The sequence below is a fragment of the Paraburkholderia sp. SARCC-3016 genome (genome assembly GCF_031119615.1).
In the GTDB taxonomy this organism is placed as follows: domain Bacteria; phylum Pseudomonadota; class Gammaproteobacteria; order Burkholderiales; family Burkholderiaceae; genus Paraburkholderia.
This window is the reverse complement of sequence record NZ_JAVHZD010000046.1, coordinates 1-44,834: the sequence shown is the minus strand read 5'-3', so window position 1 is coordinate 44,834 and position 44,834 is coordinate 1. Positions and strand designations below refer to the sequence as shown.

Genomic DNA, 44,834 nt, shown 5'->3' with positions numbered 1-44,834 from the left:
TGATTCGTCACATCGTGATGTGGAAACTGCATTACGATTCACGGCATTGGTTGCTTGTCAGATAAGGCGTGATAGCTGATATTGGTTGTGCGATACCCGCTTTGATACCCGCTTTTTCATCGGGTGAGGTAAGCGCAAGAAAAAAGGACGGCGAACCGTCCTTTGTTTTTTGGGGTGACGATATTTCAGTCGTCGACCACCGACGCTACGATGTTTTTGATCCACTGTTGAACCTCCGCTTCCACCCACAGCGAGGCATGTCGGACTTTTCTCGGCTGCGGAAATTCTCCAGCCTTCATCATCTTGTACAGCATCGAGCGGCTGAGCCCGATTGAGTCGAGCACTTGAGGTAGGCGAAGCAATCGATCTGGGCAAAGCACTTCGCCCGAGCGATGAATTGGCGTGACGTTCGTGGTTACGTCGTCCGCTGATCGGAGATCTGTCATTACAAGTTCCTCTGCTCGACGACGCCATTGTTTTGCTCGCGCTCCGAGCGCCACGCTGCAGCCTGGCGACGCTCGATTTCCCGCTGACATCCAGCAAGCCATGCGCCGCCATCATCCGAGCCTAGCCATGACCATAGATGCTCGATAATCTCATAGTCGAGCACACAAAGATCGGGGATCCGTTTCAGCTCGACACCGCCGGTATAGCTGCGTCCGTAGTGATCGGCCGGCGCGAGGAAGAATTCGATCGCGCGGAAGCCATTGTTGACGCCATAGGCGCGCCGGTTGTGCGACGCCCATGCAAGCAGATAGCAGTCGTGCACGAAGCCGGCCTGCCTTAGGCTCTCGCCCAAGCTAAGGACGCTCGCGCCGACGTTGCACCCGAGATAGGTCGCCCACGACGCGGCAATGGCGCATGCGCGATCAGTGCAGGCGGCGAAGTCGGCGTTTCGCAAAATCCGGTTGAGTTTCGTCAGATGCTCGGGCTCGTCGACCTCGCGGAATTCGACCTCCGATTGCATCAGTTCGAGCCACTTCTCGCAGAAGACGTTTTCGCCGATGTGGCCGGCGCGCGGCCCGGTAATGGGGCGGTGCAACAGCCATTGGCTATCGAGTGGAAGTTGGGTCATGCCGGCTCCCAAGAAAACCGATCGAAGCCTAGCCAGCGGTCATAGCCGATCGCCTTGCCTAGTCGATTCAGCAGGAGCTTGCGTCGGCGCACGTGCTCGACGCCGTCGATCAACTTCCGATCGCCCTCGCGGCGCTTATGGGGTCGGTGCGCTGCCATCCTTATGTGCATGCTATCTCCGAACACGGGGGTGTGATATTTGCATATTAATATGCCTATATGCATACTTCAGAACAAAAAAATACACCCGGCTCAGCGAATCCAATCGACGAGCTTCGTCGAATAGCCGAGCATCTGCGGATGTAATGGGTCGCCGCCCTTCGTGAGGCCGAAAATCTTGATGGGCTTGCCGCTGTGCCTGAGTTGCATTTCGAGTTCGTCGAAGCGATGCCGCAAATGCCGCGGCACCTTCTCCCGATCACCCCAGCAGGGGACGTGCAAATCAGCTTCGGCAATGATCTCGACGAGGTACTTCGCGTTATCCGGACCGATAGGATCGTCCACCAACGCGAGTTGCTTGACGTCGGTAGCGCGGTAGCCGAATGCATTGCCAACGATGAATTTCCGGCCACCATTGCGCAACGTAAAGCCGATCCATTTCTTCACGGTTTGATCGTTTTCGATCGGACCGGCCGTCGATCCGTTGACACCGTAGTAGGCGATGACGATTCCGCTTGCCTGGACGGCTCTGTCAAGCCGATGGCGATATCGGCCGCACTCGCTGATTACCGCGCTGCTTTCAGCGCTGGTGTCGAAGAGGTCATACACGACGTGCTCCAATCGGACCGAAGGCGCGCTCCGCGACCGCAAGGTCATCCGCATACTCGACGGCCGGCACCGGCAACTCGGCATCGACGACATCGGATTCGTCCATTACAGCCAGCGTCGCGGCGAGGAACTTCCATAGCAGCGATTTCGCGCGTGTCGCATCGACGCCGTGCATGCTTTCTCGCAGTCCGGCGGTACGAGCGAGATGGAGGAGCGTTTCTCCGTCGGGAATTCGCCGAGGCGTCGCCGGCATGCGCACTAACGCGCGCAGCGCGGCAGAGGTGCTTACCTCTTGGGCGTGGATCTGCTGCGTCTGGCGGTCGGCACCACAATCACCTTCCGGTGCATGGCATTGACACAGGGAATCGGCGTTGTTCTGTATCATCCGCGCCGCCCGGGCGAGTAGGGCGAAAGTCGCTCGCGATTCACTGGTCAACATGGCGCACCTGGAGCGTCCAGACTGCAATGCGCTATCATTCTGGCGCCGCATGGCAGACAACGAAACGGGGTTAAGAAATGAAAGTAAAAGTGAAGGAGCTCGCAGCTGAAATCGAACTCAAAAATACCGGCGTTGAACTGGAGATTCGGGACAACGACGATAAATTCTTGGGTGACTTGATCATCACCAAGACTTCGGTAATCTGGTGCGAGGGCAAGACGAAGCGTGAAAACGGTGTCAAGAAAAACCTGAAAGACTTCATTGCCGACATGAACAATGGTGCGGCAGTGCCGGCGAAAAAGGCTGCAGCGAAAAAAGCAGCGAAGTGAGGCGTCGGCCATCGTGATTGCATGGCCGTGCACGACGGCGTGGCAGGTTTGGAAAATGCGCTCCGTATTACAGATGCGGAGCGCATTCTGAAATGCGAAATTCATAGTTCTGTCCATCGAACCGCATCGTAGCGGCCAGTGAAAACGCCCCATGCGAGCGCGAGGCGCCGTTGCAAGTAGATTCCGCGTAATCCCATCGGACGTGGCATGTACCAGATGCCCAAACGACCGCACGCACTGACATTCATCTCTTTCAGTTCGCGCGCCCAGAATATGTGTGGGACGTTCACGGATTCCCCTTGGCTGACTGCGGGGATGCGGCGCGCTTGTCCCGCGTGATGATGTCCGTACATCTTTGATTGCCGTGCATGCACTTGTCTGGCATGCCATCGGGGAAGGATTGGCCGCAGTCAGCGCAGATCCAGCCGCACTCGCCGCGTGCCGCACGCGCGGTCCAGTCATCCGTCACTGCGTCCATCTGTGCGATGGTCGATTCGTCGACTGATCCTGAAACGACAACTACGCCCGGCAGCGGCGCGCGCTCGTCGGGCTGCGCTGCCGCCTCGGGCAGTGGGGAATGCTTCGGCTTCGCTGCCTGCTTCGCGCGGATCTTCACGACCGTTTCCGGCACGTTGATGCGCGCAAGTTCCGTTTCGCCGGCTGCATGCATGTCGACGCCGCTTGCGAGGCACAGCGCTGCGAGCGTGACCATGACGCCGCCGACCTCCTGATGCAACTCGCCGACGGGACGGTCCCACGTATAGTCCACGAGTGCGTGCGCTTCTTCGCGCGTCATTCCGTTCGCCTGCACGGCTTCGCCGGCCTCCTCGTAGAAACGGTGATTGCGCTCCATGCGATCCGCGGCAATCTCCGCGCCGAAGCATTCGAGCATCCACGGCCGCACGCGCGCCTGAAAAGGCAGAGCCTTCCGCAAGGCCTCGTTCTCGGCATTCAGTTCGATCACGCGCTGATTCAACCGCGCCATCTGCTCGTCGAGCGGCTGCGTCGCGCTTTCGAGTCGGGACTCGGCGAGCTGCGCACGCTCGATCGCACGATGAGCGTCCGCGCCGGCTGAGACTGCCAAGCCATCCATGTTGTTCAGCAGCACCAGCAAGTCGTTGACGAGTTGCACTTCAGTGGATTGAGTGGCCGCGCGTCGCCCTGTGTCGTCGTCCTGCTTCTCATAGTAAGCGGCGATCGTCGCTCGTATCTGCGCAAGCTTTTCAACCGCTTCCCGGCCGGCGATGATGCTCGGATGAAACTCGACGACATCCTGCGTCGGGTCGATCAACTCGTTTGCGGGATTGCGCATGCATGAGAATCCGCCAACTACGCGATGAACTGCGCCCGACGACTCGGCGATTTTCTCGATGCGCTTGTGGAGCGCCTGCAGGTGCTCGGTGTCGTCCTCGTCGAAGAAGGTCGGGGTATCCGCATCCTCTTCTTTCGCGGGGTAGTAGCCGCGCGAGAGATTGTCGAGCAGACCGCACAGTTCGTACGCGACTTCCATGTCTTCGTCGCTTGCGAGCGCCATCTTCATACCAGTCATGTTGCCGATCCTTGCCGGAGGCTATGGCTCCGGATGCGAATAAAAAACGGCCCTGTACGAGCGGCCGAACGGGAGTGTTCGTTAGTGGGAGATGGCGGCGATTGCGATGGCCGCCCAGATAGCCTTGCATAGGACGTGGAGCACCTGATCGGCGTTGAAACCGATCGCGCTGCGGCATTTCGTATCGTCGATGAGCGCGTGACACCCGACCTCAAGAGCGCCGAGCCACCAATAGCCAGTCATCAGCCACACAGTGCCGCCGTGAATGAGCGCATGCGCGCCGAGCGCCTGGTACCACGGCACGCCAGGAATCGGATTCGAGCGGTTCTTTGCGCGCGCGAGAAAGTCACCTTGGAGCGGGTAGTCGGCGATCACGTGCCCGATGATCAACGCAGCGAACAATTGCAGCGACGATCCGATGGTGTAGCGCGCATCGGGATGGATGATCCAGGCGGCGAGCAGAGCAGCGGCGGCTATGGGCGCGGAAAGGCTGAGATAGAGGGCGCGCATCAGACTTTCTCCAGAGCGGTCGTCTTAGCCTTTTCTGCCTCGGCCGCTGCCACCAGCGCATTGATCGCATTCAGCGCTCGCTGCCCGCTGATCATCATCCCCGGCGCACCAAGGCTTTTCAGTGTGTCGATGACCTTATCGGCGAGCGTCGATTGTGTGGATTCGGTTTTGCCGAGAGGAGGCAATTCTTCGGGCGCGTCGACAGCGACGACTTGCGATGGCTTCCCGGCATCATTAAGGACGATACTTTCGCGCTCGACAGCGCGCGCGAACTGACGCCAACCCCAACCTTTCATAAAGCCGGTCAGGCCTCCCGGCATGCTTGTAGCGATCGTGTCGATATCCGCATCGCTAAGAAGTTTTGCATCCCGTTGCGCATCGGTGGCAGCGTCGGACGCGGATTCTTCGACGACAGCCTTGCGCAGGTTTGCCATGCGCTCACTCGCGGTCAGATAGCCTTCCTTGAGACCAGCGGTCAGCGTCCACACGGCTCCATCTTCGGACGTCATCTTGACGCGACTCAGGCCGAGGAAATCGCGTTCAAGCGGGCCAGCGAAGGTCAGCTTTGCGCCCGTCTCGGGATCGACGAGCAGCCAGTCGGCGAGTTGCTTCTTATCGGCGGAGGATGTCACGCTTTGCTCCGATTGTTGGTTATGGAGGCGATGATCTGCCGCATGAGGGATTCGCTGTAGAGCTTGCGCAGCGCGCGGCCCTCGGATTGCAGGGTGAGCGCCTTGTGCTTCGCGTACTGAAGCCACGAACATTCGCGTGAAACGCGGCATTCGTAGACGTCAGGCTCGGGAAGGTCGAGCAACTCGGGTTCGGCAACGGGCCCGGGCGCGGGCACGCCGGCTTCGCGCAGCGCGCGCACCATCGATTCATAGTTGCGCCGCGAGAATCCGCCTTTCAGGCACTCGTTGGATTCGGCGAGCGCGGCCGGCATCTCGTCGGGAAGATTGAACGCATTCATGCTGCAGGCTCCTCGCTAGCGGCGAGCCGCGCCTCGAGATCCGCGACTCGCACAGCCAAATGCATGATCCGGTCGCGCGCGGCGTAGATCGTCAACATGAAGTCGAGCGAATCGCGATTCAGCCAAACGACACGGGCGGCGATATCGCGATGCGTCTCATGGCCGTTCGTCAGTTTTGCGAGATCACGGTACAGTTCCCGATCCTCGTCGGTGATCGCGCCGGTGTCGATCGGCGCATTGCCGCTTGGCGACAGCAACTGAACCGGTACGCCTGCAAGTGCGTTCATGGCGGTTCCTCGATCGGTTTAGAGGACGACGACGCGCTGATTCACGTCAGCGCGCTTGTGTGCGGCGTGGGCGGTGCGATGCCGGCTCGCGATCTCGTTGGGCGCGCGGCCGAACTGCGCGATTACCTGAACGACGACCGCGGCGTAGCCCTTGTCCTTCAGTTCCTTGCGCTTTTCTTCGGTGAATCTGTCTTTCGGCATCTCGCATGCTCCTTTTCTGATTGTGTGGCTAACAATAGCCTAAAACGGCTATCTGAGCAAACGACTTAGCGAACCAGTGCGAGTGCCTTCGCTCTCCGCAGTGCTTCGCCGAAGATCGCGCGGGACTCGTGGCCGACGTCGGACAGCCTGGTGAATGTCGGATTGAGCGAGGTGTAGTCGCTGCCCTGATCGCCATAGCGCGCGACGAGCGTCGGCGGCAGTCCTCCGCCCTGCGTCTGAAAGTAAAGGTCGAACTCGCCACAGAAGCCGAGCGCGATCGCTTCGCGGTCATCGTGCAGGAACCGGGCTTGAGGATGAAACGCCGTGACCGGTACGATTCGCATCTGGTCGAGTACCACGCACGCCGCGCCGCCGACGATGCGGCAACCTTCGAACGCAATCTGTATCCTGCCGGCCGCGTCGAGCTCGTCGTACGTAGCTTTGATTTCCAGGTTCGCGCGCGCGAGCATTTCCGGAGAGGCGACGCCGTCGAATTCGCGGAGGATGCGCGTGACGGCGGTAAGCAGCCGATCACCGATGTCGCTGATATGGACGTCGTTCATGCGGACCTCGCCGGAACTTCAACCGGGGCTGCGATCGCGAGCAACGGCGTTCCGCCAGATTCGATCCAGTGGCGCGCCTGTTCTTCGGCTTCGACGGAGGTAGCGAAATGCTCACCGGAACCGCGAACAGAGGCATTGCCATCGGCGAACAGGTTCACGTAGCGGGTTTCAACCGGCACGACCATAACGAGATCGTATTCGTCGTGGTCGTCACTCACGCTCGTGCCGTCAGCACGATAGGTGTGAATCACGTTATTCGGCGCTGTGAGGATGACGAGAGGAAAGATCGCCTTTTCGCAGAAAGCCAGAAACTCTGCCGGGCGACCGTTCTTCTGAGCGATTGTCGCGCCCGCCATTGCGGCCTGAAGATCGAATGCGATGGTTTTGACGTGATGCACGGGCTTCGCGAATGCTGCGGCGCCCTCTTTGAATTCATTGTCCATAGGTGACCTTGAACGAGAGGGCGTTACGCTGCAGCTTGCTCGGAGTACGACACCGGGCGAATGGGGAAGGGCACGGCTGGCTTGAATCGGGCCCGGCCCTTGGGTTGGGGCAGGGTGGCACGCGTGGATTCCCAGGCGTCGAACGGGGTTGGCTTGACGCCCTTGGGTATTATGGTCGGCAGGAAAGCGGACTGGGGCTGAAGGCGGCGCTCGAACTTCATGCGCAAGTCCTGGCCCTCGAGGCGAATCGCATCTTCCAATGCGCGCTCGACCTTGCGCTTGATTTCCTCGTGCTTGCGGCGTGCCTTGATGAAATCGTCCGCCATGTCTTGAACCATCGCGCGGGATCGCGACAGGTCTGAGCGGTGGAACATCCGTATTATGAGCTGCATGGCCTTTCTCCGTTAGGGTGTGTCAACGGAGCTAATAATAGCCATGTACGCATATTCAGACAAGTATTTTTTCGCGCAATACGGCGTGCGCCGTCGCATGGGGCACGGCGGCCCCTACGCCTAGGTGACGTGCTAGCATCCCGCATCGCTTAAAAGGGGGATTTCCAATGCGGATCGTCAAAGTCAATGTGCTGAAGGAGCCGGGCGAATACGGATCGCCTGAAATCGAGGTCGTCGTCGACGGGACGACGGGGAAAGCGAGCATAACCGCGGCGCTTTGGCACAACGTCAAGCAGATAGCCGGCCAACATGGGCATCTGGACTTGCTCTTGGAGAATCTCGCACGCGCGGCTCTAGCGGCGGATGTCGGCCACGATGCGGTTCGCATAGCGTCGTTAACCGCGAACGATCGCGAAAACGATGTGTTCTTGGCGAGTGAGATCCATGTGGCTCGGGTCCACGTCATGAAGACGGCGTCCGACATGTATCGTGGTTACGCGTACCTTCGCAGACTCGATGAGCCCTTCGATGCCGAGGCGCCACATCAGACGGAGGTCGACGCTTCAACGATGGACGACGCTCGCAGCGCAGCTATTGCCCTCGCTAGGCGTCTGCTCAATGAATTCGATGTGGGCTGACAGCGAAGAAGGGGTGAATCATGGATGCTTCTGCCGCAGCGGTACAACAGGCATACGCCGCGTGGGTTCAAGCGATCGGTTCGGTCATTGCCATTGGGGTTGCTATCTATGTCCCCTATCGGCAAAGGCGGCAAGACATGATGCTACGAGAATTCCACTATTGGACCGAACGGGCTGACGTCGAGCGCCGCATTTATATTGTCGCGCTCGACCTTGGAAAATTTCTACAACGTTTGATTGAAGAATCTCGACCGAGCGCCGGCGCCACGAAAATCTGCACCTATTATCCAACGCTGCATGAAGAGCTCTGGGAGCGGGTCGCCACACTCGAAGCTCGCGACATTGACGATAGCGGACATGACCGTGTCGAAGCTATGCGTTCGGTGCTTAGGCGTTTGCATTCGCTCTATCCCAACGGCTCGCACGTCGAGGTAAGGCCGGGTTCTCCGTTTAGCCGAGAACTCGCGGAAGGGCTGATTTCACAAGACGCAGATGCCTGTGTAACCGACACGTCGGAGCGACTCGAGGTCGCGCGACGAAATGTATTGCGATTTTCAACCCAGTAGGATCACAGGTGCCCGGGGAATTCGTCGTGCGTTCGGCCGTCGAGATGGCGGCCGGACTCCTTCTTGCCGACGCGGTATAGATCCGGCTCGTCGTCGACGTGGCCACCTTCGCTCGCAAGGTCTGATTCGCCGTACATCCATTCATTGGCGAACCAGTCGGCTGTCTTCACGATGCCGGTGTGCCGTTCGACGTTCTCGCCAGGCGTCCATTCACCCCATTGTTTGAACAGGAAGGGTACGCCGGCCGCCGCGCACTGATCGCGTAGATCGCGAGCCCAATCTGGATGCATGGGCCGCGCTCCGTGGCCGCTTTCGCCGCCGCAGATAATCCAGTCCGGCATCAGGCTCGCCGGAATTCCGCCAAGGGCGCCGAGCATTGGTTCGACGCTCCAAAAGCGCACGCGCGACGGCACCGCTAAGAGCTTCTCCGCGTCGCGAAGCATCTCTTGACGGTTGACGATCGTCTCGCCAATCCATACATTGGCCGGCGGGTCGCCGTCGATCCAGCACGCGATCCAAGTAGCTAGTGCTCCGCGGATGCCGTAGTGCTGCACGATAGACAACGCCTCGGCCAACATGGGACGTACGTTACCGATGCGCTTCGTGAGCATCAGCCAGTCGAGGTTCGGCGTCGCGCGGATCAGGTCGAACAGATCTGTGCGCCAAGCCGGATCGACCTCGTTATCGAACACGTCCGCAAGCGACGCGCAGAACACGCGCTGACGCCGGCCGTGCTCGGCGAAAAACGCCTCATGCCGTGCGTTCCATTTCACAGGCTCGCGCCAGTTCGCATCGCTGGTGCGCACGCGCGGCTGACCCGGGCCCCAATGGACGCGATGCAGGCGCGTATCCATCATGTGTTCGGCATAGCAGTGGTCGCAACCGGGTGAGACCTTTGTGCACCCCGACCAGGGATTGAATGTGTGGTCGGTCCATTCGATCTTGCTGTTTTCGCTCATGCTACGATGCTCCGTTCATCCTCAAGGAGATGGAAATGGGTTACGAACTGAGCGCTGGTGAGGATCCTCGCGTTGTCGACGGTGATGTCGGCTTCTCGCTCACAATCGATGGCGTAATGCAACGTTTCGTGATCTCGCACGAGGCGCTTGCCGATCACTTTGATAACGGCGCTCGCGCTGATCCCATTGCCGCGTTCGAAACTGGAAAGACGCAGATCGTCGAGGTCGCCGCAAGCAAATTCAGTTCGACAGCCGCGCAGCGCAAGCCGGGGATAATCTTTCTGACGAGCGACGACTTTGATTAGGCTCATCGCTACTGTCCTCCACGCTCAACTGGAGCGGCCGCCCGTTCGTCGCCATAGACGAAGATCGCGAACACCTTGACCGGTTCGGGTCCGAAGTGTTCGTGCGTGATGGTCGTGGTTGTGAAGCCGTGCCACGGCAGATTCAGGCGTCGCTCGGCATCGTCGGCGCGCGGATAGCCCTTCGTCAGCACGATCCGATCGTAGATTCGGCCGATGAGGCGTCGGCACCAGTAATCGTTGAAGACCCGGTACTCGACGCGCTTCGTTCCTGCTGCGATCTGGTCGAAGTAGATGCCCTTCAGCGGCAAAGTCAGAACGCGCTCACGCATCGAGATTCCCCCTTGATGGGTTGGATGGGGCGATAGCCTCAATGCGCAGAGAAAATCGAGAGGGCGACCAGTCGCAAGTCGTGTTGGTGCCGTCACAACCGAACATGCCGCGGCAGTGATTGAAAAACTCACAGTCAGCGCACGACTTGCCGGTCGGCAGTTTCATATCGTTGCTCACGGCTGTCTCTCTCCATCTACGTCCTTGATTTCGACTTCCACGCCTAGCAACTCTTGCAGAAGTTCGATGGCCTGCGCTGTTGTAGCTACGACTCCATGAGAATCGGGTGCTCGCCAGTATTGAAATCCAATCTCAACGGCTCTTTCTTTCCATTCGCCGCGCTTTTCTGCATGCGCTCTTGATTCGGCCACCATGGCACGGAATTCCGCCATCGCCGGATCGTCTTCTGATGCGGCGTATTCGAGCGCTTCGTTACCCTTCAGTTCATCACTCACGATTGTTTCTCTCCATCTGCTTGCTTGGTAAGAGAAGCGATAGCGGCGTCGATAGCTTGGCGCGGCGCGTCGAACCAGCGATCCTTGCCGGAGAGAACGAACCCGGTCCCGTACTCACAGATTTGGTATAGCTGGCAACGCCTTACGCCGTCATTGCCCGCTCTCCAGACGATGAGCGCTTGCTTATCGATCACGAAACTCAGCCGCGCCTCATCCCCCTTTCCTGCGTCACCGATAGGAGGGTGGGTCCATGCGACGCGCCGCGAACCTTCGGCAGTGCTCTGGTAGGTCAGCCAGTCGGTGTCGTGCCACGCGCCGTCATCCTCGGTGACCTGATAGATTGGCTTCGCCTCACCGGCCCGCGCTTCGAGCCCCTTCGCGTACTTGCTAATGCTGAGCGCAGTCCATCCGCCGTCGATAGCGTCTTGCGGCAAGTCGCCAATAACGCGCTCGATCAGGTCGGCAGCATCACGCATCGGTTGAGACGAATCGATGTCGTCGCCGTTGTCGTATATCGCTGCGTCGGTGCGCAGGCGCGCAATCAGGTCTTTGTGGTCGCTCATGGGTTTCTCCCATTGGGTTCGGGTGGACCCGGATTGCGCTTGTGGTCCTTACTGCACTCGTAGATAAACTTCAGGTGCGCGGTGATCCTGTTAAGGTCGAACTCGTCGAGTTCCTTGGGCAGCACCAACCACGCCATGCGGTCGGATGAAAGCCTGACCGGGAATGTGTCTTGGCCTTCAACGTTGACGAATTTCCTGTCGGGAACGTAGTCGCTCATAGCGTCGGCTCCGATTGCGCGCGTATCCAATCCTGAACATCCCGTGCGGCTGTTAGATATGCGGTCGACGGCGTTTTCGTGATTTCCTGACCAGGAACGTAGGTGCGCCAGATCTCGGCGCGCAGATGCTTGGGCAACTTGAACCAGTGCGCTTTGCATCCCCACATGGCCGGCGGCACGTCCTTTTCGCAACCGGGCCAGTGGCATGTGTGCTTAGGCATGCGGCTCTCCTGTCGATTCGATGGGAGGGGTTTTCTTCACGAAACGTCCATCGAAGAATTCGGACTCAGGACGCACCCACATTTGACCGGTGAACCAACTCCAGTAGATTGCGACCGATTCGCTGGATGATTCGATTTTTCCGACTGCAATCAGGTCATACATGCCGCGCGTCTTGACATGTTGGTACGTGCCAACGCGAGGGTCATCCGTCACCGCCTTCCGCTCTGGCATGGCAAATCGGGCGGATAATTTGTGCAAGCGCTCAACTGCGCCGATCAAGGGCTTCAACTCCGGATACCATCCTGGCTGCGCCAGATTCCTCAGTCGCGCAAGCGCGGTGTCTTCTGACTGAGTTAGTTCGTAATCGGCAAGTCCGCTCGCCGCCGTATCTGCTGCGCGCTGGCCGTCGTCGATGTCGCACGAGTCTTCAGGGCATACAACGCCGTCACGCTGACCGGCGCGGCACACGTCTTTGTTTCCACTCTGGCAATGCCGGAAGCCTAGCGGTGCGATCGTCAATGGCGCTGCGCACGGATCGACTTGCACGCGATGACTTGTCGATGGCACGTCTGCCGCAGCGGCTTGCGCAACCACGCTGACCGGCTTTGCAGCGATAAGGTCTATCTCGGCGAAATAGTCTTGCAAGGCAATGCTGGAGGCGCGCAGGCGCGGAGCGATATACGCAGCGGTCTTTTTCACATCAGCTATGGTTGCGGCTTTGATGCCGGGTTCGTCATAACCGTTCTTCGGAGCGTAGAACGCCTCGCCCCTGGCCCACATCTCCATGTATTTGGTGGCAGCTTGAATATCCGATAAAACGTGTTCGGGCATTGCTGGCAGGGCCGCCCCGCAGCTATCAGGCATTCCTTTACTGCTGGTGGGTTGAGAGGGGTAGACGATACGACGCACATAGCGCTCTTCGTCCGTGTACATGTCGAAGCTGATCTTTTCGAGGTCTTGCCACTTCAAACTACCTTTCTGGCGAACCTGATAGATCGGCTCTCCCTGCGTGATCGCAGCAGCGGGGATATGATTGCCGCGTGCGATCAGAGTGTCGATTGCCGCTACTGCACCACGCTGCGCCTGCTCCCAATCGACACCGGTTTCTCGCTGCACAGCTTCTGCCACTGCGTCGATGTCATCAGGTTCTACGGGGCGCTCTTGCGCAGCAGCGGGGGTGGGAGTGGCGGACAGCAGCGCACGTGCGCGCTCCCAGGCGAGCGGTTGGTTCGTCTCGTAGAACTCATCCTTGCCCAGACGGTTTTTGCGGTTCTTCAACTCGACCAGCGTTCGCAACAGGGAGAGCGCGGCCGTCTCCCGAACATCAGCAATAGTTGGCGCGCCTTCGAGTTGCTCGCGCGCAATTTCGTCGGCATCGCCTGCCGCTGCCATCGCGTCATAATCCGTGTCGTCCCATACAGCACCAATGCCGCCGCACTCGGAACATCCAGACCCGAGATCGCACCCGAAGATGTGACTGTGGGGGTAGTGGCCTACTGGGTGGCCGTCTTCGGACTCGTAGCAGCCCGAGCAGGCGCGCCAAAATCCTTCGGCGCTTTCGAGCACCTCGCGGACGCCATGGAGTTCGATCGGCATCTCAGCACACGACTTCTGTTGGTCGGTGGTCATGTACATCTCCAATAGTTGTGCAGCGGGTTCAGAATGGCGGGCAGTCACATTTGCTCGGCCACTGTTTGCAGTCGTGATAGCGGCGCGGCACCCAGCCGAACAGCAGCCAGCGCCGACAGAACTCGACGAACCGGCGGTGACGCGTCTCGCCAACCATGTCCGCATAACTCACGTCGGCTGTATGGCAGCGCGTGCACTGTGTGAGCCATGCGTCGTACTCGAAGTCGTAATGCGATTCCTTGTCTGGATCGCAACCGAACCACCAGCAGATCAGGCGCTTCATGGGTGTCTATTCCTGTTGGGGGCAGATGGTTAGTGATCGCTGCAAAAAGCAGATCATCGTGATGGCCCGCGTGTTACGATGGGTCATGCCGCTGTTCACGCAGCAGCGGCTCATGCCATCCGGAGTTCCGCCTGTAGCGGCGCGCTGAATTCGCATAAGCGATACAAACCTGCGCCACCCACGGAGATAGGCATGAACAGCCGCACAATGCATATTGGCGGACTCACCTTTTCGATCACGGCACTTCACCTTGACGATGGCGGCTATACGACGACGGTCGTCGAAAGCAGCGTCCGGCATCCACATCAAGGCGCCGAGACAGTCAAACGCGAAGCTCAGCTGCGGCACGCGACAATGACTGAAGCGCTCGACGCTGGAGAATCGATTATTCGCTCCAGACTTCGTCGGAAGTCTCGATAGATCCATAACGACGGCTTTCTTGCCGCTCGCCCGCGGGTATTCGAAGCGCGGGCAGCCTTCCAACAGGAAACGAAACCTCTCGTGTACCGAATGATCGAGTACCGGGGATTCGAGATCCATGTCGATTTGGCCGACAGCATCCGGGATCTCTACGACGTCGCCTTTCAAATCAAGGACGGCGACCATCTTGTCATGAGCGGCAAAAGCGGTGCGCGTGTCGTTCTTCGTAACGGCCCGTTCACACGTCGGTGGGGCTACCTGATCGCCGAAATCGCAGGACAGGCAGCTATTGATGTACTCCTCGGCCCTGAGAATGACAATGAAGATGACTGAAACATCAATGCCTGTGTTCGCGGACTTTACATCGCGATCTTTTCGGAGTGCGGCATGACGATGCGAACCATTCGCGCGGGCGACTATGTCTTTACCGTGAAGGCCGTGATGCTTTTCGGGGGCGGCTATGCCACGAAAATCACGGCGACGGACCTCGCCGGTCAGGAGGGCGGAACCGAAACGGATCACCATCAACCGGAGCTGAAGCATGCGAGCGCAGAAGATGCGTTGCGGCACGGCGTACTGCAGGTCAAAGCGATGATCAAGCAGCTGGCAAGTTGAATTCATGCATCACCGCCGAAACGCCTGAACTCTTCGACCCAGACCCAAGGGTTGCCAGAACGGGTCATCGGACGGACTGAGCGTTGCAAGGCTCGCACCTGCTCGTTGGTGAGACAGAGCGCTTTCACGCTGGTTGGCCAGCAATCGGCTTGCAGTGGGACACCTTTACGCAGCCGCGTTTCCCTTTGAGCCAAACAACGGCCGTGTGCTCGCCGAGCACTTCGGCCTCGCTCTCGGTTTGGTAGCGAATTGGCTCGCCAATACCGATGACTTCCGAGAACTCGACCGTGTCGCCGATCTCCACAACCGCGTTGAAGTCGTAGACTTCCTTGTAGGGGTTGGACGTCTTCATGCGTTGCCCACCTTTAGTGGTCGAACGGCTTCGAAACCCTTCGCGCCAGAGCTGGGATTGTGGGTCGCGCGATACACCACGCCATCGATCTCGACCGACTGCCCAACCGCCGTCAGGGCGTCGACGAGCGCGCGCTCAGCAGTCTTTTGCGCCTCGACCGCGCGATCGTAGTTGCCCTTAGCCTGGTGATACGGGAAGGCGCGGATACGCACCAACGCATCCGCCTCCTTCTTTTCGCGCAGGGCTTTCGCCACTTTTTCCAGGGCCGTGCTCATGCGGCACCCACCGGTATTATGTTCATCGTCACCTCAAGATGTTGTATCGAGGCTCATAGTAGCCATATACGGCTACACACGCAAGCGCAAAATTACACGGCTGAGTCGGCGACGTTCTCCGCTGGTTCGACGATCCTCGTGCACGGGTATTCCAGCCGCGCCTTGATCTTCGCGCCAAAATACGCGCCGATGGAAGCGGCGTTGCGGAACTCGCCAAACGTCTCGGCAGTCACGTTCGCGTAGTGGTACAGCCCGGCCGGCCCTTTCTTATTTTTGAATCGGATCGCGAGGGTGAGGGTGGGGGTGTGGTGCCCGATGCTGTGGATTTGCGACGACTGGACTTCGGTCATCGTGATGAGGGCTTGAATGTGCAGTGCATCCATCGATTCTCTCCAGTGTGGTGGGGTGCGTCGGTTATGCAGTTACGGATGGCGACTTGACCTCGATGGCCACAGTCACTTCGTTGAGGAAGTGATCAGCCATCGATTTCGCTTCTTCTCGCGTGAGCCCGTAAATCACTAAATCGCCTTCCGAGCGCCGGATGCGAATACCTGGCTGATCATTCACTTCGAGATTGCCGATCTCGATGAACTCGCCACTGCCGCTGATGGTCGTCATGCCGGCTCCGTCGCGAGATCAGGTCGCTTCTTCGCGAGCTTATGTTGCGCAACGACGATGTCCCATTCCTCCTGCTCGATGCGCCGGCAACCTTCGAATTTGGGCTTGAATGACTTCGCCGGCTCATTAATCGTCTGGCCGCGCGCTTCGGCTTCTGCGACTGCCGTGGGAACGTCAGGGAGCCACATCGCATACGGCCCGTTCGGGCTCGGATACAGGAAACCGCACTCGTTGAACGGGTTACCGATCGACTGCCATCCGCTGCCGTCCTTGTACGCGTACTCGATGGACAGTGGGATATCGAAGGCGTCAGCGATAACGGACGTCGGCCTTGCGTAGCCTTTCTGAGCGTCGAAGCGATCTTTCCATGCCGTGCGCGCCTTTGGGAATGAAATGCCCTTGCGATCGGGCTTTTTGAAGTCGGGATGCAGGTCCCCCTTAAAACGAACACCGAGGAGGACGCCATCCATGTTGCTGACGTAAATGTCCTCGGCACCCAACTCTCGCGCCAAAGCGTTGCGTTCTCGAATGACGCGTTGCCGTTCCTCGATATGGTGCTTGACGAGTTCGAGCGCTTTGCCGCCCTCGATCATAAAAATCAGATTCCCTGCCATAGTTTCCTCGTGGGTTGAATTGAAGCCGCGCGTTAAACGGTCGAATCTGCAGAGGCGGGAAACTTCAGTGCATCGCGATATGCCGCCAACAATCGATCGACACTCGAGCGGATCTCGCTCTCGTCGACGCGGCTGATGCCGACTAGCGGGAAGCGCACAACGATTCGCGGGACGCCTTCGTGTGTCTCGGGCAACGGCTCGCCACGCATGATCGCGAGTGCCTTGTTCGTCAGGTATTCCGCGTAATTGCAGAGTTCCATGCGCTCGTTGAAGGTCGAGACAAGGCCGTGTCCTTCTTCGGCGTAAGCCCAAGCTGCGTGAGCTTCGGCCGCCTGCAGCAGCAACGGCGCCGCGCACGACAGGCGAGCGTCCGCTTCGGTGCCGCAAAAGTCGGCCTGGTAGTGAGGGCCGGTTTTCGGGTCGCCGCGCGATATCCAGATAGATCCGTCTTTGCGGACGCCATATGTCCACGGGCCCGGAGTAAGCATCGCTTCCTTCACGCTGCCTCCTTTAGGCGCGGCGCGCCACGATATTCAGGCTGAGGCTCGGTCGCCGGCGGTGAAACGACGTTCGCGAGCAACGCCTTCCAAACGGTCGCCGTATTGCGCAACGCTGGGCCCGGCGCACCGTCGTATTCGCCTGGGCGCGTGAGAGTCGCCAGTCGCTCGACCGTCTCGGCGTCGACAGCGATGTTGCCGGTGCCGCCGCTGTTGTAGTAGCCGGGGCTCTTGAGGACATGGCTGACGCTGTACTTGCCCGCGTGCGTGAGGCGCGCGTAATAGCCAGCGTCGCACGGACCCCAGACGGTGATGTAGCGGTTCTTGCGCTGCGTGTGGTGCAAGCTGATCACATACGCGCCGCCATCCGCCGGCATGAGTTGATCGCGAAGGCTTGCAATCTTGCGCAAGTCTGCCGCGTCAACTGCGCGCTCCATCGCGCGGTACACCGCCTTGAGCCTCGCGTGAGAATCGAAGTGGCGGCCGGTGAATTCGACGATGTCTGAGCGGTGGCGCAGTTCGCGGCAGGAGAGGTTGCGCACTGAGCCGCACGGCAGGAGCACCCGCCACATGTTGTTGATGTTGTGATACGCAACGCCGCGCTTCCACCGGCCGCCGTCGACGAAGTAGACCGTATCGCGGTGCGCGATCGTTGCACCCGTGGCTGACTTCGAATTGCTGGCCGGCGGCGACTCATCGTACATGTCTCGATGATGGAAGTCCGACAGTTCCGCGCGGCGGTGCGTGATGTAGTCCATGCCGGTGCGCTTGATATCGCGCTGGAACAGATAACCGCAGCCCGCGAACATGACGGCGATCTTGTCTCGTTCGAGCTCGTATTGCTTGCCGATCAGGTAGGGCATGCGGGCGCGCTTATCGAAATCGTAGCGGCCACCGTGACGGTTCTTGAACACGACGTTCTGATAGAACTCGATCTTGACAGTGCGCTCCCACGTTTCGACGTGCGCCTGCAGGTCGCCTTTGCGCGCCTCGTGGTAGTTCTCGCGAATACACTCGCTAACCGTCATGTCGTGCTCGACGGTGAAGCCACGCGCGCGCAGGTGGGCGAGCAGCGCCCGCGCCGCGTGGGACACCCGGGCGTCATCTTGAGCGTCCGCCCACAGCGAAAGGTTCGTGTCGTGCTCTTTGAGGATGATGGGTTTCATGCTGCACCCGTCGCCTTGGCAATCACCGCTTCGCGCTCATGCGCGCGTGTAGCGCCATCGGTGATCAGCGCTGCGCGCTCGTTGATTTCGGACCATTGGGCCTGCTGGTCGGTCGTCATCAGGCTCAGCGCGTTGCGGATGATCCGGTGCGCGGCCTGAAGTTCGGCGAGCAATTCGGGGGCGGCCGCTCGAAGTTTGGCGTTTGCCAGTTGCCGCGCGTTCGCTGCAATGGCGTCTTCGCGCTGGTCGACGTCCCGAAAGCCGCGCGCGGACATGACGTCGTCGATCGACTTCTGTCCACTACCGTATGCGCTGCGGCTTTCAATCGATACCTCATCGCCGTTTGCTGCGATGATCGCGAGCTTGAACGGCCAATGCGTTTCTTCGTGCAGATGCCACGGGCCGGGGCTGTGCTTTGCCTCGCTCATTTCATTCCCTTCGTGAAGTGCGCCACGTCGTCACGCGTGCGCGACTTGGCGGTGTGTTTCGGTATCGCCACGGTTTTCTCCGGTGTGGGTTGATGTGGGCGCAAGCAGTTCCGCCGCGAGCTCGTGAAGCAAATGGTCCGTCAGCGCGCCCGCACCACCCAGCGCTAGTCGCTGCAGTTCAAATAGGGCTTGAGCGGCGCGTGACATGTCATGTTCCTAGTAGCGAAACGCGGCGCTCGGCGCGGCAAACGGCTCGAAATGGTCATCGCGCTTCGGATCAAAGCGCTCAGTCGATCCGGCCGGCAGCAACCGCGGCGCGTCGATGCAATAGGCGGCATCCGGGTAGAACTGGGAGTTAAACCCGCACCGCGCCATGACACTCGTTTCGCTGCAACGAACCGGGCCGAGTGTGTCGTGAAAATGAAGCATGACGATCAGCCGAAGACCCGATGCAGGCAATAGATGCCGTCGAGCACCAGCGCGGTGAATGTCACTGCACTACACAGCAACCCGGCGCTGAGGCCGAACGTCTCAATCAAATAGTCCATGACTGCGTCTCCTGGTTGCCGCAGCGCGGCGGTTGAACATCAATGGAGAGTCAGCGAGCGCAACGCAGCGAGAACCGCCCGCGCGCTCCACTCCATGCGGCCGAAACGCTTGATCGCGACCTTGACGCGGTGCGATCCGTATCGGCTCATCCGTGCGAGCCGATTTGCCGCTCGCGCTTCGTCTCTTTCCTGGCGCTTCGACATCGCGTTGTTACTGCGCGACCGGTGTCGGTTGTTTCGCCAAAAAGTTGCGCACGCGCGCGAGCCAGCGCTCTTTGTCGCTCAGGAGGTCCGCATTAGGAGGATTGAGCGACGAATGAAAGGTGGCCGAACAAAACAGTTGCTGCGCGTCCATGCGATCAATCCCCAAGACCTCAGCCAGCGCGCCGTAGTTGCGCGCCCCTTTGGTCCGCGGCATGCCATCCTCACCAGCCTGAAGCCCGAGCGCGTGGAACTTCGGATGCATGGCGAGCCAGCCACCGGCGCATGCGATCGTGCCGCACTCATTGGCCGTATTACCGCCGCTGCGCCACAAGCACAGATCGAAGCGGCTTTCAGGAATGCCCGCGATGATCGCGTACGCGTCGCGCAACAGGGGGAACGATTCGGTTTTCTTTTGCATGATGGCTCCGGGTTATTGCTTAAAGGTCTTCATGGCTCGCGCTGCAGCGATTGCGATCATTTGAGTCGGGTCGCGATAGCATTCGCGGTCGATAGCCGCCACAAGGTCGCCGTACCGAAACGGGCGCTCGATCCCATCCATCGTCACACTCCAGAGATCAGCAAAGCCCTGCGCGTATCCGATCTCGAAGGGGCGCTCCCCACTGGCAACGCCGTCCGTCCACACGTGGCACGGCGAGACGCCGCTGAATGCTTCCGCATGCGCCACGGTTGCGGAGACTGCGATAAGCGCGGCAGTCAGGATTCGTTTCACCTGAGTTTCCGTTCGTGATTGCCGATCAGGTTGCAGTAGCCCTTAAAGCCTCTCCACATCCCGTCGACTATTGCGTTCAAATACGTCGCCCGCTCAGGAACAGGGTGCTTCGCAAAGAGCGGGAGCGGCACTCCTTCCTCTTCATGAGCCCAACTTTCGAACTGCTCCTGCAGGGCGTCCACGGTTATTCGCCGAGGTCACGCATTGCGTGCAGCATCGTGCCGCCGCTTACGGCGAAGCGCGATGCTGCGACCGTGTGGTCGTCGTCGGCCGGAGTGCAAAGCTGGCACAGATCACCGAAGTCATCGATGACATAGGACTGCGACGGCTGCGGAGTGATGCCTGAAGCGATGTGAACGAGCGTCATGATGTGCTCCGTGTCATAGATGAGCTTATAATAGCCATATACGCATAGACGCGCAAGGCTAAATTTTCACCTCCGGGGGCGGACTCGATGAACCGGATAAAATGCGACCTTGGCTGACTGGGACGGCCGCACAGATGGAGGGGAAGGTGCTATTTAGTCAAAGAATTGGGGTGACGCCGCTGCCCGAGGCGCTCAGACCCGCGGCAATGCCGCCTGCATTACGGAATTCGCTTTGGAATGCGTTTGACGGATGGCGTCGGAGAAAAGGCCTGCATTCAACGTTTCTGAACCCTCTGTGGGAGAACTATTGGAAACTGCCGCGCGACGCGATGCCATTGCAGCGCTTCGGAGGTGAGAAAGTCGGCTACGACAAAGCATGGGCCTTCGTCCGAGAGCAGTATTTCGCGATGAAATGGTTCGAAGTCTATGATTTCCTGGACTTCTTTATTGGCCAGATTAAGGATACTGAAGCATTGGCTGATGCGGTGAACGACGTGCTGAAGACGGAATTGGCCGCGTATCGCGTGGTCGGGCGCCAGTTGGTCCCCATAACCGATCCGATGGAGGTGCAGGCGCTTGAGGAGGCCCTGTCTGATCGCGGAAAGTTCTCCAATGCAAGTGAGCATTTGGGAATGGCACTCGCGCACCTGTCGAGCCGGACAAACCCCGACTACCGAAACTCAATCAAAGAATCGATTTCAGCCGTCGAAGCCGTGGCGAAGGTTCTCAGCGGCAAAGACAAGGCGGAACTCGGTGATGCCTTGGCGGCGCTGGAGAAAGAGGGAAAGCTCCACGGCGCACTGAAGCGGGGCTATACGGCACTGTACGGTTATACCAGCGATGCCAACGGTATCCGGCACGCCTTGATGGAAGAAGAGAACCTCAATTCCGACGACGCCAAGTTTTTCCTGCTGGCATGCACATCGTTCGTCAACTATCTCAAAACAATCGCGTGACACAGCGCGCTAGTTGTTGCGTTGAGGGATGCCTGCATGAAAAATGAACAACTCACGAAGGTGACTTTGCCTAAGGATGCATGGGCAGAGTTGGACAACGAAACGCAGTTCGCGATCCTGCTTTTGGGCCACATATTCAATGAGATTGTGACGCTCGAGAAACTGTTGGTCGCGACGCACCCTCATGACCAACAGACCAGAATCGAGCGGTCTGGCTCAGTTAGCCAATCGACGCTTCTACAGCGCATACTCGTTGGCAAGCTGTATGAGGCGAAAGCGAGTCTGAGCTCAAAGATTATTAACCGGTTCCTGAAAGACAAATGCTTTCCGCACATGCAGGAAGGAGAGGGGGAGGCGCTGTTGAAGGACTTCCATCGATCAATCGGCGCATGCCAGTGGCTTCCGGACGCGAGGAACAAACACAGCCTTCACTATCCGACGATGGGGGTATGGGAGCCACTTATCAACGGAATGAGGGTGCAGAAAGAGGCCTTCAAGTTCATCATGGGATCGCGGGACGGCGACCTGTTGTATGAAACCGCCGACAACATCGCCAACATGTCATTCTTTGCTAATGCCGGCGGTGGTGATTGGAAAAGTGGCGTAGATATTGCCTTCACGGAGATCAGGGCGATATCAAAGAAGCTGCATGAACTTATAACGGTCTCGATTGACGCCTTTTTCACGGCCTATGGGTCCAGGAAGCTACCGGCCTCCAAAAGATTAAAACTCAAGCAAGCCGAAACGTTTTCGACTCCACGGTTATTAACCTTCAAAATTCCGTATTTTTTCGACCTGCGCGGGTCGATCGATGATTCAGAGTAGGTCGGGCTGATTCGGCGCCGACGCGCGGGTTACTGGCCGACGCGGGGGCAATGGATATGCCTCGGCGCGCATGTCGTCGGCCGGGAAAAGGTTGAGGAACGACCGGGCCTCGTCAGTGCTCGAGCATCCAAGCCAATCTGCGTATCCCTCGCGCGGCACGATGACCACCGATCGCTTCTCGTCGCCCGGCCGGTGAAACCGCCTCATGAGCGGATGCTCGTTGGAGTTGACGGTCAGCATGGTAAAGGACAGCGCTTCCCCCTCTGGCTCATCCCACGCGCGCCACAAGCCGGCGATCGCGAATGGTGAACTATCGGCCATACCGATCTTCCAGCGCACCGCTTTGCCGGTCTCATAGTTCGGTTCGAAGAACGATTTGCACGGGATGAGGCAGAGCCGCAGGCGGTTCCAGGACCCGCTGAAGCTTCGCCGTTCGGCGACCGTCTCAGCTCTCGCGTTCATCGTGTCAAAGACCTTCACGTTCGGCGGAATGTGCTTGCGCGGCACGATGCCGAACGTGGCCGGATCCGTGCTGTAACCCTCGGCGCCGCGGCGGAAGATGGGCGCAGTGTAGTCCTTATAGATCTCACGCTTATAGTCGAAATCGGCGAGCGGAAAGATGTCGAATGAGTCCGGCTCGTCGCGATGCGTCGGTTCGTAGCTCGTGCACATAAACGTGTCTCCTTTGTAAGGCGGTCATAATAAACGACCACCCAGCGGTGGCACCGGGATTGCTCTGCGTAAGTGGCTAGGAACGGCCCAAGGAGACGGAAATGGCAGATCAATTCAAGCCCGGCGAGATCGTCAAGATTTCAGGTATCTACGCGGTGGTGCAAGAAGACGGCGGCGACACCTTCGAGGTCACTTGCGTCGAAGGCGAGCACTTCCCACCAACGCGCAGCGGAAAGGGCGCGCACTTCGAATTGAAACATGAGGCGACCCACGCCCACAGGCACGGAGAACTGAAAGGCACGGAGAGTCGCTAACGCCTCATTCCCACGGAGCGGCGCATGGCAGCGGTTATTGCCTGCCTCGTGCGCCAGTAATCCTCCCACGGGTCGGGGCGCCTCTGTTGATGAGCGATGGCGGCACCCATGGACCACTGATCGCCTCTCTTTACGTCGGCCAATTCCACCCAAGAGACCGGCATCGATACGCCGAGTCCCGGTCGGGCACGCACCGAAAATGGCGCAACGGTGCTCGCGCCCCGACCGTTACGCAGGTAATCGATGAAAATCTTTCTCACCCGGTTTTTGGGACCCAGAACCGCTGAGAAACGGTCGGGAACGACGCGCGCCATGTGTTGCGCGACCGCCTGTGCGAACGCCTTGGCGTCGTCCCAGGAATGTCGGCGCGTGAGCGGCACGACGACATGAAAGCCCTTGCCGCCGCTCGTCTTCGGGAACGACCGCAGACCGAGCTCCTCGAGCACGACGCGCAACAGCGACGCCGCCTCAAGCATAGAGGACCATGGCAGTGCCGGGTCCGGGTCGAGGTCAAAGATGATCCGATCGGGATGTTCGAGATCAGGCGCGGCGGCGTTCCAGGTGTGCAGTTCGACGACGCCCATCTGCGCGAGGCCGACGAGTGCCTCTACCGTGTTGGCCACAAGCAGCGGAGGGTGCCGCGGATTCAGTTCGGGCGGTAGCTGGCGGATGCCGGGGATACGCGCACGCTCGGAGTGCTTCTGGAAGAACAACTCACCCGCGATGCCGTCCGGTGCGCGGACAAGCGCTAGCGGCCGTTCATGTAGATGCGGCAATGCCCATTCGGCGATCGCTTCGTAGTATCGAACTATGTCCAGCTTCGTGCGGCCAGTCGACGGGTCCACTATTCGATCAGGGTGCGAGATTTTCACTCCGCTCAACACGGGCGATCCGCGTCGCGTGGCGGAGCGACTGGAATCCACGTCGACGCTGTCGGACTTGCCCATCTGTACCACCGGTTCTCTCGTCACCGCGCTAGCGGGCTTATCTTCCCGGAAGGCATGAAAAGAGGTGCTGCGAAGTTCGCCGCCCGGCGTTCGCTCCAGAAACGTTACTTCGACCACAACCTCTGGCATTAGCCAGACGATGTCGCGATCAGCTTCGCGCTTAGGTGGATTTGAGAAGGGCGAATCGGTCTGGGCGAGCGTGGCCACGCGTGCCTGAAATTCCTTTTCCCGCTTGCCTGTCAAGTATGGCCTGACACTGCCCTCATAGTGCAGCGAGCCGTCCGGTTCATGCACGCCGAGCAGCAACGAAATAACGCTCGATTTCGAGCCCCTGTCGCGGGTGATGCCGCCCACCACGAATTCTTGCCGAAGATTGCACTTGAGCTTGATCCAGTCATTCGAGCGGCCAGATCGATATGGCGAGTCTGCGCGCTTGCCGATGATCCCCTCGAGTCTCATCTTGCACGCTGATGCGATAAGCGAATGCGGATCCTGTGCGAAGTCTTCCGAAAACCGCACTAGCGGACTCTCGACCGATTCCATCAGTTCTCTGAGCAACCGGCGCCGCTCCTGCAGTGGCTGATCTCTAAGATCCGTATCGCCCATCCATATCAGATCGAACACAAACAGGACGATGTTAGCGGTGCTGCGACGGTCGAAGGCGTTCTGCAGGGCGTTGAAGTTGGGACGGCCGTCCGTGTCGAGCACAACCGCCTCACCGTCGAGCCAGGTATCCGATGGTAACGCCATGAGCGCATCGCGTAGCTTAGGCATGCGATCGGACCAATCGTGACCGTTGCGGGTGAGAAGCTGAACGACGTCGCCGGTCTTGCGGACCATGACGCGGTAGCCATCGAACTTGATCTCGTACGACCATTGACCGCGCGCCGGCGGCCGGTCGACCAAGGTGGCAAGCTGTGGCTCTATTGCGGACGGCATAGCGCCCGGCGCCCCCTTCACCGTTGGTCTTCTGCCACGCGATGCGGAACTCCAGCGGCTCGCCATCACAAGACCCTCCCGACCATGCTTCCGCAGTGATCATGCCCGATATTCGCAAGCTTTCGGACTGGCCGAGCTTGGCTATATACTGTACATCCATACAGGTACGGTGACGAGCAATGACGCCCGACGACTTTCCTATCGTGATGGACAGGGAACTGCGAGAGCTATGGCGGGAGCACAGGAACATCGACGTGCGGCGCCTCATTCTCGAGGTTCATCGTGCGCGTGAAGTCCACAGAATTTGCCACGCAGCAGCGCACTCGGCCCATTACGCGCTCGGAGAGAAGCAGCACGATCAAGCTCGCGTGTTCGTGCAAAAGGTGCTCGACTGCATCGGCAATGAGAAGGTGCGCCTTGGCGCGATGGGCGGTATTCCGGTTCAAAGGCCAATTAAACGATAGGAGGCAGAATGCTTGTTGCAGACCTGGAAGGACCACTTCTGGACTATTGGGTTGGCCGTGCGATGGGCTTGGAGAGGTTGACGTTCGATCCGCGCGGCACGACATATATCGACCGCGCGTTCGATATTGACGTTCGCGCGCGCTACGCTCCTTCGACGGCCTGGGATCAGGGCGGTCCCGTCATCGACGCCTTGAAGATCAGTGTCTTTTTCGAACCTGACTCGGCGGCAGACGAACCGGCTGGGACGTGGACGGCATACGTACAGCCGGATAAGGAGAGGGCGTTCTGGGGCCCAAAGGCGCTAGTTGCAGCGATGCGCGCGGCCGTGGACTGGAAGTTCGGCGATCAAGTGCCCGACACCGCAGCATAGCGGCCGTGCGGGAAGATGCTGGAGCGCGGGCAGCGATCAATCAATGTGGCCGCGCTCCAGTGCCGCCGGCAAATATTTCGACAATGGCATCCCGAACACATACGACACCGAGCCCTCGCCATAGATACTTTCAGCATGCGCGCGTACAGCGCTGAATGTAGCGCCAGGCTCGGCCACGCCGTCGCCGCGGCCCCACCATGCAAGCGCCATCACGGTGATGATTTCGTCCTTCGCAAGCTCGTCTAATGCTTCGAGGATGGCCGGCTTCTCTCTGCTGAGCAAATCCTTCATCATTTCGTTGCCGGACTTACCTGGGAAGGTAACTCCGTCAGGATATTTGTCCCGCTGGGCTTGCCGATACTCGGCGTCAAGTTCGACGAGTTTGTCAATGATGTCGTACATTTCGGGCTTCATGGCGTTATTCCCACAAGAGAACGAAGCGGACCATGCTAGCCATATGTGGTGACTTCTGCAAGCCGATCATGATTGCTCTCACGGCGCCTGTCATTTAATCCACCGTTACACGCACATGAACCGCGGCGCGCCTAACCAGAGCGACTCTTGAGGCAGCTTTACGATGGTCTGAAGGGTCGTTGAGCGATTAGCGCTGCGCCGGATACCGAGGCGCGTACGATGGTTCGTTAGCCTTCTGCTCTTGGGCAGTGTGCCGAATGACATGCGGCACCGCCGCTGTCAGAAATGCGAGGACCGAGAGCACGAAGTCCGCGCGCAAATTTCCTGTGCCGAAAGAGATCACTTCGCCAGGTGCTTTCTCGGTCAACTCCATGCGGCGCTTTGCCATCGGCTCGAATTTCGAGTCCATCGACGAAAGCTTGTCGACCAGCTGTCCCAGTAGTTTGACTTGGCGTTCATCGAGAGACGTTCCGTCTCTATGTGCTAGTTCGTTGCGAATCTTATTGACCTGCTTTGCTACTGCCGCAAAAGGCAGCGGAAAGCCGAACGCCACCGCAAAGGCCAGCTTACGGGAAAACTCCCTCGGCTCTTGCACGTATTCGGTGACAGGCGCTTTAAGCTTCATGGAAAGAAAAACAACAAGCAACTGTTCAACTTGCAGATGTAATCGCAGCACGCAGCCGATTTCGTCATCAGTCTCAGTGGCAGCGATAATCGTGCGTGCGCTCAAGAGATTTCGGAGGTCGAGGTCAATCTTCATTGGTTCTTCGGACATCGTTGGCTCAGCAGTGTTGATGGTTTGGCGTCGTTGGGTATTCGAGCGGCTAGGGCGCGTCGTCGATTCCGTCGGTGTATCCGCAGTCGAAATGCATATCCCCGTTAGGCACGATGACGCGATGCTAGTGAGGTGTGGTTACTTTTGCAAGACACCTATGCGTCCGCGAATTCGTCTTCTGCGTCGGCGCGGGCGGATTTCACGCGGTCGTCGGCTAGGGTCAGTCCAGACGCTTCATCCATGATGTAGTGCGCGTCTTCGAGGAACGCCATACAGATCGTGTCCCAAAGGTCAGGGGAGGGGATGTTTTCGTCCTTCAGCATGTCCTGCTTGGACATAATGTGCCACTCGCCCTTGTCGCCGAAGAAGAAGGGGATGCGCGAGCCTTGGTCGACGAGGTGTTTCTTGTATTTGTCGATGAACGTGATACGGCCATCTTTCACGGCCTCGGCCGCGTGCACTGAACACTGAGCCCGCAGGTTGATGAAGCGCTCCTTGTTGCGGGTCAGGAAACACCGCTTGCCCCAGTTCACGTCGATCACGTTCGGTACATTGAGCTTGCGAAGCTTTTTCGCGAACTGCACACCCTGGCCGCCGACGTCGACGAGCACCGTCACGTTGGAGATGTGCAACGCGATGTCGCGCACGCGGCCTGCGATCTCATCCCAATCGAGCGTATTGTCGAACACGGGAATGTCGAGCACGTCGATGCGCCGCGGCTGCGCGTCCAGCCGGTCGCCGCTTCCCGACACTCGCATGTGAGTGCAAACCGTCTTGTCGCGATAGACGCCCGCGGCAACGTCGATGACGAGCAAATTTCCGTACGGCTCGGTATTCGCGATGACGGGCGCCACACCGATGCGGCGCTCGATCTGGGAACGGCTCAGCAAATACTTGTCGCTGTATTCCGGGAACAGACCCATCACCTTGATTTGATACTCGGGGCTGTCGCGGCCGCCGTACTCGAGCAGCTTGTTCAGGATGAACGTGTCCGAGACGAGGGGTGATTCCTCGCTGTTGAACGTCATCGCGTTCCACGGGCCACCTTGCTCCGTGGAAAGGGTCGTTTGCGTCTCTCGGAAGAAGCCGGCCGTACGCGTCGGCTGAGACGCGATGACCATGCGGTTGCGCTCGTCGGTCAGTGCGCCGCCGATCGTCCCGAAGTTCTCGTCCGGCACGCCAGATGCCTCGTCGACCACCCACAGCAGGAACCGGTTGTGCGTGCCGGCCAGAGCCTCCGGATTGCCTTGCTTGGCGACGCGCGTGGTGATGAACCATTCCATCTTTGCCTTGCGCACATACACGCGCTCGGCCTCGACGATGAAGTGCTGCGCCAGCCACTTGAAGGGCCCTTTGCTCAGCGCCGTCTTGATCTTCGATAGCTCCTGCCATACACCTTCCTGCAGCGTCTTGAGCTTCGGAGCGTGCAGGTATGTGTTCGAGCCGACGAAGCAGAGCAGGTGCCACGCGCAGATCGCACCGAAGCCATATGTTTTGCCGGTACCGTGACCGGACGAGATCGACGTGCGCGAGCCGAACGGCGACACGCTGTCGTACATCTCGATTTGCTGATGGCTCGGGCTCGACCCCAGAACTTCAATGACGAAGCGGGTCAAGTCTCCGGAGTAGCGATCGACAAAGGCGGGATACCGCGGGTCTTCCGACAGGATGGCCATTACTCACCGCCGCCGACCACCTTCAGCCGGTCCCCGCGCCCCTTGAACTCCAATGCGCGAGCCCGGGCCAGTTCCATTTCCCGGTCGTAGGTGGCTTCGAGTTCGGCCGTTGATGCAACCGACACATCGATTTCGACCTTCTCCTTGAACATACCGAGGTGCCGCGCGACGCTGTCCAGCGCCTTCATCTGGTCGTGCGTCTTGAGCTCGATTCCCTCTTTGCCTTCCTTCACGCCGGCGTAGAGCAGGCGAGCGACGGCGGACGCCCGGCGCGTGTCGTGGATGTGCACGTAGCCATGGCCGTCACCGTGGCACTTCGGGCAGTCGGGATTCGGCGCGCGGCTCTTCATAAAGCCGAAGCCGCCCGAGCCGTCGGGCGGCTCGCGATGGAACTTCTCGCCCGCATCCCTAGCCTTGTCTTCGTCGCGTCGGTGCCGCACCACGGCAGCCATGTATTCTTCTTCGTCAATCCATTGGTAGCCGTACGCGGCTCCCCAACAGTGCCGGCAGTTGTCGCGACGGTATTCGACGAGTTCGTTCGGATCGGCGGTGGCGATGGCCCACCAGCGCTTCAGCACCATCTCCTGCGTGATTTCGAGCTTTTCTTGCACGACCGCCTGCCGAGCGGCGATATATGCCTGCACCTTTAAATTTCTTAATAGCTGCGACGCCGCCGCTTCGGCGGAGTTTCCTGTGCCGCTATACCCAGCTTTTTTGTAAGCATCCGTCGCGTTCAGGCTGATCAGATAGAAGTCGGCGAACCGGCGTTGCCTCGGATTGAGACCATCCGCCGCATCTTGGACGACCTCGCTCGCATCGTCGGCCGGCGACTGGCGCCCACTGCCGTCGAAAGGAGGGAGCTGAGCCATGGCGCGCTCCGGTACCGGTGATTCAACGACCGGTGTTTCAGGTTCGGCTGTATCGGCATCGGCGCGCTGCGCACCATCCTTCACCCAGCCGTTCCGCTTCGCGTACGTTGCGCATGCACCTTTCGAGGGGACAGGAATACCGAGACGCTCGCCGACGATCTTGACCGCCGCGGCGTAACTCATCGTCGGGTGACCGGCCCACGCTCTTCGGATTACCTCCCAAAGATCGGGCGAGTAGCGCGTTCCTTTGCCGTCGCCTTGGCCGCTCGGCTCGTCGTTGTTTGGGGCGGAATCGTGGATGCTCATGCGAACATGTTCGCGCGGCGGTGTACATGTTCATGCCGCTATTTTCCGAAGCTGAACATGTTCGTGCACATGCTTGCCTTATCGTATCCTATGGGATACACTTGTTCAACGGTCAGCCAAACGACGAAGCGAACACAAGCCGATGAACACGATCAACAGCACCGCCGAATTCGACGAATGGGTAGACAGCCTGTCCGACCTCAAAGCGCGTGCGGCCGTCTTCGTTCGGGTCAGGCGTGCCGAGTTGGGGAATTTCGGCGACAGTAAGCCGCTCGAAGAAGGAGTATCAGAGATGCGGATCGACGTAGGGCCCGGCTATCGCGTCTATTACGCGCGCGAGGGGCGCGTCGTGTATCTGTTGCTGTGTGGTGGCGACAAGTCCACACAGAAGGCGGATATCAAGCGCGCCGTCAAGATGTGGAAGCAGATCCGGCAATAGTCCGGGCCGGTGTGGTACAGAACGATCGCTTAAAGAAGGAGCGAGCTATGGGCAAGATTGCAGTATCACGTTTCGACGTGGCGGAACACCTTGATAGCGAGGAAATGATCGCGGCATACATCAATGCAGCGCTCGAAGAGGGCGATGTCAATGTGTTGATGGCCGCGATCGGTGACGTGGCGAAGGCGCGCGGCATGAGCAAGGTAGCGGCGGATGCGGGCGTCGGCCGCGAAAGCCTGTACAAAACCCTCTCGGGCGACACGAAGCCGAAAGCCGAAACGGTCTTCAAGCTATTGGCGGCGCTGGGGGTGAAGCTTCACGCTACGGCTGCCTGACGGTGCATCAGTTTTTTTCGTCATCCGCGGCCTCGCGTGCGATGTGCAGCAGCCCTTGAGCGATGACCACGTTCGCATTGCTCGCGACGTCGACCGCGCCGTTCTTGAGCATCATGAGGGGCATGTGCGCGGCGATCTTCTCCCACTCGTGCAGCAACGCCTGAGGATTCGGGTGAGTGCGGAACAGAACACTGAGCGCGGCGACGATTGCGGGCGTAGCGTCGGCGCCATCGGCTTGCGGAAGGTCCATCTGAGGCTCCTTTCTTGAAGATCGCCTCAGTGAGTGTATTCCACTTATGCGCCCGACGCGTCGATGAAAGAAGGGTCTCGCAACGCGGCTAATTTGAGTCGCGTTTGATAGCCATTCGAGCGCGTTTCGATCCGCGCAGCGGTAGTCGCGGCAATTCACCCGTGTATTTCCTCGCCGTGCGCGCGAGGGCGCGGACGCTCTCCATGTGCTCCGGCTGATATACGTCGTGCCGCACGCCATCGATGAGCACGCTGAACTCGCCCACCAGCCAATACAGGTCTCTCATGCAGGTGAGTTCCCATCGAGGCGACCACCATGCGCGCTGCCGTGCTACGCCCATGAGGTGCCGGTTCACCCACGCGCGCCAGCGAGCCGGATCGGTCTCGGTGATGTGCAGGCGACGGACATAGCGCTCGAGCACGGCCGTGGCGTAGTAGCGCGCCGTGCGCCGGCTTGCGATGCGGCAGTGAAGGCAGCCACGCATTAGCACAAGCCGGGTGGCGTCCTGCATATCGAGCGGAAGACGCTGAAAGACGTGGACGCTCGGGTAGGTGTCGACCGGCATCAGCGGCGACCAATCGTCACTTGCCGACATTCTCTGGCCGTATCGGTCTAACTTGGCCCGTCTTCACCCAGCGCGCAATGCCGAGTTCGCAGGCTTGAGTCAGGCAAATGCCATTCGCCATGCCGCGGTGTGTGACAGGATTTTCACATCCGCAATGGCAACGCTTTCGCCTGCCGCGTCGGCGCTCTAGCGGCTCGCTGTAACGGACGTGGTCCCTGGATGAGCCGTGTATGCCCCATCCTTCGGTACCGCCGCGCATGGCCGCGGAGAGGGCCTGGCGGCTGAGCTTGCTTAGGTCCGTCATGGCTTCGCGTCGTCCCGCGGACTCACCAGTTTGAGGGACCCAATCGATCTGTCTGGGTTCTTCAGGATTGCGGCGGCCTTGAGCTCGAGGCTCGTCGCGTTGTAGACCTGCTGCGACAGCGTCGTGATGTTCTTCACGGTCTCGCTTGTGATTTCGCCCTTCGACGCGCGCACCATCTGCTGAAGCAGGAATTTGCGCATGTCGGAGGTGTCGAGAATAGGTTCGTCGACGGCAGTCACAACGGGCGGCGGGCTCGCTGGCGTCGAAGGCGAGGGAACCGTTGCCTGCGCTTGTTGAGCGGGTGGCGGGCGACGCGCCACTTTCGGCGTCTGCGCAACCAGTGTTGGAATCGTGCCTTTTAATCCATCGGCGCGAGCGTCAACGAGGGCCTGCGCTGCGGCGTCGAGCGCGGAATCGGCGGGATTGCGTACCGTAAGGGCTGCGGGCGCTTCGTGTATGGCTGGCTTCTCAGCAGCCTGGACGGGCATCGCGCCGAGCGACTCGCCATCCTTCTTGCCCCAAACGGGTTTCGTGGTCGGCGCCGGCTTTTCGCTGACCAGCCGGCCACTTTCGTATCGGCGTGTCGTCATGTTGCGCTCTCGTCTTGAGCCTTCGCGTCCCCGATGTCGCGCTGCACGGCGGCTTTTACCTCTGCGGCCGCTTCCAGCACTTCGACGCCTTTGCCGGCGATGCAGAGGATGCGGCCGAGCTCGCGGAACGCTGCCAGCATGTCGGCATGGCCTTCACCAGCGTACGTCTGCTGCGAGGCATACCCGCTTTCGGATTCGAAATGGATGGCGATACGGCAGTTTTTAATGGCTGACGCCATGACGGTTCCTTGTTTGGCAGGATGACTCGGGGATTACGTTTGCGAATGCGCGGACGCACGGTTCATTTTCGACGCGCGCTCGGCGCACACGGCGCGCCATTTCTCCATCCACTCCGGATCCGCTTTAGCAACGATCGATACGACTTCGACCATCGCAGCGCTGTTGGACATCTCAGGCACGTCCTGAAAGCGGCGGTCCGTCAGGATCGCGAGCAGTTCCCGCCAAGAGCAGCCTTTGCGCTCCTTGAGGCGCTGCACCGACTGGTAGTGATTGCGCTGCGCCTGCGCCTCGTGCTGCTCGACGATCCAGAACGGAATCGAAGGCGGCGCGAACGGCAGGTCCGTACGATCGCTCGGGTGAATGGGGAAGGTGTCCTGTTCCATTACGGTTCCTTTTAGCGATGCAACGTGACCCGCACGCGGCCGGGACATGGCTTGTTCTGCCCGTCGCTCCGGCGAATGATTCCGCAGCGCGTGCAGCACCACCAGTCCTGGGCGAGGCCGCGAGCCCTGGATGGTGTGAACACATGGTCGTTTTCGAAGATCAGCGGGATGAAGTGCACGGCTTATTCCTCACGGCGCGGGGCCCGCAAGCGGCTTATTCCAGCCGTTGCGGCGCCGTCGGTCGCGCATCCGAATCTCGATTTTGTGACGGGCCGCGTAGCGAGCGGAGTACTCGCTGCCAGATCTGCGGACGAACACCGCATCTGGCAGGTTGCCGACGGCATAGATCGGCCGTTCGCGGCCCTGTCCCTCGGTTTCCTTGAAGGCCATGACATAGACCCGCTTCGCCTTTCGCAGCCACCGAATGCCAGCTTTGACGGTCCACTCTTCGAGGGCGCCCTTGCTTCGTATTTCGGCTGCGGTCAACGGGCCATGCTCGACGAGGACGCGCAGAACAGTCGCGTCGCAGATTCTTACCGGCGGCATTGCTCAGCCTTTGAGCTTCGCGGCGACGTCAACGAGTTGCCGGTCGGTGACTTTCAGCGCGTCGCCGCCGAGCGCGTCGATGGAATCGTCAGAGATCTCGATGCCGAGTTCATCTTCGATGCCCATCACGAGCTCGACCAGGTCCAGACTGTCCGCGTCGAATTCCGCGAGCGTCTTGTCGAGATTCACGAAATCTTCATTGACGCCAAACTGGTGAGAGATCGCTTTCTCCACTGCGGCTTCGATCATGGGAAACTCCCGTTTTTCAGTCGTGTTGATCGTCGAAAAGCGGCATCGTCGCTTCCGGCTTACGAATTTCGGTGAGGTTGGCGCGGCGCGACAGGAACTGATCGACGCTGACCGTTGCCTCAAGCAGATCATCGATGTCGCGCTGCAGCGACGCGCCGCCGCGGATGTCGTCGTTGAAAGTCGAATTCATGCGACAGACTTTCTCGAAGGATTCGGTAGCGCGGCGGGCGGAATCGAGGAGAGTGCGAAGATGCGCCTCTAGCGGTAATTGATCGCCGGCGATGCGCAGCATGACGGCGGTGACGTTCTGCGTATGCTCGATCACGGCGGCGTTCACGGAACGCATGACCGCCATTTCGCCCGCTATGTGCGGGTCGCGCTCGGGCTCGTTCGACAGGCCCAGCAGCCAATCGGCGGAAACGCCGTATGCGAGCGACGCTTTGCGCAGGAGCGATTTAGGCAGCGGCGCCTCGCCGTTCTCGACCTTGGATAGTTGGCTGGAATTCTTGTACCCAAGCTTCGCGGCCGCTTCCTTCTGGTCGAGCGAATTCAGGTTGCGCGCAACAATCAGGCGCTCGCGCATGAGCTTTTCGGTCTCGGCGTCGTCGGCGAGCCGCCGGCGGGGGCGCGATGGCGATCGGGAGAAAAGCGCTATGGCGTCCAGGTTGCTCATGACGCGGCCTCCAAAGTGTCCTCATCGCCGATCCAGTCGGGCAATTCGATCGGGTCGCGGTCGCCGGCCGGTAACAGATGTGCGAATTCGCGCCGTGTGAGATTGATTAGCCCTACCTCGGAAATTCCGTAGAGTTCAAAAAATTGCGGCCGCCCCATGTCGTGCACGCCGACTCCACTGAACTGGTGATGCAAATCACACAGCCCGCATCCATGGGTGTGTTTCGCCCGCATCTTTCCCTGCCCGGTGCGCTGGTGATGCCAGAGACACGGTGTTTCGCCCAACCGGAGATAGCGGCATAGAACGCAGCCCGCACGTACGCACGAATCGACGTATCGCTTTTCCGCTGCGGTCATTGGCTTGGACATCTTTGCTCCGGGAATCTTGTAGCCGTATAGTAATTCAAATATGCATATACGGCTACTCGTAGCCGAAAAGAAACTCGTCGGATTAAAACAACTCCGGTTGCTGCACCAACGACGGTGCTGTCGCTGCTGTTGTCGGTGCCGACACTGCATCCACAGGCCGTTCATCCACAGGCCATTCGGTGACGGTCTCAACCGGAGTTTCCTCGGGCAGACAGATTTCTGGGCCATCCGAAGGTGCGGTGGCTGTTGCTGCTGCGATCTCTGTCTTGGTGAGATACTGCTGTGCGAGTAATTTGAGGCGGGTCGCGTCCGAATACGAGTTCTTGACGGCCACACCCGGGTCGACAATGCCTGACGATTGCGACGTCTTCAGGCCAATGATGTCCATCATGGGCGGATCGGAACCGTCTTCGCTGACGAGGTAAATCGCTGTGACGGATTCTTTCTGGCCGTCGCGGTCAAGTCGGCCAATCAACTGATAGTGCCGGCCGCTGCTCCAACTAAGTTCGCCGAATACGATCGTCGAACATCGGTGCTGCATTCCGTCCAAGCCATCGCCGGACAAATGCGAGATGATCATCAGGTTCGATTCGCCAGACTGGAACTTGCGCTTTGACTCGGCCTTTTGCGCCGTACTTTCCGAGCCCGTGTACATCACCGGACTGAATTCGGCCAGTTCTGCGAGCCAAATATCGTAGACGGCACGGTGCCAGCCACAGAGCAGGACAGGGATGTTGTTCTCGAGCAGGATCCGCACATACGCCGCGACGGGCTTTGCCTTGCCAACGCCGGTGGCCTGCCGGACCATGAGGTCGAGCTCGCGCGCGGCGGTACCGCGCTCCATGAAGGAGCCGGTGATCGTGCGCAACGCCAGTTTGCGCGCCAGTTCGAAGACCTTGTCCGATTCCTTGCTGTCGGACTCGACCGTTTCAATGATCGTGTTGACCGGCGGCATCTCCATGCCGACGTCCTTTTTCGTGCGCCGCAGAAAGACGTTCTGCTCGCGCAGATACGTGCCGAGCGCATCGGGATTCTTCACCTTGTCGCCGTCGCACCACTCGCGGTAAAAGTCCTCGGGATCGCCCAGCACCGAGGGATCGATCGCGCGCATGATGTTGAAGATTTCGGCGCCGTAGCCGTAAATGGGCGTCGCAGAATACCCAGTGTGATATTCGGTGTTGTCGGTGAGCACATACGCCGCGCGGCCTTTTTCGCTGGCGGCGCCGGTGCGCAATTCCTGGATCTCGTCGTAGCCCACCGACTTGAAGAAGCCCGTTGCGAAGAAGTCGACCCACCCGGATAACTGCGTGTACCGGAACAGGTAGACGTCGGCCGGCGGCAGCGAGTACGCCTTTCGCGTCTTGACCTTGTGTGTGCGCAGCGATGTGAACTCGAGGTATTTCTCGGCCCACTGTTGCTGCAGGTGTGTTTTAACGACTACTGCGGCCGGAAGCGTACCTGGCTTGAGGCACACGGATATGCACTGGATCGTCTTGCCGAGGCCCACGTCGTCCCCGTTGAGCACGCTTTTTCGCGCGTGCGCGAGGTCCGCAAATAGGGACTGGTAATTCCGCGGCGCTTTTCCCTTGCGCCATCCCGCGTCCGGCGCTGGCCTGTAGTCGGGCGCGAAGATGCGCCCGAGTTCGGCCTGCGCTTCGTCGAAAGCCATTCGGCCTGACGTCAGGGCGATCCGGTCGTAATCGGAGATCTGCATCGCATACCGGCTGGTGAACCAGTCGATATCCGCGCAGATGATCTGGGTGTTCTTGACCTGAAATAGCGTCGCCTCGGTCTTGGGAATCGACGGAAAGACGTGCTTCAATTTGATCGCGACGTGCGGCTCGACCTTGGTGAACTGCCACTTCGTGCGGTCAGCGTTGAGTGCGAGGGTGCCGTAGGTGCGTTTCATAACCATCCCCGCGACAACGATGCCACCAGCGTCGGCTTTCCGTTGATCAGCGCCGGCAGATGCATCGATCGCGACGTGACGAGCAGAATCGATGCGACGCGCTCATGTTCGGCATACCGTTCGAGCTGTCGATAGATCGCCGCCTTTGCGCCTTTGATTTTCACCTCAACGGCAACGCGGCCGATCATGAAGTCAACGATGTCCTCATCGGACAGTCGCACTTCGCGCTCGAACTTCATGCCAGCGAGGCCGAGCGCGTTAGCGATCGCAGCCTGAGTGACTTTTTCGTCGTTCAGGGGCAGTCGGTGCCGCTCGATGATGTCTTTGATTTCACGCATGATCGACTTACAGTTCGTCAGCACTGAAAAGCTGGGGCTGGACTGCTCCGTTTGCATAGACCACATCCAGCACCACGTCACCGGTCGGCTCGTCACCTTCCCATCCGTCGGGCCACGTCTCAGCGGCGATTAGGGCGCGAATCCTCGCCTCTTCCTCGCCGTCGATCAGATTGATAAGCGGGCGCCCCGAATCGCGTGCGGCGCGGTTGCACTCACCCTGAATCGACAAGATCCGTTCGAGGCCCATCAGGCGCGCCGAGAACGTCAGTGGTCCGAGCCGCTGGGGATTTTTCGCGAACGATCCGTCTTTCAGTACTTCGAGTCCGGGCTTGCGCAAGCGGTAGTGTGGTTCGCGCAGTTCGCGCCACAGCGGCTTGATGCCTCGAAGCGGCGTGAGATACGCCCACTGCGGGTTGCGCAGCACAGTTTCGAGCGCCTTCTCTTCTTGGGCGAGCGGGCAGCCAATGCAGCCGGTGCGCGCGTTCAGTTCTTCGGCCTCGTCGCCTCCGTACGCGTCCGCAATGGCCGCCGTGGACCAGTCGCCAAACTGCTCCTCCGGTGCCCAATGACGAAGCCATTCCCAGACGTGGCAGACACGCCAGTGAAGGAGGGGCGCTAATGTCGCGATGCGGCCGCGTAGCCCGCGTGCGTTCGGAAGAACCTGTTGATACCATCCCTGACCACACTCGGCTCCGTCTTTGCCGCAGCTCATCTCAATACGGCGGTCGCGGATCGCGCTCTCTCCTTGGCGAACGCCCGTGATCATCAGGATGCCGCCTTCGACTCCGTCGAGGCGCTGACGCAGCGCTTCTTCCATTGGGTCGATCTTGATCTGCCGCGTGCACCAGCGAAGAGTGTTGTTGTTCGGCGGCGGCACGCCGCGGCCTAGAATGTAGACCATGAAACGCTTGTCGAGCGGCGCGCGCACAATCTCGACCGCGATGCCGCGCTCGCGCAGCTCATCCATGATCCGCTCCGCCGAGATGGCGAGCGGCGAAAGTTCTTGCCGCGTGTCGGCATAGAACACGGTCAGCGTCTTTGGCCGAGCGATCTTGCCAGCGTCGAGTAACCAGCACAGGATCGTGAGCGTCGCGGTGCTGTCCTTGCCGCCCGACCACGCGATGCCCCAGTGTTCATGCGCCGGCCCGTACGCTTGCATCGACTGGATCGTCAATTCGATCGACTCGGTCATCTGCAGTCGTTGCGCGCCCGCAGCCAGAAAATCTAACTGGATGCTCATGCCGCTGCCTCGGTATTTTCGAAGTCAAACAAGCTCGGCATGGAGAATTCGCGCTCGGCAGCCTTAAGGTAGTGAACCTGATCCATGAAGTAGGCCGCATTCAACTCTGAACCCCCGCCGCGGCGCCCCTTGAGGATCGCCCGATAGGGCACGGTGCCGAGCCCACAGAACGGGTCGTAGACCAGCTCGTCCGGATTGCTGTAGCGCTCAATCAGTCGATCGACGATGTCGAACTGCAGCGGGCAGACATGCTTCTCGACGTTGCGCTTCGCCTGATCGCCGTTGAGAGTCAACATCCGTGTGACGTCGTGCCAGATGTCAGGGTGATGAGATCCCGGCGACAGGCTCATGAATTTGGTTGGCAACCGGCCGTCAGCCTGCAGCTCCTCGCCGATCTGCACGTGGAACTCGTAATCGTAGATGTTCTCGAGGCTGAACTTCGTGAACAGGCTGGTCAGATTGTCCGGTCCCAGCGCGGCGAGTTCGTCTGCGGTGACTAGCCGATTGCCGCTCGATCGCCAGAACGCGTGGGCGTCGATTTGCCAACGGGCAAGGCTGTAGTCGTCCTTGCTCTTCCGGACCGGTACGTCGGCATAACCCCTCGATCTGTCCGACTGCGGCTTGTGGAACAAAAGAATGTACTCCGGCGAGCCGACGCCCATCTTCGAACCGTCTTTGCACATCTCGGTGTACGAAAGGCGGTACGTCTGATTGTTCTCGCGCACGACGTCGGTGTTCACTGTGATCATGCCGCAGTAGTCGAAGCCGTGCTTCAGACCATGGAACAGCGCTTCGGCATGGAACGGGCTGACCGTCGGCAGACCTGCACCCGTCACGTTGCCAAACATGATCCGGTCCTTGACGTGGCACGCGTAGATCCGGCCGGGCTTCAGGATGCGCAGCAGCTGCGGGGTGAGAAAATCCATCTGCTCCCAGAAGTGCTTGTTGTCCTCGGTGTGACCGAAATCGTTGTAGCTGGGCGAGTACTCGTAGTGGTTCGCGAACGGTATCGACGTGACGATCAGGTCGACGTGATTGTCCGGCAGGAGCTTTGCTTCCTCGACGCAGTCGTTATTCGCGACGCTGAATCGATCGCTGGACACGGCGATGCGCTCAATGCCGATCGATCGCGCGAGCGTTTCCTGCATCGCTAGTTGATTGAGGCCGTATTTGCGGATGATTTCGGTCATTTTTTGTACCATCTGGTCGTGCTGAACCCACTTCTGCTGGAGTGTGCGTAGGACCTCGCGCTCGGCTTCGCTATACACGATGTCGATGCGGACGCGGTGGGGTTGCTGAAAACGCTGCACCCGATGGACTGCCTGGATGAAGTCGTTGAACTTGAATCCGATGCCGGCGAAGATTTCGCGGTGGCAGTGACGCTGGAAGTTGCAGCCACTCCCTGCGATAACCGGCTTCGTCGAGAGGAGGCGGTAAGCGCCGCGGCCGAAGTCGACGATCCGCTGCTCGCGCTCTTCAAGGTCTTGCGATCCCCACACACTGACGGCATCCGGCAGTGAACTCTGGATCGCGTGGCGCTCCGCCTCGAGGTCATGCCAGATCACGAAGTGATCGTCCGGAGCCGCGTCGACGATCTCGCACACCTTCGCGATGCGCGCCGGCATGCTGTCACGCTTCTCTGCAGCCGCCGCGCTCAAACCGAGCGCCGGGTCTTGAAACATGAGGGTCTGGCCGTCGCGATCGGCTCCCGCTTGCGCATAGTCGGTCGGCACCTCGTGATACTGCACATCCAGCTCGGGGAGGTCGTAACCGTCGTCGCTGTAGCCAAGGTCGCTCGGGAATTGGATGAAAATTGCCCAACTGGATACCCACAACCAGAACTCCTCTTCCTTGTGCGGGTAGAGCGTCAGGTTGCCGGCCTTTTCGCTGTCGCGCTGGAAGAAGCGCGTCAAGGCCTGCCCACTGTCCATCACGCCGAGGAACGCGGCGTAATGGATCAGTTCCTTGAAGCGGTTCGGGCTCGGCGTCGCCGTGTTGACCAACTTGAACCGCACACCGTCGAACAATGGCAAAAATTCCTGATATGTCTTGCTGCCGAAGCTGCGCAGCACGCTCGCCTCGTCGAGGCTGACCGCGGTGAAGCGCTTTGGGTCGAGCTTGCCGTCGCGGACCGTCTCGTAGTTCGTCAGGTAGAAGTGGTGGTCGGCAGTGATCTCATCGGCGCTGCGGATGAAGCGTAGCTCGATGCCGAGCATGCGCGCGTCGCGCATCAGTTCCTGGCGTACGCCCAGTGGGCACACGATCAGGCCGTCGCCGCCTGCCGCTGCAATGATCTGGCGCAGCCACTCGCATTGCATGACGGATTTTCCAAGGCCGAACTTGGCGAAGATGGCGCGGTTGCCGCCCAAAACGGCCCATCGCACGATGTCACCTTGGTGCGGGTATAGGCATTCATGCAATGCAGCGAGCTCGACGCGAAAGCCATTGAACGTGGCCATCTTGATCTTGCGCTTCAGGAAGTCGAGGTATTCGCTCACGCTGCTGCTCCTGCAATTTGCTGACCAGGCGTGCCGCGCAAATGCGGCGCGTTCGTCTCAAACACGGCGCGCGCGAATCCCATCGGAGTTGCGCTGCGGAAGTCGGCCCGATCGTCTGATGGTGGCGCCGCATGGATACGGTTGTCGGGCTCACCGACGCCGTCTGCGCGGCGTGGGGCAGGCATCACGAAGCCACCGCCGGTCCAGAGGCAAGTCTTCTTCGTGTAGTTGTCGCCCGGTTCGAAGCCCGTGAAGTCGTATGGGTGAAACGCGTGGTCAGGCTTGCGCCAATAGCTGGAAATCGTCGAAATCGGGTTCTCGATGAAATATGGCGCGCCGGTGGCTTCGCAAAATTCCGCTGCTGTCGCGAACATATGGATCGAGTCGGCGAGGGCGCGCAGCCCCTTTCCCTTGAACCAGCGCGCGCCGCTCACGGCGAGGTGCGTGCAGGGCGGGAAGGCGAACACCGCAACTTCGTCGCCGATGGCCGCCGGCGCGGAGTGCAAGAGGTCAAACGGCACAAAGGTTATTCGACCCTCGCGGCGCGCACGCGTGTGTTGGATGTCGTAGCAAAAGCAGTCGTATCCAGCGTCGGCCCACGGCCGCACCATGTTGCCGGTGACATCGAAGAGACTCACGACGGTACCGGTCATGCTGCGACCCCTGCCATCTGCTGCTCGTGAGTGAAGTTCGCTCGAATGATCGCAGCCGCGACCGGCGGGCAGACGCTGTTACCAATCATGCGAACCTGTGCCGACTTGGAAAGCGGCTTGCCGTTGTGAATAGGATTGAGCACATACGAGTCCGGAAAGCCTTGGGCCCTCGCGAGTTCGCGCGGCGTCAACATGCGCATGCCGATGTCGACGATCGCGAACTGCTCGCCGTTGATCGTCACGATGCCAAGCGCGTCGGCGCCGTGGTACTTCTGCAGCAGCGCGCGTACTTCGCCAACATGGCCGCCACCGGCTGTCAGCGTCGGAATCGGATCGCGCACGTCTTGGCCGAACTGGTTGTTCCGCAGCTTGAGCAAGTGCGATGTCACGACGGTCGTATCAGCTTTTGCCGTGACCGTTGCGGCAGGCTCGGAAACATCACGAGGACGAGATTGACCGGCGCGACCGCCGCACCCGACCAGCTGCGCGGTAACGAGGTGGTGATGATCCTGCGTGGCCACAGTGCTGATCGGCGCGGACATTGACGAGCCCGGTGTCTCGTGGCCGCCGTAATGCTTCGCTAGCAGCGCCGTCACTAGTTGCTGCTGAGTGCCGCTGGTCGTGACGGTGCTGAGTGGCACATCGGCGGCACGGCCGGCTTTCACGCCAGACCGCTCCTTGTTGTGTTGCGCGAGAAAAGCCGTGACGACGGCGTGCTTGACGCCGCCTGCGACCGCCGTGCCGAGTGGCTTGTCGAGACCGGGCACGCGCGGCTCTTGTCCTTCGCGCTCGCCGTAGCCGGTTTGGATCAGCGTGGCGCTGACGATTCCCATCGCGTTGCCGGTACCGGGCCGCGCCTGTTCGCCGCCGGCTGTAACGGTATGCAGCGGCTGACCCAGATCGCTGCCCGTGCTGCCGGTGCGCATCTTCGTGATATGTGCAGCAATGATGGCCTGGTCGCCGCGGTGCGCACCGGTCACGGTTGCAAGCGGCACATCAAGGGCCGCGTTGCGCTCGACGCCCTGGTGCGTGACGTGCATGAGCGTCGGCGCGACGACGTACTTGTCGTTCGAGCTCGTGACCGTGCGCACGGGCTCGTCGGTGCTCCAAACGTTGGGCCCACGGCCGGTGGTAGTGCTGTGAGCGACAGAGACAAGGAACGGCTCGACAATGCCGAACCGCGGCGCGCCGGCCATTACCGTGTGCAGCGGTTGGTCCGCCACCTGACCGGTGCTGTTCTCCTGAAACTTCACGATGAACGGCGCGTCGCTGTTGACCACAAATTTCATGATGCCCTTCGCAATGCGCCGAAGCGTGGCATCCTTCAGTGGCCGCGCCCGCTCGAAAATCGAAGGGCAGGGAATTGACCAATCAATGCACTCGGCGGCGGTGCGCCACGGCAACAGCCGGCCGCTGCGAACTGTCTCACTCTTCGGATCGCCATGCGTCGGGGCCGGCCAAACAATCGGCAACCCGTCGCGCCGCGCGAACACGTAGAGACGCTTGCGAATGGTCGGTGTGTCGTAGTCGCACGCGCGCAGGACGCGATATTCAGCCTTGTATCCAAGGCCAGCGTACAGTCGCTCCATTGGGAAATCGGCACCGAGCGTCTCGTAGATCTCCTGCGCGTCCGGGTGGTCAACCGCGAGCCCGGTCGTCAGCGCGTCAATGAATGCACGGAATGTCCGTCCCTTCTCCGATTTGATCGGTCGGCCTTCGTCGTCGAGAGGGCCCCAATCCTGGAACTCTTCGACATTTTCGAGCGCAATGCACCGTGGCGCTTGGAAAGTGGCCCATTTGAGCGTTACCCAAGCGAGGCCGCGGATCTTCTGTTCGCGTGGTTTGCCGCCCTTGGCTTTCGAATGATGTTTGCAGTCCGGGCTGAACCATGCGAGGCCGATCGGCTGCTCGCCGGTCACGAGCCCCGGGTGTATGTCGAACACATCCTCGCGATAGTGGCGGGTCGTCGGATGGTTTGCGGCGTGCATCGCGAGCGCTTCGCCGTCATGGTTGATCGCGACATCGACCGGGCGGCCAAATGCCATTTCGATGCCGGTGGATGCTCCACCACCACCGGCAAAATTATCGACGAGTTGCTCCGTGCCGAGGTTGAGCGAAAGAGATATCGCATCGCGCTTCATTCTTCTTGTCCTTGTTCTGAAAACATATCGGTTTGCCGCAGATCAATGGGCTTGCGGACTTCCAGCCAGCCCCATGTGCGGCCGGCTTTGATGCTGGCGATCGTGGATTCGCTGACATTGAATGCGCGCGCGAGACGCGCCGCAGTGCCGTCATCGACGGGTGCGAGGGAGAGCTGGCGCTTGATCTCAACGACGTCGACTTCGCGAAGCTTCGCAGTCTTGATTTCAGAGCCTTTGCGGGCTATGCCTCCGAACGTGCGCGCTGGTGCGCTCATCGACCAATCCGCTCCATGTCCCAACCACCGTCATCGCGCGGGTAGACATAGAAGAAGGGCCACGGGCATAGTTCGGCCGCGACTTTCGTCTTTGCGAGCGCGTCATCGGTGACGGCTTTTCGATTCGCCTTGGTGTCACGCGCCTGCAATTCGTCCAGGTCTGTCATCACGAAGAAATCGAGCGTGATGTGAGTGTTCTTGGCGATCTTGATCTTGATGCGTTCGAACGCCCACCATTTGATCGCGCCTGCGAGTTTCTGTTGATCGAGGTAGGCGGCATACTCGCGCTCCAATTTCGTCATCTCGCCGTCTTTCAAGCGGCCCTTGGCCTGATGCGTTTCCTGCAGGGTCTGCTTCGCTGGCACTGAAACCGCCGCCGGCGCGCGAGATCCTCGCTTCGCGTGAAGCGCTGCGAGCTCTTCCTCGGTCATGCGGAGGCGATTTTTAGACATGGCTATGAAAAGCCTAAAACGGCTAATGATGTGCATGCGAAAGCGTGCGAGCGCAGTTGGACTGCGACGCCCGCTGATTCAGATCGACGATGTACTTTCCCCATTCGCCGGCTATCCACTCGACGCCCTTCGGAGTGAACTTCGCCTGATTGAACGCGTGGTCGGTTTCGCGGCTCACGCCGGCCTTCACAACAAAACGCCCAGTGTGACGATGGCACGCCATCGGAGTCAGTGCGCCGTCCAAGCGATACATGATTCCAGTCGGATCGTAGCCATGTCGTTCTGTGAGCCAAGGAGTTGGTAGAATGTTTTGTCTTCCTAAGACCGCTTGGCC

General features: G+C 59.9%; 68 protein-coding genes. 11 read left to right on the top strand and 57 right to left on the bottom strand.

The features are described from left to right. Positions 1-185: 185 nt before the first annotated feature. From QYH69_RS32460 to QYH69_RS32445, 4 genes are all read right to left on the bottom strand, one after another. Positions 186-446, bottom strand: coding sequence for an AlpA family phage regulatory protein (locus QYH69_RS32460; protein WP_308835768.1), 261 nt, complete (start codon positions 444-446; stop codon positions 186-188). Next, positions 446-1,087, bottom strand: a complete 642-nt coding sequence (locus QYH69_RS32455; protein ID WP_308835767.1) for a hypothetical protein — start codon at positions 1,085-1,087, stop codon at positions 446-448. Before QYH69_RS32455 ends, QYH69_RS32460 begins: the two co-directional genes overlap by 1 nt. 239 nt (positions 1,088-1,326) lie before the next feature. Beyond that, a complete protein-coding gene (locus QYH69_RS32450; protein WP_308835766.1) occupies positions 1,327-1,842 on the bottom strand; it encodes a DUF1643 domain-containing protein in 516 nt (171 codons plus the stop codon). Then, positions 1,835-2,281, bottom strand: a complete 447-nt coding sequence (locus QYH69_RS32445; RefSeq protein WP_308835765.1) for a hypothetical protein — start codon at positions 2,279-2,281, stop codon at positions 1,835-1,837. Before QYH69_RS32445 ends, QYH69_RS32450 begins: the two co-directional genes overlap by 8 nt. A gap of 77 nt (positions 2,282-2,358) precedes the next feature. Here QYH69_RS32445 and QYH69_RS32440 point away from each other — a divergent pair, with 77 nt between their 5' ends. Then, on the top strand, positions 2,359-2,610 hold the full coding sequence (locus tag QYH69_RS32440) for a hypothetical protein (RefSeq protein ID WP_308835764.1): 252 nt from the start codon (positions 2,359-2,361) through the stop codon (positions 2,608-2,610). A 286-nt stretch (positions 2,611-2,896) separates the two neighbouring features. Here QYH69_RS32440 and QYH69_RS32435 read toward each other — a convergent pair whose 3' ends face one another. The 9 genes from QYH69_RS32435 to QYH69_RS32395 form a co-directional block, all read right to left on the bottom strand. Next, a complete protein-coding gene (locus QYH69_RS32435) occupies positions 2,897-4,159 on the bottom strand; it encodes a hypothetical protein (RefSeq protein ID WP_308835763.1) in 1,263 nt (420 codons plus the stop codon). A gap of 81 nt (positions 4,160-4,240) precedes the next feature. Further along, on the bottom strand, positions 4,241-4,669 hold the full coding sequence (locus QYH69_RS32430) for a DUF3307 domain-containing protein (protein WP_308835762.1): 429 nt from the start codon (positions 4,667-4,669) through the stop codon (positions 4,241-4,243). After that, positions 4,669-5,301, bottom strand: coding sequence for a hypothetical protein (locus tag QYH69_RS32425; RefSeq protein WP_308835761.1), 633 nt, complete (start codon positions 5,299-5,301; stop codon positions 4,669-4,671). The genes QYH69_RS32430 and QYH69_RS32425 overlap by 1 nt, the downstream gene beginning before the upstream one ends. Continuing rightward, entirely contained in the window at positions 5,298-5,612 is a 315-nt protein-coding gene (locus QYH69_RS32420; RefSeq protein WP_308835760.1) for a hypothetical protein, read from the bottom strand. The genes QYH69_RS32425 and QYH69_RS32420 overlap by 4 nt, the downstream gene beginning before the upstream one ends. A gap of 23 nt (positions 5,613-5,635) precedes the next feature. Further along, the gene (locus QYH69_RS32415) at positions 5,636-5,926 is read right to left on the bottom strand and encodes a hypothetical protein (RefSeq protein WP_308835759.1); all 291 of its coding nucleotides are present in this window, start codon (positions 5,924-5,926) and stop codon (positions 5,636-5,638) included. Between the two features lie 18 nt (positions 5,927-5,944). Beyond that, complete coding sequence (locus QYH69_RS32410; RefSeq protein WP_308835758.1) at positions 5,945-6,127, bottom strand: hypothetical protein; 183 nt, start codon at positions 6,125-6,127, stop codon at positions 5,945-5,947. A gap of 65 nt (positions 6,128-6,192) precedes the next feature. Then, positions 6,193-6,690: a hypothetical protein gene (locus QYH69_RS32405; RefSeq protein ID WP_308835757.1), complete on the bottom strand. Its 498-nt coding sequence runs from the start codon at positions 6,688-6,690 to the stop codon at positions 6,193-6,195. Further along, positions 6,687-7,133: a hypothetical protein gene (locus QYH69_RS32400; RefSeq protein WP_308835756.1), complete on the bottom strand. Its 447-nt coding sequence runs from the start codon at positions 7,131-7,133 to the stop codon at positions 6,687-6,689. The genes QYH69_RS32405 and QYH69_RS32400 overlap by 4 nt, the downstream gene beginning before the upstream one ends. A gap of 23 nt (positions 7,134-7,156) precedes the next feature. Then, on the bottom strand, positions 7,157-7,525 hold the full coding sequence (locus QYH69_RS32395) for a hypothetical protein (protein ID WP_308835755.1): 369 nt from the start codon (positions 7,523-7,525) through the stop codon (positions 7,157-7,159). Between the two features lie 167 nt (positions 7,526-7,692). Between QYH69_RS32395 and QYH69_RS32390 the strand changes: the two genes are divergently transcribed. Both QYH69_RS32390 and QYH69_RS32385 read left to right on the top strand, forming a co-directional pair. Continuing rightward, positions 7,693-8,163, top strand: coding sequence for a hypothetical protein (locus tag QYH69_RS32390; protein ID WP_308835754.1), 471 nt, complete (start codon positions 7,693-7,695; stop codon positions 8,161-8,163). A 20-nt stretch (positions 8,164-8,183) separates the two neighbouring features. Continuing rightward, the gene (locus tag QYH69_RS32385; RefSeq protein WP_308835753.1) at positions 8,184-8,729 is read left to right on the top strand and encodes a hypothetical protein; all 546 of its coding nucleotides are present in this window, start codon (positions 8,184-8,186) and stop codon (positions 8,727-8,729) included. 2 nt (positions 8,730-8,731) lie between these two features. Here the strand turns inward: QYH69_RS32385 and QYH69_RS32380 are convergent, their stop codons facing one another. Further along, positions 8,732-9,688 carry a phage Gp37/Gp68 family protein gene (locus QYH69_RS32380; RefSeq protein ID WP_308835752.1) on the bottom strand — a complete coding sequence of 319 codons (957 nt, stop codon included), beginning with the start codon at positions 9,686-9,688 and terminating at the stop codon, positions 8,732-8,734. Between the two features lie 35 nt (positions 9,689-9,723). Here QYH69_RS32380 and QYH69_RS32375 point away from each other — a divergent pair, with 35 nt between their 5' ends. Continuing rightward, positions 9,724-9,993, top strand: coding sequence for a DUF1488 family protein (locus QYH69_RS32375; protein ID WP_308835751.1), 270 nt, complete (start codon positions 9,724-9,726; stop codon positions 9,991-9,993). Between the two features lie 8 nt (positions 9,994-10,001). Here QYH69_RS32375 and QYH69_RS32370 read toward each other — a convergent pair whose 3' ends face one another. The 19 genes from QYH69_RS32370 to QYH69_RS32280 form a co-directional block, all read right to left on the bottom strand. After that, on the bottom strand, positions 10,002-10,322 hold the full coding sequence (locus QYH69_RS32370) for an ASCH domain-containing protein (RefSeq protein WP_308835750.1): 321 nt from the start codon (positions 10,320-10,322) through the stop codon (positions 10,002-10,004). Positions 10,323-10,496: 174 nt separating this feature from the next. Continuing rightward, positions 10,497-10,775 carry a hypothetical protein gene (locus QYH69_RS32365; RefSeq protein WP_308835749.1) on the bottom strand — a complete coding sequence of 93 codons (279 nt, stop codon included), beginning with the start codon at positions 10,773-10,775 and terminating at the stop codon, positions 10,497-10,499. Further along, positions 10,772-11,338, bottom strand: a complete 567-nt coding sequence (locus QYH69_RS32360) for a hypothetical protein (protein ID WP_308835748.1) — start codon at positions 11,336-11,338, stop codon at positions 10,772-10,774. Before QYH69_RS32360 ends, QYH69_RS32365 begins: the two co-directional genes overlap by 4 nt. Next, positions 11,335-11,556 (bottom strand): hypothetical protein, encoded by a 222-nt coding sequence (locus QYH69_RS32355; RefSeq protein WP_308835747.1) that lies wholly within the window; start codon positions 11,554-11,556, stop codon positions 11,335-11,337. The genes QYH69_RS32360 and QYH69_RS32355 overlap by 4 nt, the downstream gene beginning before the upstream one ends. Then, a complete protein-coding gene (locus QYH69_RS32350; protein ID WP_308835746.1) occupies positions 11,553-11,777 on the bottom strand; it encodes a hypothetical protein in 225 nt (74 codons plus the stop codon). Before QYH69_RS32350 ends, QYH69_RS32355 begins: the two co-directional genes overlap by 4 nt. Beyond that, positions 11,770-13,407, bottom strand: a complete 1,638-nt coding sequence (locus tag QYH69_RS32345) for a hypothetical protein (RefSeq protein WP_308835745.1) — start codon at positions 13,405-13,407, stop codon at positions 11,770-11,772. Before QYH69_RS32345 ends, QYH69_RS32350 begins: the two co-directional genes overlap by 8 nt. Positions 13,408-13,435: 28 nt before the next feature. Next, a complete protein-coding gene (locus QYH69_RS32340; RefSeq protein WP_308835744.1) occupies positions 13,436-13,690 on the bottom strand; it encodes a hypothetical protein in 255 nt (84 codons plus the stop codon). Positions 13,691-13,696: 6 nt separating this feature from the next. Then, on the bottom strand, positions 13,697-14,731 hold the full coding sequence (locus QYH69_RS32335) for a hypothetical protein (RefSeq protein WP_308835743.1): 1,035 nt from the start codon (positions 14,729-14,731) through the stop codon (positions 13,697-13,699). 118 nt (positions 14,732-14,849) lie between these two features. Continuing rightward, positions 14,850-15,077 (bottom strand): hypothetical protein, encoded by a 228-nt coding sequence (locus tag QYH69_RS32330; RefSeq protein WP_308835742.1) that lies wholly within the window; start codon positions 15,075-15,077, stop codon positions 14,850-14,852. After that, positions 15,074-15,352 (bottom strand): hypothetical protein, encoded by a 279-nt coding sequence (locus tag QYH69_RS32325; protein WP_308835741.1) that lies wholly within the window; start codon positions 15,350-15,352, stop codon positions 15,074-15,076. The genes QYH69_RS32330 and QYH69_RS32325 overlap by 4 nt, the downstream gene beginning before the upstream one ends. 92 nt (positions 15,353-15,444) lie before the next feature. After that, entirely contained in the window at positions 15,445-15,735 is a 291-nt protein-coding gene (locus tag QYH69_RS32320) for a KTSC domain-containing protein (RefSeq protein ID WP_308835740.1), read from the bottom strand. 31 nt (positions 15,736-15,766) lie between these two features. Continuing rightward, the gene (locus QYH69_RS32315; RefSeq protein ID WP_308835739.1) at positions 15,767-15,970 is read right to left on the bottom strand and encodes a hypothetical protein; all 204 of its coding nucleotides are present in this window, start codon (positions 15,968-15,970) and stop codon (positions 15,767-15,769) included. Then, positions 15,967-16,584, bottom strand: a complete 618-nt coding sequence (locus tag QYH69_RS32310) for a hypothetical protein (RefSeq protein ID WP_308835738.1) — start codon at positions 16,582-16,584, stop codon at positions 15,967-15,969. The genes QYH69_RS32315 and QYH69_RS32310 overlap by 4 nt, the downstream gene beginning before the upstream one ends. Before the next feature lie 32 nt (positions 16,585-16,616). Next, positions 16,617-17,084, bottom strand: a complete 468-nt coding sequence (locus QYH69_RS32305) for a hypothetical protein (RefSeq protein ID WP_308835737.1) — start codon at positions 17,082-17,084, stop codon at positions 16,617-16,619. Further along, the gene (locus QYH69_RS32300; RefSeq protein ID WP_308835736.1) at positions 17,081-18,247 is read right to left on the bottom strand and encodes a hypothetical protein; all 1,167 of its coding nucleotides are present in this window, start codon (positions 18,245-18,247) and stop codon (positions 17,081-17,083) included. Before QYH69_RS32300 ends, QYH69_RS32305 begins: the two co-directional genes overlap by 4 nt. After that, complete coding sequence (locus QYH69_RS32295) at positions 18,244-18,675, bottom strand: hypothetical protein (RefSeq protein WP_308835735.1); 432 nt, start codon at positions 18,673-18,675, stop codon at positions 18,244-18,246. The genes QYH69_RS32300 and QYH69_RS32295 overlap by 4 nt, the downstream gene beginning before the upstream one ends. A gap of 759 nt (positions 18,676-19,434) precedes the next feature. Further along, positions 19,435-19,845, bottom strand: coding sequence for a hypothetical protein (locus QYH69_RS32290; RefSeq protein ID WP_308835734.1), 411 nt, complete (start codon positions 19,843-19,845; stop codon positions 19,435-19,437). Positions 19,846-19,857: 12 nt separating this feature from the next. Beyond that, the gene (locus QYH69_RS32285) at positions 19,858-20,157 is read right to left on the bottom strand and encodes a hypothetical protein (protein ID WP_308835733.1); all 300 of its coding nucleotides are present in this window, start codon (positions 20,155-20,157) and stop codon (positions 19,858-19,860) included. 184 nt (positions 20,158-20,341) lie between these two features. Next, a complete protein-coding gene (locus QYH69_RS32280; RefSeq protein ID WP_308835732.1) occupies positions 20,342-20,524 on the bottom strand; it encodes a hypothetical protein in 183 nt (60 codons plus the stop codon). A gap of 134 nt (positions 20,525-20,658) precedes the next feature. Here QYH69_RS32280 and QYH69_RS32275 point away from each other — a divergent pair, with 134 nt between their 5' ends. Both QYH69_RS32275 and QYH69_RS32270 read left to right on the top strand, forming a co-directional pair. Beyond that, entirely contained in the window at positions 20,659-21,480 is an 822-nt protein-coding gene (locus QYH69_RS32275) for an AbiJ-NTD4 domain-containing protein (RefSeq protein WP_308835731.1), read from the top strand. Positions 21,481-21,516: 36 nt separating this feature from the next. Beyond that, the gene (locus QYH69_RS32270; RefSeq protein WP_308835730.1) at positions 21,517-22,305 is read left to right on the top strand and encodes a hypothetical protein; all 789 of its coding nucleotides are present in this window, start codon (positions 21,517-21,519) and stop codon (positions 22,303-22,305) included. Here QYH69_RS32270 and QYH69_RS32265 read toward each other — a convergent pair. After that, positions 22,297-22,977 (bottom strand): SOS response-associated peptidase family protein, encoded by a 681-nt coding sequence (locus QYH69_RS32265; protein WP_308835729.1) that lies wholly within the window; start codon positions 22,975-22,977, stop codon positions 22,297-22,299. The two genes, QYH69_RS32270 and QYH69_RS32265, sit on opposite strands and share 9 nt — an antisense overlap. 101 nt (positions 22,978-23,078) lie before the next feature. Here QYH69_RS32265 and QYH69_RS32260 point away from each other — a divergent pair, with 101 nt between their 5' ends. Continuing rightward, positions 23,079-23,291: a hypothetical protein gene (locus QYH69_RS32260; RefSeq protein WP_308835728.1), complete on the top strand. Its 213-nt coding sequence runs from the start codon at positions 23,079-23,081 to the stop codon at positions 23,289-23,291. Here the strand turns inward: QYH69_RS32260 and ligD are convergent. Next, entirely contained in the window at positions 23,288-25,177 is a 1,890-nt protein-coding gene (gene ligD, locus QYH69_RS32255; RefSeq protein WP_374992547.1) for a DNA ligase D, read from the bottom strand. The two genes, QYH69_RS32260 and ligD, sit on opposite strands and share 4 nt — an antisense overlap. A 179-nt stretch (positions 25,178-25,356) precedes the next feature. On the opposite strand from ligD, the gene QYH69_RS32250 reads away from it, so the two are divergent. Both QYH69_RS32250 and QYH69_RS32245 read left to right on the top strand, forming a co-directional pair. After that, positions 25,357-25,641 (top strand): hypothetical protein, encoded by a 285-nt coding sequence (locus tag QYH69_RS32250; RefSeq protein ID WP_308835726.1) that lies wholly within the window; start codon positions 25,357-25,359, stop codon positions 25,639-25,641. An 8-nt stretch (positions 25,642-25,649) separates the two neighbouring features. Then, positions 25,650-26,012, top strand: coding sequence for a phage protein NinX family protein (locus QYH69_RS32245; protein ID WP_308835725.1), 363 nt, complete (start codon positions 25,650-25,652; stop codon positions 26,010-26,012). 36 nt (positions 26,013-26,048) lie between these two features. On the opposite strand, the gene QYH69_RS32240 is transcribed toward QYH69_RS32245, so the two are convergent. The 4 genes from QYH69_RS32240 to QYH69_RS32225 all read right to left on the bottom strand — a co-directional run bounded on the left by QYH69_RS32240 (position 26,049) and on the right by QYH69_RS32225 (position 30,052). Continuing rightward, entirely contained in the window at positions 26,049-26,426 is a 378-nt protein-coding gene (locus QYH69_RS32240; RefSeq protein ID WP_308835724.1) for a DUF3775 domain-containing protein, read from the bottom strand. A 187-nt stretch (positions 26,427-26,613) separates the two neighbouring features. Beyond that, the gene (locus QYH69_RS32235) at positions 26,614-27,186 is read right to left on the bottom strand and encodes a hypothetical protein (protein ID WP_308835723.1); all 573 of its coding nucleotides are present in this window, start codon (positions 27,184-27,186) and stop codon (positions 26,614-26,616) included. 170 nt (positions 27,187-27,356) lie between these two features. Next, positions 27,357-28,877, bottom strand: coding sequence for a hypothetical protein (locus QYH69_RS32230; protein WP_308835722.1), 1,521 nt, complete (start codon positions 28,875-28,877; stop codon positions 27,357-27,359). Beyond that, positions 28,877-30,052, bottom strand: a complete 1,176-nt coding sequence (locus QYH69_RS32225) for a terminase small subunit (RefSeq protein WP_308835721.1) — start codon at positions 30,050-30,052, stop codon at positions 28,877-28,879. The genes QYH69_RS32230 and QYH69_RS32225 overlap by 1 nt, the downstream gene beginning before the upstream one ends. 142 nt (positions 30,053-30,194) lie before the next feature. Here QYH69_RS32225 and QYH69_RS32220 point away from each other — a divergent pair, with 142 nt between their 5' ends. Beyond that, the gene (locus QYH69_RS32220) at positions 30,195-30,491 is read left to right on the top strand and encodes a type II toxin-antitoxin system RelE/ParE family toxin (RefSeq protein WP_308835720.1); all 297 of its coding nucleotides are present in this window, start codon (positions 30,195-30,197) and stop codon (positions 30,489-30,491) included. Positions 30,492-30,538: 47 nt separating this feature from the next. Next, positions 30,539-30,826, top strand: coding sequence for an addiction module antidote protein (locus QYH69_RS32215; RefSeq protein ID WP_308835719.1), 288 nt, complete (start codon positions 30,539-30,541; stop codon positions 30,824-30,826). Positions 30,827-30,833: 7 nt separating this feature from the next. On the opposite strand, the gene QYH69_RS32210 is transcribed toward QYH69_RS32215, so the two are convergent. The 18 genes from QYH69_RS32210 to QYH69_RS32125 form a co-directional block, all read right to left on the bottom strand. Then, on the bottom strand, positions 30,834-31,076 hold the full coding sequence (locus tag QYH69_RS32210) for a hypothetical protein (protein ID WP_308835718.1): 243 nt from the start codon (positions 31,074-31,076) through the stop codon (positions 30,834-30,836). An 88-nt stretch (positions 31,077-31,164) separates the two neighbouring features. Beyond that, positions 31,165-31,671: a hypothetical protein gene (locus QYH69_RS32205; protein WP_308835717.1), complete on the bottom strand. Its 507-nt coding sequence runs from the start codon at positions 31,669-31,671 to the stop codon at positions 31,165-31,167. 270 nt (positions 31,672-31,941) lie between these two features. Beyond that, complete coding sequence (locus QYH69_RS32200) at positions 31,942-32,535, bottom strand: hypothetical protein (RefSeq protein WP_308835716.1); 594 nt, start codon at positions 32,533-32,535, stop codon at positions 31,942-31,944. Continuing rightward, entirely contained in the window at positions 32,532-32,774 is a 243-nt protein-coding gene (locus QYH69_RS32195) for a hypothetical protein (RefSeq protein ID WP_308835715.1), read from the bottom strand. The genes QYH69_RS32200 and QYH69_RS32195 overlap by 4 nt, the downstream gene beginning before the upstream one ends. A gap of 33 nt (positions 32,775-32,807) precedes the next feature. Then, on the bottom strand, positions 32,808-33,158 hold the full coding sequence (locus tag QYH69_RS32190; RefSeq protein ID WP_308835714.1) for a hypothetical protein: 351 nt from the start codon (positions 33,156-33,158) through the stop codon (positions 32,808-32,810). Positions 33,159-33,347: 189 nt separating this feature from the next. Then, positions 33,348-33,704 carry a hypothetical protein gene (locus QYH69_RS32185; protein WP_308835713.1) on the bottom strand — a complete coding sequence of 119 codons (357 nt, stop codon included), beginning with the start codon at positions 33,702-33,704 and terminating at the stop codon, positions 33,348-33,350. A 3-nt stretch (positions 33,705-33,707) separates the two neighbouring features. Beyond that, positions 33,708-33,953: an acyl carrier protein gene (locus QYH69_RS32180; RefSeq protein WP_308835712.1), complete on the bottom strand. Its 246-nt coding sequence runs from the start codon at positions 33,951-33,953 to the stop codon at positions 33,708-33,710. 16 nt (positions 33,954-33,969) lie between these two features. Next, positions 33,970-34,626, bottom strand: coding sequence for a helix-turn-helix domain-containing protein (locus QYH69_RS32175; protein WP_308835711.1), 657 nt, complete (start codon positions 34,624-34,626; stop codon positions 33,970-33,972). Continuing rightward, entirely contained in the window at positions 34,623-34,994 is a 372-nt protein-coding gene (locus QYH69_RS32170; protein WP_308835710.1) for a Ref family recombination enhancement nuclease, read from the bottom strand. The genes QYH69_RS32175 and QYH69_RS32170 overlap by 4 nt, the downstream gene beginning before the upstream one ends. Positions 34,995-35,076: 82 nt before the next feature. Beyond that, the gene (locus QYH69_RS32165; RefSeq protein ID WP_308835709.1) at positions 35,077-36,903 is read right to left on the bottom strand and encodes an SNF2-related protein; all 1,827 of its coding nucleotides are present in this window, start codon (positions 36,901-36,903) and stop codon (positions 35,077-35,079) included. Beyond that, the gene (locus QYH69_RS32160) at positions 36,900-37,241 is read right to left on the bottom strand and encodes a hypothetical protein (RefSeq protein WP_308835708.1); all 342 of its coding nucleotides are present in this window, start codon (positions 37,239-37,241) and stop codon (positions 36,900-36,902) included. The genes QYH69_RS32165 and QYH69_RS32160 overlap by 4 nt, the downstream gene beginning before the upstream one ends. Before the next feature lie 7 nt (positions 37,242-37,248). Next, positions 37,249-38,481: a phosphoadenosine phosphosulfate reductase family protein gene (locus tag QYH69_RS32155; protein WP_308835707.1), complete on the bottom strand. Its 1,233-nt coding sequence runs from the start codon at positions 38,479-38,481 to the stop codon at positions 37,249-37,251. Beyond that, positions 38,478-40,979 (bottom strand): DNA methyltransferase, encoded by a 2,502-nt coding sequence (locus QYH69_RS32150; protein WP_308835706.1) that lies wholly within the window; start codon positions 40,977-40,979, stop codon positions 38,478-38,480. Before QYH69_RS32150 ends, QYH69_RS32155 begins: the two co-directional genes overlap by 4 nt. Beyond that, positions 40,976-41,632 carry a hypothetical protein gene (locus QYH69_RS32145; RefSeq protein ID WP_308835705.1) on the bottom strand — a complete coding sequence of 219 codons (657 nt, stop codon included), beginning with the start codon at positions 41,630-41,632 and terminating at the stop codon, positions 40,976-40,978. Before QYH69_RS32145 ends, QYH69_RS32150 begins: the two co-directional genes overlap by 4 nt. Next, positions 41,629-43,773 carry a DNA cytosine methyltransferase gene (locus QYH69_RS32140; RefSeq protein WP_308835704.1) on the bottom strand — a complete coding sequence of 715 codons (2,145 nt, stop codon included), beginning with the start codon at positions 43,771-43,773 and terminating at the stop codon, positions 41,629-41,631. Before QYH69_RS32140 ends, QYH69_RS32145 begins: the two co-directional genes overlap by 4 nt. Then, the gene (locus QYH69_RS32135) at positions 43,770-44,048 is read right to left on the bottom strand and encodes a hypothetical protein (protein WP_308835703.1); all 279 of its coding nucleotides are present in this window, start codon (positions 44,046-44,048) and stop codon (positions 43,770-43,772) included. The genes QYH69_RS32140 and QYH69_RS32135 overlap by 4 nt, the downstream gene beginning before the upstream one ends. Further along, positions 44,045-44,479, bottom strand: coding sequence for a hypothetical protein (locus QYH69_RS32130; protein ID WP_308835702.1), 435 nt, complete (start codon positions 44,477-44,479; stop codon positions 44,045-44,047). Before QYH69_RS32130 ends, QYH69_RS32135 begins: the two co-directional genes overlap by 4 nt. Positions 44,480-44,522: 43 nt before the next feature. Continuing rightward, the coding region (locus QYH69_RS32125) for a phage antirepressor KilAC domain-containing protein (RefSeq protein WP_308835701.1) at positions 44,523-44,834 on the bottom strand (312 nt) is incomplete at its 5' end.

Bases quoted from the DNA above. Each gene is read 5' to 3' on its own strand.
- QYH69_RS32460 (WP_308835768.1), bottom strand. From the start codon at position 446: ATGACAGATCTCCGATCAGCGGACGACGTAACCACGAACGTCACGCCA.
- QYH69_RS32445 (WP_308835765.1), bottom strand. From the start codon at position 2,281: ATGTTGACCAGTGAATCGCGAGCGACTTTCGCCCTACTCGCCCGGGCG.
- QYH69_RS32440 (WP_308835764.1), top strand. From the start codon at position 2,359: ATGAAAGTAAAAGTGAAGGAGCTCGCAGCTGAAATCGAACTCAAAAAT.
- QYH69_RS32435 (WP_308835763.1), bottom strand. From the start codon at position 4,159: ATGACTGGTATGAAGATGGCGCTCGCAAGCGACGAAGACATGGAAGTC.
- QYH69_RS32430 (WP_308835762.1), bottom strand. From the start codon at position 4,669: ATGCGCGCCCTCTATCTCAGCCTTTCCGCGCCCATAGCCGCCGCTGCT.
- QYH69_RS32420 (WP_308835760.1), bottom strand. From the start codon at position 5,612: ATGCCGGCCGCGCTCGCCGAATCCAACGAGTGCCTGAAAGGCGGATTC.
- QYH69_RS32415 (WP_308835759.1), bottom strand. From the start codon at position 5,926: ATGAACGCACTTGCAGGCGTACCGGTTCAGTTGCTGTCGCCAAGCGGC.
- QYH69_RS32410 (WP_308835758.1), bottom strand. From the start codon at position 6,127: ATGCCGAAAGACAGATTCACCGAAGAAAAGCGCAAGGAACTGAAGGAC.
- QYH69_RS32405 (WP_308835757.1), bottom strand. From the start codon at position 6,690: ATGAACGACGTCCATATCAGCGACATCGGTGATCGGCTGCTTACCGCC.
- QYH69_RS32400 (WP_308835756.1), bottom strand. From the start codon at position 7,133: ATGGACAATGAATTCAAAGAGGGCGCCGCAGCATTCGCGAAGCCCGTG.
- QYH69_RS32395 (WP_308835755.1), bottom strand. From the start codon at position 7,525: ATGCAGCTCATAATACGGATGTTCCACCGCTCAGACCTGTCGCGATCC.
- QYH69_RS32390 (WP_308835754.1), top strand. From the start codon at position 7,693: ATGCGGATCGTCAAAGTCAATGTGCTGAAGGAGCCGGGCGAATACGGA.
- QYH69_RS32385 (WP_308835753.1), top strand. From the start codon at position 8,184: ATGGATGCTTCTGCCGCAGCGGTACAACAGGCATACGCCGCGTGGGTT.
- QYH69_RS32380 (WP_308835752.1), bottom strand. From the start codon at position 9,688: ATGAGCGAAAACAGCAAGATCGAATGGACCGACCACACATTCAATCCC.
- QYH69_RS32375 (WP_308835751.1), top strand. From the start codon at position 9,724: ATGGGTTACGAACTGAGCGCTGGTGAGGATCCTCGCGTTGTCGACGGT.
- QYH69_RS32370 (WP_308835750.1), bottom strand. From the start codon at position 10,322: ATGCGTGAGCGCGTTCTGACTTTGCCGCTGAAGGGCATCTACTTCGAC.
- QYH69_RS32360 (WP_308835748.1), bottom strand. From the start codon at position 11,338: ATGAGCGACCACAAAGACCTGATTGCGCGCCTGCGCACCGACGCAGCG.
- QYH69_RS32355 (WP_308835747.1), bottom strand. From the start codon at position 11,556: ATGAGCGACTACGTTCCCGACAGGAAATTCGTCAACGTTGAAGGCCAA.
- QYH69_RS32350 (WP_308835746.1), bottom strand. From the start codon at position 11,777: ATGCCTAAGCACACATGCCACTGGCCCGGTTGCGAAAAGGACGTGCCG.
- QYH69_RS32345 (WP_308835745.1), bottom strand. From the start codon at position 13,407: ATGACCACCGACCAACAGAAGTCGTGTGCTGAGATGCCGATCGAACTC.
- QYH69_RS32340 (WP_308835744.1), bottom strand. From the start codon at position 13,690: ATGAAGCGCCTGATCTGCTGGTGGTTCGGTTGCGATCCAGACAAGGAA.
- QYH69_RS32335 (WP_308835743.1), bottom strand. From the start codon at position 14,731: ATGAATTCAACTTGCCAGCTGCTTGATCATCGCTTTGACCTGCAGTAC.
- QYH69_RS32330 (WP_308835742.1), bottom strand. From the start codon at position 15,077: ATGAAGACGTCCAACCCCTACAAGGAAGTCTACGACTTCAACGCGGTT.
- QYH69_RS32325 (WP_308835741.1), bottom strand. From the start codon at position 15,352: ATGAGCACGGCCCTGGAAAAAGTGGCGAAAGCCCTGCGCGAAAAGAAG.
- QYH69_RS32320 (WP_308835740.1), bottom strand. From the start codon at position 15,735: ATGGATGCACTGCACATTCAAGCCCTCATCACGATGACCGAAGTCCAG.
- QYH69_RS32315 (WP_308835739.1), bottom strand. From the start codon at position 15,970: ATGACGACCATCAGCGGCAGTGGCGAGTTCATCGAGATCGGCAATCTC.
- QYH69_RS32310 (WP_308835738.1), bottom strand. From the start codon at position 16,584: ATGGCAGGGAATCTGATTTTTATGATCGAGGGCGGCAAAGCGCTCGAA.
- QYH69_RS32300 (WP_308835736.1), bottom strand. From the start codon at position 18,247: ATGAAACCCATCATCCTCAAAGAGCACGACACGAACCTTTCGCTGTGG.
- QYH69_RS32295 (WP_308835735.1), bottom strand. From the start codon at position 18,675: ATGAGCGAGGCAAAGCACAGCCCCGGCCCGTGGCATCTGCACGAAGAA.
- QYH69_RS32290 (WP_308835734.1), bottom strand. From the start codon at position 19,845: ATGCAAAAGAAAACCGAATCGTTCCCCCTGTTGCGCGACGCGTACGCG.
- QYH69_RS32280 (WP_308835732.1), bottom strand. From the start codon at position 20,524: ATGACGCTCGTTCACATCGCTTCAGGCATCACTCCGCAGCCGTCGCAG.
- QYH69_RS32275 (WP_308835731.1), top strand. From the start codon at position 20,659: ATGGAGGGGAAGGTGCTATTTAGTCAAAGAATTGGGGTGACGCCGCTG.
- QYH69_RS32270 (WP_308835730.1), top strand. From the start codon at position 21,517: ATGAAAAATGAACAACTCACGAAGGTGACTTTGCCTAAGGATGCATGG.
- QYH69_RS32265 (WP_308835729.1), bottom strand. From the start codon at position 22,977: ATGTGCACGAGCTACGAACCGACGCATCGCGACGAGCCGGACTCATTC.
- QYH69_RS32260 (WP_308835728.1), top strand. From the start codon at position 23,079: ATGGCAGATCAATTCAAGCCCGGCGAGATCGTCAAGATTTCAGGTATC.
- ligD (WP_374992547.1), bottom strand. From the start codon at position 25,177: ATGCCGTCCGCAATAGAGCCACAGCTTGCCACCTTGGTCGACCGGCCG.
- QYH69_RS32250 (WP_308835726.1), top strand. From the start codon at position 25,357: ATGACGCCCGACGACTTTCCTATCGTGATGGACAGGGAACTGCGAGAG.
- QYH69_RS32245 (WP_308835725.1), top strand. From the start codon at position 25,650: ATGCTTGTTGCAGACCTGGAAGGACCACTTCTGGACTATTGGGTTGGC.
- QYH69_RS32240 (WP_308835724.1), bottom strand. From the start codon at position 26,426: ATGAAGCCCGAAATGTACGACATCATTGACAAACTCGTCGAACTTGAC.
- QYH69_RS32235 (WP_308835723.1), bottom strand. From the start codon at position 27,186: ATGAAGATTGACCTCGACCTCCGAAATCTCTTGAGCGCACGCACGATT.
- QYH69_RS32230 (WP_308835722.1), bottom strand. From the start codon at position 28,877: ATGGCCATCCTGTCGGAAGACCCGCGGTATCCCGCCTTTGTCGATCGC.
- QYH69_RS32225 (WP_308835721.1), bottom strand. From the start codon at position 30,052: ATGAGCATCCACGATTCCGCCCCAAACAACGACGAGCCGAGCGGCCAA.
- QYH69_RS32220 (WP_308835720.1), top strand. From the start codon at position 30,195: ATGAACACGATCAACAGCACCGCCGAATTCGACGAATGGGTAGACAGC.
- QYH69_RS32215 (WP_308835719.1), top strand. From the start codon at position 30,539: ATGGGCAAGATTGCAGTATCACGTTTCGACGTGGCGGAACACCTTGAT.
- QYH69_RS32210 (WP_308835718.1), bottom strand. From the start codon at position 31,076: ATGGACCTTCCGCAAGCCGATGGCGCCGACGCTACGCCCGCAATCGTC.
- QYH69_RS32205 (WP_308835717.1), bottom strand. From the start codon at position 31,671: ATGTCGGCAAGTGACGATTGGTCGCCGCTGATGCCGGTCGACACCTAC.
- QYH69_RS32200 (WP_308835716.1), bottom strand. From the start codon at position 32,535: ATGACGACACGCCGATACGAAAGTGGCCGGCTGGTCAGCGAAAAGCCG.
- QYH69_RS32195 (WP_308835715.1), bottom strand. From the start codon at position 32,774: ATGGCGTCAGCCATTAAAAACTGCCGTATCGCCATCCATTTCGAATCC.
- QYH69_RS32190 (WP_308835714.1), bottom strand. From the start codon at position 33,158: ATGGAACAGGACACCTTCCCCATTCACCCGAGCGATCGTACGGACCTG.
- QYH69_RS32185 (WP_308835713.1), bottom strand. From the start codon at position 33,704: ATGCCGCCGGTAAGAATCTGCGACGCGACTGTTCTGCGCGTCCTCGTC.
- QYH69_RS32180 (WP_308835712.1), bottom strand. From the start codon at position 33,953: ATGATCGAAGCCGCAGTGGAGAAAGCGATCTCTCACCAGTTTGGCGTC.
- QYH69_RS32175 (WP_308835711.1), bottom strand. From the start codon at position 34,626: ATGAGCAACCTGGACGCCATAGCGCTTTTCTCCCGATCGCCATCGCGC.
- QYH69_RS32170 (WP_308835710.1), bottom strand. From the start codon at position 34,994: ATGTCCAAGCCAATGACCGCAGCGGAAAAGCGATACGTCGATTCGTGC.
- QYH69_RS32165 (WP_308835709.1), bottom strand. From the start codon at position 36,903: ATGAAACGCACCTACGGCACCCTCGCACTCAACGCTGACCGCACGAAG.
- QYH69_RS32160 (WP_308835708.1), bottom strand. From the start codon at position 37,241: ATGCGTGAAATCAAAGACATCATCGAGCGGCACCGACTGCCCCTGAAC.
- QYH69_RS32155 (WP_308835707.1), bottom strand. From the start codon at position 38,481: ATGAGCATCCAGTTAGATTTTCTGGCTGCGGGCGCGCAACGACTGCAG.
- QYH69_RS32145 (WP_308835705.1), bottom strand. From the start codon at position 41,632: ATGACCGGTACCGTCGTGAGTCTCTTCGATGTCACCGGCAACATGGTG.
- QYH69_RS32140 (WP_308835704.1), bottom strand. From the start codon at position 43,773: ATGAAGCGCGATGCGATATCTCTTTCGCTCAACCTCGGCACGGAGCAA.
- QYH69_RS32135 (WP_308835703.1), bottom strand. From the start codon at position 44,048: ATGAGCGCACCAGCGCGCACGTTCGGAGGCATAGCCCGCAAAGGCTCT.
- QYH69_RS32130 (WP_308835702.1), bottom strand. From the start codon at position 44,479: ATGACCGAGGAAGAGCTCGCAGCGCTTCACGCGAAGCGAGGATCTCGC.